Origin of the sequence: Streptomyces sp. NPDC088252, from assembly GCF_044740965.1 — a bacterium.
Lineage (GTDB): Bacteria > Actinomycetota > Actinomycetes > Streptomycetales > Streptomycetaceae > Streptomyces.
Window position 1 is genome coordinate 1 of the sequence record NZ_JBIURS010000037.1, and the last position, 54,826, is coordinate 54,826.

Sequence of the window (54,826 nt, forward strand, 5' to 3'; positions counted from 1 at the left end):
TCTCCCCGATGGAATTCGAACAGCACCACCACAAGACAGCTAAACTCTCACTCGCAGCATGAACCCCTGTGTCCACACTCCGGGGGTCACCTCACCGTCGCGCACCGCCGTGCCAGAGGACACCATGAGGCTGCCCGCCGGCCGGGAGGGGATGCGGCGATTGCTGGAGAGGCTGGAGAGCTTCCGCGGCCTGACTCGCGTGACCATTCCCGGAGCGTGACGGGCGGCACCTTTTGGGGCGGCGGATCAAACGGGAGTCCGAACCCCGGTTGCGGCCCGCGACACACACCGGATCAAGCCCGGCTGTCTCTGGCGGCGAACCACGGCAAAGGGGCCCAGCGTTGCCGGGCCCCTTGCCTGCTGTACCCGGATCCGGGCTCAGCCTGTGGAGACCGATCCATTCCCGCCGGGCTCCTTAGGAGCCCAAGTAGGCGCGCTGGTGGCTTCCTTCAAGCTGGTTTCGTTCATCAGGACTTGCCAACCGTCCTCACCGGCGAGGCCGTCCGGCCGAACGTTGATCTCCTTGACCTGGTGAGTGTCCTGGAAGTACAGCACCACGACTTGGCGTTCGGATGCCTCGTCGTAGAAGTCGGCCGCTACCTTTCCCTTCGCCCCTTTCTGGAAGCCCTTGATCCAGTTCGCGGCCGTCTTCCGGGTCTCGCTGTCGGTGCTGTCGCTGGTCGCCAGCTTCTCCAGATCCCCGGCCTTGCCGTCGGCGATGCGCCACACGACCTCCTGGACCACCTGCAGGGAGCCGGTGGACGGATAGCCGAACACGTGCAGTGGTTCGTGGTTGGCGTAATCCGTTTCGTACTGGAGGTCCGGCGAGCCGATCAGCGAGCACGCCGACAGGCTCAGCAGCAGGGCTGCCGCGGTTCCGTATACGGCTCTGTGCCTCATGGCGTCACCTGTCCTTGACGCGGACGACCAGGATCTTCTCAATCGGATCCTTCTTCTTCTTGTAACGGGCGATCACGTCGCTGAGCGTAGTCAGCTCCTTGATCCCGTGCTGGACGAGGTGGATCTCACCACGTGAGTTGGCCCGTACCACTGCAGCGTGGTTGTAGACCTTCTCTTTCTTCCATTTGAAGAAGATGATGTCACCGACCTTGGCCTGGCTTGCCTTCGAGATGATCGTCGAGTGGCGGTACCTGGTGACGTGGCGGCGCAGATTCTCTGCCGCGGACCATGTGTAGGTCTTGTTCTTGATCGTGCCGAAGAGCCAGTACTCCTGCCACCAGGAGTGGTCGGCCTTGCGGCCACCGTTCCGGAACTTCATGTGGCCGCCGTAGTAGAGGGCCTTGGACACGAAGTTGGTGCAGTCCTGCTTGTACTCCCACTTGGTACCACGGTTCTTGTACGCCCAGTTCGCGGTTCCGCTCCCATCGACGACGCTGGCGAGAGTGGTGACCAGCGGTAAGCCGTCGGTGACTGGGAACCCGTCGTCGTCCAGGTCCAGGGCGTCGTCGTCAGCCGGAAGATCGACATCTTCCGGCCCCTCTGACTCCACCTGGGCCTCGGCGGCGGCGGTCGGGGACAGCGTCAGACCAGCGGAGGCGTCATCGGCTTCCGTAAGCAGCACCACGACACCATCCTTGACGGCGAAGGTGAACCGCTTGTCATTGCGGGCCTCGGTTCGGTCGTCGACGCCGCCCGTGCGTACCGTCTCCAACTCCTTCACGGTCGCGTGCACGATCACCTCGGCAGTGTTCTCGCCGCGGCGCACCAGCACGTCGCTCAGTTCAGCGGACGCCGAGCTGTAACTCTGGCCGCGCTTCTCCAAGGCCTCTCGTGCGCCGACGAGACCTTCCTCCTGGGCCTCGAGGAGCTCACGGAAGACTCCGCCGTGAGCGGACTCGGCAGCGGCGTCCCCGGCCGTGAGGCTCCCCCCGGTCGTGATCCGTCCGCGTGCCTCGAGGTAGTCCTGCACGTACGTCTTGTACAGGTCCGGGCCGCCGGAGACAGCAGCTGGCTGGGAGAGCGCGGAGCGCGAAACAGGCCCGTTACCGAAGGTGTTGTGTGTCGTGACCCCGACGCGGTAGGCGCGGGAGTTGTCCAGGCCAGTGACCACCGCGCGGGGCACGGTGCTCTCGACCTCGGCCACAACCAGCCCGTCCGTTGTCTCCACCTTCACCGTGTAGCCGGTCTCCTCACCAGCGGCTCCACCGCTGAGCGGCGGGTTCCACCGAGCAAGCAGTCCCTTGTCGCCGGCGCTGACAGCGATGTCCTCGACCGGTCCCGGAGCGGACGGCAGGACGTACTCGATGGTGAGCTGCGGCCGCTTCGTCGCGTCGCCGGCCGAGGCCGAGTAGTAAGCCGCACCCGGTGCTTCGCCTACTGCTCGTAGCAGCAAACCGGTGTTGTCCTCCAGTTCGGTCCATGACTGCACCAGGGGGCCCAGTTCGGTGGCGGTGAGTTCCTCACCGGAGCTGTAGCTCTCCTCACTTGCGGCGGCGAGCAATTCCTTCCCGCTCTGCGACGGAGACCACGCGGTGGCGAGCTGGAACAGGTCGAACTTCTGGGCCGTGCACCCGGTGGTGCAGTCGGCGCGTGTGAGGGACAGCTTGGCCCCGGTCACAAAGGACCCGCGGGGCAGGGGCGACAGGTCCGCCTTGATCCACGTGGCCCAGTCATGCCCGTCGGCCCGTCCAGCGAGGATCTTCCCATCAGGGGTGGCAGGGCACGCGTCGTCGCAGCCCGTCGCAGTGGATGAGGCAGCCAGCCCGCCATCGGTGAGGGTCAGGGTCTTGGACTCGGGGACGGGCAGGGGCCGCACCCGCACGGTGAGCTTCTGCAGCGCCGACCATGGTGAGCAGCCGACCGAGGTGCAGGCTCGGACGTTCCAGTAGTACGTGGCACCGTCGGTGAGTACCCCGTCGGGGATCTGCACGGCGGACCGGTACCCGCTGTCCGTCCACACCGGATTCAGGGTGAGCCCCGGAAGCGGAGCCCCCGCAGCATCCTTCAGCGTGAACTCACTGCTCACCCTTCCCTGGGCGGGATCGGTGACCACGGCCGACAGGATCGGGGTCAGTGTCTGCTCGGCGCCGGTCTGCAGATCCTGCGGGGTACCAGGCAGAGGACTCACACTGAATTTTGCCCACGGCGACCATTCCAGGTTGTAGTGCGTACCGTCGTAGGGATTCGTCCGGAACCGGTAGGTGCGCCCGTGCTGGAGCTGCCCGGCCGGCACCTTGACCTCTGCTGGCGTTCCGCTGGCCACGAACGGGGAGACCAGGACTTCGCCGACCTGCTTGTTGGTTGCGTCATCGAAGATCTGGAATGTGCCGTTGACCTTGTCACCGTCCGGATCAACGAACGTGTCCCTCAAGGTGGGGGTCGTCGTGTCGACGCGCCAGGTGCCCGTCTTGTCCTGCGTGTATGGCGGGCCCGCCTGCTGCTTGGTGCCCGTGCGCGGCCGGTAGTTGTAGTTGACCACCAGCTTCGGCGGGTTCGAGGCCGCGTTGGCGGAGTTGACGCGCTTCCACTGCGCCACCACCGACTCGTCGGAGGCCCTGATGCCCATGTGGCCGCGGGTGGCCTTGGCCGACGCCCATTCCTGCGCCAGCGTGGTCACATCGGCGTTGATCCAGCCCTGGGGCTGGGTGCTCGTACACGCCGAATTGCCGCGCGTCTCGGTGGAGGTGGCCTTCTTCACCGTCATCGCCGGGCGGTTGGCCCACCGGCTGGAGGTGGAAGCGGCTCCGGAGGTCCACACATCCCAGGGGTACGCCTTGCAGTCGGTGTTGCCCGAGTGGAAGTTGTACAAGGACAGCTTCGCGTTCAGGACCAGTGCGTCCTGAAACGGTGTGGTGTTCCAGGAGATGAAGGTCTGCGCGGTGCGCGGGGTACCGTCCGCGTTCTTCGTGCCCGGGTTACCGAAGTCCAGCTCGGTGTCGGTCGACTGGTCGACCGACACCCCCTGCTGCACATAGGTGGCGAAGACGTTGGACAGCGCCGACGTGGATGGGTCGATGGTGACCGGGTACCGGGTGTCCGGGTCGGCGAGGAACTCGACGTCGGGGGTGACCACCAGGTCGACGGACGAGCCCTTCTGTACCACCGTCAGGCCGATCTTGGACTTGCGCGTGTGTTCACCCGACCGCTGGTCGACGGTGGCATCCCACATCACTGGGGCCGGCATGACGGCCCGCTTCTTGTTCTGGTTGTCGGTGAACAGCACACTGCCATCGGCAAGTTGTTTCGCCTTCAGGCCCTTGGCCTTCAACGGCAGCGTGTAGCTGTAGTCGTCGGCCTCGGGACGCTGCTTGATCTCGACGAACTGCTCGAATCCGGAACGTGTCGCCTCGACCACCACGTCCGCGCCCGGTACCGCGTTCACATACTCGGCACGGGCCCCGTCCAGTCTCGGCGCAGGCAGCCCGCCCTTCCACTGCAGGGTGATCCGCTGATCACCCTCGCCCAGCGTCACCAGGTCCGTGGCCGCGGCCTGCTGCGCCGCCTCGAGCGACGCAGCCGGACGGCCGGTTCCCCCTGAAAGCTTCAGACCGTGGGGGTGCGCCTTGGCCTCAACGGAACCATCGGAACCGCGGGCCAGATTCACATCGATGCCGCGCCACGAGCCGGCATCCTGGTCATAGAACCGAACAGGACCCGCAGAAACCTCAGTTGTCAGCGACCCGTCCTTGTTCACCCACGTCGTAGACGCCTCCGTGCGCTCCGACAGGGCCTCCACTCGCTTTCCCGACAGACGCGCAGCAGCACGCGCGGAAGCGAGGTCCGCCGCCTGCGTCACCGGAGCTTCGTTCTCAGCCGCAGGATGGTCCGGCGCTTCAGCCGCGGAGCTCACGCCGTTGAGCAGAGCGGCGGACACCGCCAGGCTGAGAGTTCCCGCTACCCAGCGCAGGGTTCTTCCTCCGGGCCGCACCTGCCCGCGCCGCGGCACGGACAAAGGATCGGTCACGATTTCCCCTCCCATTATTTACGACTACACCAAGTGGTGGTGAAGTCGTGAACATATCGAAGGAGGAAAGCCCGAGTTCGGGGCAACTGTGCAAAAGCAGGCACCAGTTACCGATATGCACGGTGATCTACCGCACGCGACAGGAGGGTTGGGGTGTTTCCAGACGCAACCTGTCACAGACAGGCAACCAGATCTGTGCTGTAACCCTCTAACCTCGATTCGTCAGCGACCGTGATGGTTTGACCGGGCTGCTGGTTCACCCTGTTTGTCCCGCGTCGGACGGGGCATTCGCGTGTCGCTGCGGCTGCACCGGGGTTCCACGGCTCCCGGGAGGTCGTCCGGTCGTACTCCTTTCCCTGCCTCGTCGGGGCTGGGAGCGGGCAGTCAAGCCAGGGTCGGCAGGGCGGGGCTGTGGTATCCGAGGCCGCGAACCCGAACAGCGGCCGGTGATGTAACTGGAGTTGCTCGGCCTCCGACAGGTTCTCGGCCCCGAGCACGATCGCGACCGCCAGTTGAACCAGCACTGCCGCCCGGCACCGCCAGCCGACCACCGTGCTGGACGGCGGCACCCTCGCCAGCGCGTCCGTCAGCCCTGTCCGGTCCGCACGCCGACGCAGCAGTACCGCCCCGGCATGCCCAATCAGCCTCTTCCCGTCAGCCACTACCGACAGCCGACGGTCCCACCCTGTACGCTCGCTCACCAGAAAGGTGCCCTAACTTCTGCAGCGGATACGACCTAGACACTCGCATCCTTGCAGGTCAGCGGCACCTTTCTGCTATCGGGTCGTCAGATCGCCCAATTCCGCTGAATACCCAGGGCTAACTGCGTGACAACGCAGACGGACGGTGACGGACGCTGAAAGACACCGCAGGACGATCACATCACAGCAGCTCACAGCTGGTCGGGCCCGAGGTCGAGCACGCCCCTAAGTGGTCAACGTCGGAAGTCCTTCGGGGGTTGATCATGTAGTTGGCTGCGCGGAGGATTCTTCCTGGTGATCGGCGGTGTGTCGGTCGAGCCTGGCCATCAGGTCGTCCAAGTCGGAGGTGGTGAACCTCCACTGGAATGGCTGTGCTGTGGCGTTGTAGCGGTCTTCGAATGCTCGGAGCCGGTCCCTGACCTGGGCCAGGTCGGTGAAGTCGTTGGGCGAGACGACCTTGCGCTGCACGACGGAGAAGTAGATCTCCACCTGGTTGAGCCAGGAGGCGTGGACGGGGGTGTGGACCATGAGCGCGTTCGGGAATGCACTGGTCGAGCGGTTGGCGGCCTTCTGCCCGCGGTGGGAGGAGCCGTCGTCGACGATCCAGAAGACGCGTCTGGCACTGGCGTAGGGCTCGGTGGTCATGACATGGGTGACCAGGTTCATGAAGGGCCTGATGCCGGTCTTGGGTTCGCAGCGGCCAAAGGCACGGGCGCGGTGGAGGTCGTAGGCGGCCAGGTAGGCCAATGCGCCGCCGCGGTCGTATTCGTGGTTGACGCGCATCGCTCGGGCCTGCCCGGGTGCCAGGGTCGGGTGGCAGCGGCAGCACGCCTGGATTGAAGTCTTCTCGTCCGCGGAGATCACGTAGTCGTTCTCGCCCAGCGGGATGCCGTCGAAGGTGCGGGCGTACAGGTCCAGCACGCGCGCGGCTTTGCGCCGGAAGGCGGGGTCGCGCACGGAGATCCAGGACCGGTACTGCCAGGGCTTGAGTGCGTCCTGTTTGAGCCAGCGCCGCACGGTGGAATTGGAGATCGACCCGGCGTTGAGCCGGCGACCACCTCCCGGGCCAGCTCCGGACACGACCAGCGCGACAGCGGCGCGCCGGTCTCGGCGGGTAACTGACAGGCCAGCTCCTTGACCTCGGCAACCTGCAGCGCACTGAAAGAGACTGGCCGGCCGGACCGCTTACGGTCGGCCAGGGCGGGCAGGCCACCAGCGGCGAAGCGGCCCCGCCAGGTGCGCACCGTGTCCACGTGCAGCCGCGTCTGCGCGGCTATCCGGGCGTTGGGATGCCCTCGGGCTGCCAGTAGCACGATGGTTGCCCGCTGCCGGGCCTGATGTGGGGTCTTGTGGCCGTAGGTCATCTTCTTCAGCCGGTGGTGCTCGGAGGCGGTCAGCACGACGGGCACGGCGGAGGCGAGGGGCACGGGAACCCCGACGGGCAGCCCGCTCAGCCCGGGGTGCCGCGTCCAGGACAGGTACGTCTCGTTGCGGTCGATTTCGACGGCCAGGGTGACGTCGGGCGTGGTGAGGTCGACGGGGAGTCCCTCCAGGGTCTCCTGGAGACGCGCCTGTTCGTCAGCCGGGGCCGGGGCGCTGGAACGCGCCCCGGCCCTTTGGGAACTTCTCGGTCAGGGCGTGGGCAGCTCACTGCGGACCGTGCGGGCTGCGGTGACCAGGTTCTCCAGGGACGCCTTGGTCTCGGGCCAGCCGCGGGTCTTCAGGCCGCAGTCGGGGTTGACCCACAGCCGTTCGGCGGGAATGGCCTTGAGTCCCTTGCGGAGCAGGGCGGCGGCCTCGTCGGCATCGGGGACGCGCGGGGAGTGGATGTCGTACACGCCGGGGCCCGCTTCGCGCGGGTAGCCGTGTGCGGCGAGTTCGCGGGCGACCTGCATGTGGGAGCGGGCGGCCTCCAGGCTGATGACGTCGGCGTCGAGGTCGTCGATGGCCTGGACGATGTCGCCGAACTCGGCGTAGCACATGTGGGTGTGGATCTGGGTGTCCGGACGCACGCCGCTGGTGGTGAGGCGGAACGACTCGGTGGCCCAGGCCAGGTACGTGGCGTGGTCCGCCGCGCGCAGGGGCAGGGTCTCGCGCAGGGCGGGTTCGTCGACCTGGATGACCGATGTGCCGCCGGTTTCCAGGTCGTCGACCTCGTCGCGCAGGGCGAGGGCGACCTGCCGGGCGGTGTGGCCGAGCGGTTGGTCGTCGCGGACGAAGGACCAGGCCAGCATGGTGACGGGACCGGTCAGCATGCCCTTGACCGGACGGTCGGTGAGCGACTGGGCGTATGAGGTCCAGCGCACTGTCATCGGTTCGGGGCGGGAGATGTCGCCGGCCAGGATCGGCGGGCGGACGTAGCGGGTGCCGTAGGACTGGACCCAGCCGTGCTGGGTGGCGAGGTAGCCGGTGAGCTGTTCGGCGAAGTACTGGACCATGTCGTTGCGTTCGGGTTCGCCGTGCACCAGGACGTCGATGCCGGCATTCTCCTGGAAGGAGATGACCTCGCCGATTTCGGCTTTGATCCGGCCTTCGTAACCGGCCGTGTCGATCCGGCCCGCGCGCAGGTCGGCGCGGGCCGTGCGCAGCTCATCGGTCTGCGGGAACGAGCCGATGGTGGTCGTAGGCAGCAGCGGCAGTTTGAGGTGGGCACGTTGGGTGGCGGCGCGCTCGGTGTACGGGTGGGAGCGACGGCCGTCGGCGTCGGTGACGGCGGCGGTCCTGGCCCGTACGGCGGGGTCGTGGGTGATGGGGGAGTTCGCGCGTGAGACGAGGTCGGCCCGGTTGGTGGCGATCTCCGCGGTGACGGAGCCGGTGCCCTGGGCCAGTGCCGTGGCCAGGGTGACGATTTCGGCGGTCTTCTGCCGGGCGAAGGCGAGCCAGCGAAGGATCTGCGGGTTGATGTCCCGTTCGGGTGCCTTATCGAGGGGGACGTGCAGCAGGGAGCAGGACGCGGCCACGTCGACCCGGTCGGCGAGGCCGAGGAGGGTGGCGAGGGTCGAGAGGGACTTCTCGTAATCGTTGATCCAGATGTTGCGGCCGTTGACGACGCCCGCGACGAGCCGTTTGCCGGGCAGCCCGCCGGCAGCGGCAAGGTCTTCGAGGTTGGCGGCGGCAGCATCGGTGAAGTCCAGTGCGAGGCCCTCGACCGGGGCCTTCGCCAGCACGGGGAGCGCCTCGCCGAGCCGGCCGAAGTAAGAGGCCACGAGCAGCTTGGGCCGGTCGGTCAGGAGACCGAGTTCACGGTAGGTGCGGGCGGCGGCGTTCAGCTCGGCCGGGGAGCGGTCCTGGACCAGCGCGGGCTCGTCGAGCTGGACCCACTGCGCGCCGGCGGCACGCAGATCGGCGAGTACCTCTGCGTAGACCGGCAGCAGTCGGTCCAGCAGGGTGAGCGGTTCGAAGTCGGCCGCCACCCCGGGGGCGGGTTTGGCGAGCAGGAGGTAAGTGACAGGGCCGACCAGCACAGGCCGGGCGGTGTGTCCGAGCGCGAGGGCTTCCTTGAGCTCGGTGACCTGCTTGGCGGAGTCGGCGGTGAAGACGGTATCCGGGCCGAGCTCGGGGACGAGGTAGTGGTAGTTGGTGTCGAACCACTTGGTCATCTCCAGCGGCGCCACGTCCTGGGTGCCGCGGGCCATTGCGAAATAGCCGTCGAGTGCGTCGGCGGTGACGGCCTCACGATGGCGCTGGGGGACGGCGCCGACCATGACACTGGTGTCCAGGACGTGGTCGTAGTAGGAGAAGTCGCCGGTGGGCACCTCGTGGACACCGGCATCCGCCAGTTGTCGCCAGTTGGACCGGCGCAGGTCGGCCGCCGTTTCGCGGAGGGCGTCGGCTGTGACCCGGCCCTTCCAGTTACCCTCGATGGCCTTCTTCAGCTCCCGGTTCGGGCCCTGGCGGGGGTAGCCGTACACGGTGGCGCGTGCTGCCGCGGCTGCGGACTTCGCTGTCACGGAAATCTCCTTCGCGAGATGACTCCTTGAGATCCCGGAGACGGGACACGGACGCGAAGGGATGACGAACCGGACGGATCTTACGCACGCCATGGGCGCGGTCTTCCGTCTGGTATGTACGCCGACCCGCCCACGAGGTCACCGGGATATCCGCACGCGATCGGTCGCGTGCGGGCAACGGGCAGGTCTTCGGACTCGCGGGCACATCTGCCGGGGCAGATTCCTAGTGGCCGTCGCTTCCCAGATCCGACCGGATCCAGTGCGTATGACGGCGGTCGTTCCCGCTCACCGCTGCGGGGCAGTCCCGGATTCCCACCGGGTTCCCTCTTACGACGCGCCTGCCTGGCGGACAGGGCGAACCAGCTGCACCGGCCAGACTAGAGGGTGGGCTACCCCCGGGGCACCGCTGTTCACATTCCGGAACGTGACGTGAGACACGGGATCGGTCCGGCCAGGCATGCTGAAGGGGCGTGCGGCAGACCACCGTCCGCCGCACGCCCCGCTCCACAGCACCGCAGGCCCCATCAGCCCGGCGGTGGACCCTGGGCCCCTCAGCCCCGGTCGTAGGTGTGGAACCCCTGGCGCTCTTACGGCCGAGCAGCCCCTTCGGAGCGTCTGGCCAGTGAAGCGTCGTTTGCCGCACTGTGCGGGGTCAGCCCCGTCGAGCGTTCCTCAGACGCGAGGCAGTACCGTCGCCTCAACCGCGGCGGCGACCGGCAGGCCAACGCCGCCCTGCACCGGATCGTGCAGACCCGCCTGCGCTGTGACCCGCGCACCCAGGAGTACTGCGAACGCCGACTCAAGGGGGGCAAGACCCGGCGCGAAATCGTCCGGTGCCTCAAGCGTTACGCTGCCCGCGAGGTGTTCCACCTGGTCAGGGCCATGCGATCGTGACCCCGTCATAGGGGCTGTTGTGAGATATGAGAGCGTGAGGCAGGTGAGCGAGACACTGCCGAACACCCTCCAATACCGCTTTGACGGGCCAGAAGACGCACCGGTCCTGGTCCTGGGCCCCTATCTCGGTACCACATGGCACAGGTTGTAGATCGCGTCTTGTGCGGTCCAGGTGGCCCATGTGAGGCGCATAAGACCAGGTCAGCTCATTTTGGTCCAGGCGCGTCTCTGCAGTTGGTGAGTCGCGTGTGAGATGCGAGGGCCCCGCCGGACCCAAGCATCCGGCGGGGCCCTTGGCATGGTGGCGGGCCCGGCTGTGGGGCAGAGCGATGCGGTTTTGTCGGGCTCCGGGTCGTCCGCGTCGCTTCTGCTGCGGGGCAGGCGGTGACGACGGTGCGGTGCGTTCAGCGAGGGTGCCGCCTGCGGATGGGGAGGACGCTCAGGGCCATGACGGTGCCGTCGGCGTGAAAGGAGATCGGCCCGTTCCAGCTGCCGGTTCCGTGGGTGTTGTGCGGGGTCGAGCGGCTTTGGAAGGCGGCTTGGCGGTATTCCTCCACGCGGCCCTTCTTGATGAGTTCGTAAAGGTGCTCGGCCATGCCGGAGAATGCCTCGATACGTACGGACCCCATACGGAAGACATGGTCCGTGCCGACGAATTTCGTGCCGCCGACTTGGATGTCTGCGTCGTCAACGCTTGATGTGGCGGCGAAGGTGGGCACGTCGTAGTGCTGTCGTCCCTGGCGCGTGGTGAGGTGCTGGGCGGTTTGGGGTCCTCCGCCGGCCAGAGCGGTCAGGTTGGCAGCTCCGGTACGGGCCAGGAGCTGACCGAACCAACCGCGGTCGGCCTCGGCTACTTGGAAGCCGTCGACGGTCCGTGCTCGTTTCCCGTCGTGGGCGGGTATGTGAATGGCGTTGGGGTAGGGGATGCCGGCCTTGTCTCGGATCTCTACATCGGCGTTTCTCGGGGCACCCGGTGTGCGGAGGGGGAGAAGGGATTCGCCTCGCGCCTGCAGGGCATTGACCACGATTCCGCCCTGCCCCTGAGTTCTGTGGACAGGATCAGGCACGGCGTCGTATTCCACGGGCCGATGTGCATGCCTTCGGTCAGCTCGGCGCCCTTTGCAAGTTGCTGGACGGTGGTGCTACGGGTCCGCCCTCCTCGTTTGCTCGGCCGCGGCCGACCCAACGTCCTGGCTGACCGGCTACCGCAGACTCAACCACCGCTACGAACGCCACCCCCGCAACTACCTCGCCGTCCTCGGACTCGCCGTCACCCTTTGCTGCTACAAACGACGACTCCTGCAACTCACAACATAGGACACCGTAGGAGAGGGAGAGGGCGCATCAGAGATCCGTAAGTGGCGTATGGAATACGTCAGCGCTGCTTCTCCTCCGTACGTGGGCCGACGCAAGATCTGTCTCGGCCTCGGAACCGGGGCCGAGTGAACACCCGAGCGCGGTGGAAACCGCTGCCGGGGAAAGGAGTGGTCATGTCGTATTCCCAGGCTGTAGAGCCGTTGAAGCGTGCGGAGATCTCCAAGCGTGCCGCGCTGAGTGTGGCGGCGCTCGCCGTTGCCGGAGGGGCGTTCTTCGTGCCGTCTGTCGGGGATGCCGCCGCGTCCCCGACCTCGGACCAGAAGATCGAGGCCGGGTGCGGGGATTGCTACCCCGACGTCATGTGATCGGCTGACCGACGCGCACGCGAGTGCGCGCAAGCGCGTCCGGGACCCGCCGGTGCTCACACCGGTGGGTCCGCTCAGAGAGGGACGGAACAATGGACTGGCTGGAACGGTGTGTACCGAACGTGGAGCGGCTCCTGGGTACGTATTGGCGGAAGGAACCGGTGCTTCTGCGGCCGCAGGAACCGCCGTTGGAGGTGCTGACACTCTCGGACGTGGACGCGCTCCTCGACGCGGGGCTGCTGCGCGTTCCGTATGTCGGCCTGTACACCGCACAGGGGAGCATCGCCGACGAGCGTTTCTGTCCGACGCGCGTCATTACCGGGAGCCCTGCCCAGGGGTACGTTGATGCGGCGGCGGTCCGGCAACTGATCGATGAGGAGCGGGCGACCCTGCAGTTCCGTTATGTCGACCAATGGCATCCCCCGGTGCGTGAACTCACGAGGGGCGTTGCCGAGCGGCTTGGCCGTCTTGTCGAGGCGTTCTTTTTCCTGAGTCGTCCCGGCCGCCGGGGTCCGGTGCACCGGGACGACGGGGACCTGCTGGCGATCCAGCTCAGCGGTGCCAAGCACTGGCAGGTGTACATGGGTCCGGCCGACGGCGACTGGGCGCCGGTCCGCGAGGAGAATCCGGGAGCGCCACTGCTGGACACGGTCCTTGAGGCCGGTGAAGTGTTGTACGTGCCCAGAGGTTTCGCGCACACCGCCGCGGCCGTGGGCGACTCCTCGTCGGCTCATCTGACAGTGGTGGTGAGGGAAGCCGGTGCGGAGCATCTGCGCACCGCTCTCCTGACGGGGATCGTCGACGGCCTGGCTCTGCCGGGCCGTCCGCTGGACGATGACGCCCTACTGCGCACCGCGGCCGACCTCCTGGACCATCTCAGCGCACAGCTCGACGCAGTCACGCCGGATGATGTCATCGGCCGGGCACGACCGCGTGCGTACAGCAACCGTCAGACCGTCTGATCACGCCGACGGCATGGAACGTGGAGAGGCAACGATGGACCCGCTTGCACGATTTGTGGGCGACGAGCAGGCATTTCATCGCACCCTGTGGCGCCGCTCACCCGCCGTACTGCATCCCCGCACACCCCTGATGGAGATGCTGACGGTCGCCGAGCTGGACAGGATCCTGGATGCAGGTCTCCTCACCACCCCTTACGCGACGCTCGTGCACGAGGACGGTCCTGTACCGGAGGAGCGTTACTGTTCCCCCCGTGTCGTCCTGGGCGGGATCGACAACCGCTACGTGGATGCCGGGGCGGTGCGCCGACTGATCGGCGATGAGGGAGCCACGCTCCTTCTGCGGTACGTCGACCAGTGGCACGCAGGCGTGCGGGAACTGGCCGATGGGCTTGCGGAGTGTTTTCAACGCCAGGTGGAGGCGTTCTTCTTTCTCACCCCGCCAGGGACGCAGGGCCGTGCTGTGCACCGCGACGACACCGACGTGCTGGCCGTGCAGATACACGGCTCGAAGCGGTGGCGTGTGTATCCGGGACCGCCCGACGGGAACTGGCAGCCCGAGCGCGTGGACGGCGACCCGGGGGATCCGCTGCTGGACGTGGTTCTGCGTCAGGGCGAAGTCCTCTACGTACCGAGGGGGTTCGCGCATGTGGCCGAAGCCACCGGGGGGAGCACGTCCGCTCACCTCTCGTTCACGGTCCGCGAGGCCGGCTCCGCCCACTTGTACGCCGTTCTTGAGGCACTCCTGCTGGACGGCGACGGACTGCCCGCCCGGCCCAACGACGACGCAGCGCTGACCGGGGCCACGAACGACCTCATCGCACATTTCCACCGCACGCTCACCGCCCTCACGCCAGAAGAGCTGGTACATCTGGCCCGGGGCGCGATGCGCCGCGAACAGCACACCACCGAGGGTTCTTTGAGCGCACTGCTGGGCTGACCCAGTTGTGAGGGCGAGGTGAGAGGGGTCGCATGTCAAGGAGTGGCGGGCCGCCCGGGATGCCGGGGCCCTGGAAAACCTTGTCGACCGCCGGACCAGCCCGGCCCGTGCGAAGAAGTCCGCCGCGGAGGTGGAGAACGAGAAGCTGCGGCAGCAGGTGGAGCGGTTGCAGAAGGACCTGGCACGGAACAAGGCCGCACTCGAGGTGATGGGAAAAGCTTCCGCGCTCTTGGAAATGATCTCCGAGAGCGCGGACTGAAGCCTGCCGCCGACCCTGTCGTGGACGAGGCGTTCACCGGCGTCGAGGCTCAGCTGGGCATCACGGCCGCCTGTCGGCTGTCCGGCCGCTCCCGCGCTACGCACTACCGCCGGCTCCGGCCGGCACCACCACGCAGAGTACGTGCCCCGCAGGTGCAGCCGTCGGCCCTGACGGCCGAAGAGCGGGCTGCGTTCGCGTGCCGCTCGGGTGGCGCGGCCCGCCAGCTCGCCCACGTGCACACGGCCCACTCACCGTCCTCATCCACGTCCTCGGGATCCAATTGTCGAGGTGGAGGACGATCGGATCCAGGAGGATGCCGTGCTTCTCAAGGGCGCAGTCGTCGGCATTCATCGCCAGGCGTATCGAGTGCGTGCCGTCCGTCTCGCGCCGCGTCTCCAGCACGCGTGCCAAGGTCAGCCCGCACTGGTCCAGAAGGGCCCGGCCCGGCTCGACACACAGGTCGTACAGGTTCTCCAGCAGCAGGGTCGCCAGTGGGCGGCCGAGCGTGGGGGCGGGACTGCGCAGGGGTTTCGTCCAGGTAGTCGGCCTCGGCGGCCGGACGATGGGAGGGGTATAGCTCCAGGCTTCGACGGAGGGTGCCCCCTTCGCTGCTCAGCACGTACGAGTGACTGCGCCAGGCCAGAGGCTCGCGTCGGCCCATGACCGCCAGGGTCAACTGGCTGGTGCAGCGCTCCCACTGTGCCCGGTCGGCGAGGTAGCTGACCCCGAATCCACAGCCGATGTCGATCACCCGGGTCCAGGAACAAGGGGACGGCCAACAGCGGCAGTCGCCTCTCAGTGGGTGGCAGCGACAGCTCGACTGCCGCGGGCACTGGTTGGCGCCGCCGTAGGTGATGGGTCAGCTCATCGGGATGATTGTCATGTTCATAATGTCCAGGTCGAGTGGCCTCTATGCCTGCTTCAACAGCGACAGGCGCCTGTGCGGGGAGTCCGCACCGGCGCCTGTCATGTTCGCGAATGTCACCCGATCAGTCGATGTCGACGGGCCTCCAGCGGCAGTGGTTGATCAGTGATCGTCCCAATGCCCGTCGTGCGAGGCGTGCCGATGGCCGTCGTGGACGTAGTCGACGTGGTCCTCGTGCGGCACGGCGACATGACCGCAGTCCAGTCCGTGCTGGTGCTCGTGCCCTTCGTGCACCGAGTGCGCCGGATTCACGCACTCGTCGACATGGTCTTCGTGGACGCGATGCAGGTGGCTGTCGTGCGCGTAGTCGATGTGGTCGTTGTGCGGGATCGCCACGTGGCCGCATCCCGGGGCGTGCTGGTGCGCGTGCGCGGGGTGGGGGTGGTGCGCCGTGGACGTGGGCATCTCGCTGACTCCTTCGTGGGTTCGCTGCCTGAGAGACGCCGGAGTGGCCTGCCAGGGAAGGAGTGGCAGACATGTGCGGCATATCTCGCAGCGTAAGCCTGTCCTGGCACGGACGCCTCCGGGCGCGCTGCCAGCGCTTCGCGCGTCTTGCCCAGGCTTTCGAACGGCACCCCGCGCCGCACCGCGACGGCTGCCGCGGGCCGCGGATCACTTGCTGGCGCTGGAGTACGGCAGCAGCGCCATTTCGCGTGCGTTCTTGATCGCTGCGGCGACCTGTCGCTGCTGCTGGGCGCTGATACGGGTGACCCTGCGGCTGCGGATCTTGCCGCGGTCGGAGATGAACTTCCGCAGTAGGTCGGTGTCCTTGTAGTCGATGTAGGTGATCTTCGCCGCGTCGAGCGGGTTCGGTCGGTTCTTGGCGGGTTTACGGGGTTCTTGGCGTCGCGTCATGGGTCTTCCTTACGGGGCTGGGTGCTCGGGTGCGTGAGGCGGTCAGTGGACCGGGTCGAGAAGCGCGTCGAATGCGGCCGGCAGGTTCTTCCATGCCGCGCGGCCTGCTTCGTACTCGTCGTCGGTCAGCAGGCAGGAATCGAGCAGAGCGGTAAGTCCGTCCCGGTCGAGGCCGGGAGAGATGAAGACCAGGTGCTGGCAGCAGTCGCCGTGCTCGGGGTGCCAGTCCAGTGCGGCGGCCGCTCGCCGGACCGGCGGAACCATGTCCCAGGCGGCGTCCGGCAGGGAGGCGAGCCAGGGGCCGTTGTTCTCGACGCAGAGCGCGCCGCCCGCCGCGTCCCAGGACAGGAGGGTGTCGGGACGGTCGGCGAGCCAGAACCGCCCTCGGCTGCGGGCCGCCGCGCAGCTCAGGTCCTCCAGTGCGTCGTACAGGCGTTCGGGATGGAATGGGCGGTGCTTGCGCCACACGAGAGTGCTGACGCCGGCCTCCTCGGCCTCCTGGGGCAGCAGGGCGCAGGCCGGATGCTGGCCGGCGCCGGCCGCTTCCACGTCGAACCCCGCGAGAGCCAGCTTCACCAACTCCTGGGAACCGGCCGCTGCTTGCGGTGCCGTCGGGTGCAGCTGACCGATCAGCGCGCGGTCCTCCTCGTCCGCCCGGTTGTTGTCCACGAGGGCGACAGCCGACGCGTACTCCAACTGCCGGGCCCAGGTGTCTCCGACGGTCCGCTGATCGGTGGCTGCGGCTGCCAGACCCGCCTCGGCGAGGTCGTCACCGTTGACGAGGTAGGGCAGCACGAGGGCGGGATCGACGGCGGTGATCACGCCGGTCACCTCGGCCAGGCCCTCACCGTGTGCGGCGATGACCTCGGCCATGGCCTTGGGCTCGACGGAGTCCCAGAGCTCGACGATGGCCATCCTGGTCACTCCGTCGGCCGCCAGGCGCTCCAGCTCCGGCATCAGGTCCTCGCTCAGGGCGCAGCAGGCGCAGTCGTTCACCAGGGGGGCCTCGCCGCTGGAGAGCATCCCGGAGGTGTCACGTACGGTCCGGTGCACCGTTCCCTTCTCCGCTGTTGCCAGGTCGTGGTGCAGCGCGACGCTGTGAGGTACTTCTTTCAGGAGCCCCTCCACGACCTCGTGGCGTGCGTCCGAGTGCAGCCCGTTGACGATGACGACGGGGAGCGTGTGCTTGTCCTCCATCACCGGCCCTCACGGCGGCCGTAGCGCCGCTCGAAGCGCTCGACGCGTCCCGCGGTGTCCAGGACGCGGGCGGTCCCCGTGTAGAAGGGGTGGCTCGCGGAGGAGATCTCCACGTCGACGACCGGATAGGTGTTGCCGTCCTCCCACTCGACGGTGCGGTCGCTGGTCAAGGTGGAGCGGGTCAGGAACGCGAAGGCGGCGGCCTTGTCGCGGAAGACGACGGGGCGGTAGGCGGGGTGGATTCCGGGCCTCATGGCGGTGTCCTAGGGGTCGGGGGGTGTCGAGCGGGGAGTTGCGGTGTCAGCGCTCTTCGCGGAAGTCGACGTGGCGGCGGACGAGCGGGTCGAACTTCCGCAGCACCAGCCGGTCGGGGTTGTTCCTTCGGTTCTTGCGGGTGACGTAGGTGTAGCCCGTTCCCGCGGTGGAGCGGAGCTTGATGATCGGGCGTAGTTCGTTGCGAGCCATGCCGCTACTATATGGCAATGGTTTCCATGTTCAATATGGGGCCGGCTCAATGAGAGGCAGGTAACTTCGTGTCCGCCCACTGCCAACTGACCGGCGCACAGCCGGGCTTCGGCAACAACATCTCCCACTCGCACCGGCGCACGTCGCGCCGGTTCGACCCGAACATCCAGCGCAAGCGCTACTGGCTGCCCAGTGAAGGACGGCATGTACGACTGGTGCTGAGCGCCAAGGCGATCAAGACGATCGACACCATCGGCATCGAGGCAGCGGTAGCTCGCATCCGGGCGCGGGGAGAGAAGGTCTGATGGCCAAGAAGAGCAAGATCGCGCAGAACGAGAAGCGCAAGGCGACCGTCGAGCGGTACGCCGCACGGCGTGCGGAGTTGAAGGAGATCATCCGTCGGCCCGGCATCACGGAGGCCGAGCGGGCCGCCGCGGTCGAGGAACTGCGCCGCCAGCCGCGCAACGCCAGCGCGACCCGGGTGCGCAACCGGGACAGCGTGGACGGCCGTCCCCGCGGTCACCTGCGGAAGTTCGGGCTGTCCCGGGTCAGGATGCGCGAACAGGCGCATGCCGGATTCCTTCCCGGAGTGACCAAGTCCTCCTGGTGACACCTCGGTATCGATGACGGGTGGTGGTACGGCCGGCGGGCCGCACCACCACCCGTCGCCCTTTCCCGGCCCGATGGCCGCCCCGGCCGATGGGGCGCTGTCGTGGGGGCACGGGGACCTCGCAGGACAACAGGAGGAGCGCGCTCCCGCCCGGCGGGAACGCGCTCCTCGTGTCTCGGGAGAGGGCCAGTGCTGCTTGACGCCACTCAGTTCGTTGGGGGCCTTCGGCAGTTCCGTCGAGGCCAGCTGCTTGCCCGACTCGATGTCGATGGCCAGCAGTTTCTTGCTCGACGGGTCCGAGACGTACGCCGTGTGGTCGCGCACGAACAGCGCCGGGCGGGGCTGCTGCCAGTCCAGCGGCTCCTGCCACGAAGCGAGGGCGGAGATCTTCTTGGTCACCTTGCCCGTGGCGGGGTCGATGACATGGATCTTGCCGTCGGTGCCCAGGACGAGCGCCTCACCGTGCGGACCGCGTGCCAGCGAACGGAAGGTGTAGCTCGTACCGATGTCGACGAGCCGCATCGTGCCCGTCTCGGTGTCGATGAGCGACACCTGCTCCGGGCGTTCCAGCTCGGCGTCCTTGTCCTTCTTGTAGTCGCCGAGGACGATGGGGGACTCGTCGGACCCGGCCTGGTTGCCGATCCGGCCGTACTTCGTGGGGCTCTTCACCTTCTTGATGGCGCCGTCCTTGTAGATCAGGACGCCGTCTTCGCAGCCGATGACGACCGTCTCGCCCTGCGCGGTCGCCTCCCCGTGGACGCCGGGGCACTCCTCGTTGCGGGTGATCTCCTTGCGGTCCTTGTCCAGTACGGCGATGCCGACGCGCTTCTCCTGCGTACCGAGGGTGGTCACCAGCTTGCCGTCGGCGAGCTGGATGGCGACACCATGGTGCGGGGCGGCGGAGGTGTACGTCTCGGCCTTCGGCTTCGTGTCACCGAGGTCCTTCGGGTCGAAGACCGTGACCACGCCGGTGCCGTCGGCGAAGAGGATGGTCTTGCCCGCGTGACGTACGACGTGGCCGGGCTTGCTGCCTTCGAACTCGACGTCGGTGAGCTTTCGTCCCGCTGCGTCCAGCACCTGGAAACCGGTCGCGGTCGAGACCATCACATGGCGGTCGCTGCCCGCGGGGTTGACCCGGTTGAACCCCTCAAGCGGTATGTCCTTGGCGAGCTTCAGCGTCTTTCCGTCCAGTACGTACAGGCCCCCGTCGTACGTGGTGACGATCGGGTCCACGACCTGGGCGGCCGCTGAACCCGACGCCTTGTCCATCGTCTTCGCGAATCCGAAACGCTGGGCCAGATAGCCGAAGACATGGTGATTGGTCACCAACTTGCGCTGATCGGATGGGATTTCGTCGAACTGTTTCCACATCCACGCGGTGAGTTCGGTGACTTGCGCTCCGTAGGCGGATGCGTTCTTCTCGACGACGGCCTTTTTGACGCCCCTCACGTTCTCGGTGACCTGGTCCGCTATGAGCCCGACGGCCTTGCGGACCCGCTCGGGGTCGGTCCAGAAGTGAGGGTCGGGCTCGTCGGCGGAATCGCCTGCCGTGTAGGTGATCGGATCGACAGCGTCTCTGACCGCCAGGGTGGAGACGCCGGCCTCCTCGGCGGCCTCCACATGACGCAATACGTTCTCCTCCAGGCCGAGGCCGTTGTAGACGACCAGATCGGCCTGCTCGATGGACGCCGCCTGCGGAGCCGAGACACCGAAGGAGTGCGGATCGGTGCCGGCCTGCATCAGCACGGTCACCTCGGCCTCGTCGCCGACGATGTTGCGGGTGATGTCACCGAGGATGTTCGTGGTGACGACCACCGAGGGGCGGCCTTGCTCGATTCCCGACCCACTGCTCGGTAATGACCCGGGGTGAGTGAGGCCCCTGCCGCCGCGTGTACGCGTGTATAGGTGAACCCCGTCGACCGATGGTCTGGTCGACGGGGTTCACCTATACACGGGTAAGGACCGGACCGGACGATGCCGTGGCTGCGACCACCGTCCGGCCCGGAGTTCAGGGGTGTGCCGCCACCGGGTCCGGGTGCTTGTGCTCACACGCGTCGTCGATGCCGTAGGTGTCCCACTCCGGGAACGGATCGGTCACGGGCCGCGCCTCTCCCTCGGACATCAGGCACTCGGCCAGGGCATCATGGAGGGCCTCCACCTGCAGATCCGTGCCGATGAAGACCAGTTCCTGGCCCTGCGCGGTGTCGGCGTCGCGCGCGCCGGACGGCTCGAAGCGGGCCACGGAACCCGCCTGTGACCAGAGTCCGGTCACGTTTGGCCGACTGGACAGCCAGAAGAATCCCTTGGAGCGCAGTACCTGCCCGTACCGGCCGCTGTCGAGCCCGCCGGTGACGAATGTCCACAGGCGGTCGGGGTGGAAGGGGCGGTCCGAGCGGAAGACCGTGCTGGAGATTCCGTACTCCTCGGTCTCCGGCATGTGGTCCCCGTTCAGTTCACGAACCCATCCGGGAGCCTGCTGGGCCCGCTCCAGGTCGAAGAGGCCGGTGCCGAGAACCTCGGACAGTTCCACGCGGCCTCGGCTGACGGGCACGATCCGGGCCACCGGGTTGAGGCGGTTGAGTGCGGCGTTGAGCTGTTCGCGCCCTCGCTCGTCCACGAGGTCCAGCTTGTTCAGCACGATGACGTCGGCGAACTCGATCTGGTCCATGAGCAGGTCGCTGACCGTCCGCTCGTCGTCCTCGTACTGATCGAGTCCGCGCTCGGCGAGGCCGTCACCCCCCGCCAGTTCCGGAAGGAAGTTGGCCGCGTCGACCACGGTGACCATCGTGTCGAGCCGGGCGAGATCACCCAGTGTCGCCCCGTCGTCTCGTGGGAAGGAGAAGGTCGCCGCCACCGGCATCGGTTCCGAGATACCGCTGGACTCGATCAGCAGGTAGTCGTAGCGCCCCTCGCGGGCGAGCCGGTCCACCTCTTCGAGCAGATCGTCGCGCAGGGTGCAGCAGATGCATCCGTTGGTCATCTCGACCAGGCGTTCCTCGGTGCGCGAGAGTGCGGCCTCACCCCCGCGCACCAGTGCCGCGTCGATGTTGATCTCGCTCATGTCGTTGACGATCACCGCGACCCGCATGCCCTCGCGGTTGCCGAGGACATGGTTGAGCAGTGTGGTCTTGCCAGCCCCCAGAAAGCCGGAAAGCACAGTGACGGGCAGTAGGTCCTGGGCCATGAAGGATCAGCCCTCGGGGCGCAGGAGGCCGCGCTCGTAGGCCCTCACCAGCCGCTGCGGCACCTGGTAGACGGAGCCGTCGACCGTGACGGACACGAGCTGAGGCGTCGTGGTCTTCCACTGAGCACGGCGGTGACGGGTGTTGCTGCGGGACGTTTTCCGCTTCGGGACTGCCATGAAGACCTCCTGGGTCGTCGTCGACACCGAACGCTATATGAAAACGATAGTCAATTCCAAATGGGTTCTGCGGCGCGGACCCGTCCCTCCGCCGGCGCTCACCGCCCCACGACGGCGCACCCCCTCGCTGACATGAATCGCCCCGCCGGTAGCCGCTCGATCACCTCGTACTGCCGCGCCGCGGCCGCTGACTCCCGCACCTCGGCGCCGATAGCGCCGTACGGCCGATACGCATGTCTTTTCGGTCGTGCCACCGAAGAGAGTGCACGTCCCCTTGCATGTCATGACATCGGTACGCCCGAGGTTCTGGCGGTGCGTCGCAGAGCCACCGACGCCCTCACCGAGGCTCAGGAGGCGCCCGAAGACGGTTCGGGTGCATCCAGCCTGGCGTTGTGTATACCGGGTGTTCCATCGTGAGGAAGGCCAGACGGCACGCGCCCAGCCCGCCGCGGCGCAGGGCACGTGAACCGGCCAGGTCTCGCTGTGTAATAGGGGAGCTGTGGTCATCGCGATTCCATGACGCTCATCTGACGCTCCGGCCCCTGGATGATCGACCATCAGGGCCGGGAAACTGCTCCTGAACTGGCCTTTTTCCTGGTGCGGCCTCGGTTGACATCTTTTCGATGACGCATCATGTGGAGTGCGTTGCCATCCTTGAATCGGCCGCGAAGGGCTCCTGGCCTGCGGTTTTGCGTGTGCGCATTATGTGCGGTGCGGGCGTTACGGGCGATATCTTGACGCTCGTTAGACGCTCGTCCTGATGGGTCGTCAGGCGGTGGTAGGGGCAGGTCAGGGCCCGTGTTGCGCGGGTGTTGGCGGTACGCCGCTGGAGAAAGGCGGCGCGCTGTGCGCAGGTGCAGTTGTGATCAGTTGTCTTGGAAGAGACCAGCCATCCCCGTGACCTGCCGAGCTGGGCGGCTGCGGGTCGCTGACCTGCGCAGCTGGTCTTTCGGCTGCTTCGCGCTCGTGCTCGTCGATTCAGCCGGAAGTCCCAGAAAAGCCCCAGGGCACTCCCAGCGGCGATCGCGACTCTTTCGGCTCTATGCAGCGTGCGGGGGCGTGGTGTGGGCTGGGGCAGTCCTGTCGTTCCGGCACCCTCATGTCACCGAACAGGGAATCTCGGAGATAAGGGCCGTGAGGGGAAAATGTGCGAGGTCCGCCGATCGCCGCGCCGAGGTCATCCGTGGATGACGTCACGCCTCCTCGCCCGCATGTGTGATGACGTGCAGGCCGTGATCAGCGTCCACGGAGGTGAGGTGCAGGTCGTGCTCGATGAGTTCCTCCGACAGCTCTTCGGAGGTGAACACGTGCCAGAGGTCGGAGGCGGTGAACTCATTGACCACGGTGCCGTTGTCGACGATCCGGTAGGTCATGTGCCAGGTCACGGAGTCCGTTCCGGCGGGCTCGGCCGAGGCTGATGCCGTGTACAGACGGCGCCCCAGTGTGGTCTCGCTCATCGGCGTCGACGGAACGGACTCCGGCCTGGTCGGGGGGTATATGTTCAGCACGGCCCTGCCCCGCGGAGCGAGCCGTTCCGTCAGGAGGGTCCACAGGGCGTTGCGTTCCGCCGGTGTCAGGTGCCCTATCACGTTCATCGCGACGAGCCCCGATATCTGTTCGGGGAGCGTTGCCGACAGGATGTCCTCACCCAGGACGGTAACCCGCCCGGGCAGGCCGTTGCCGGAGGCCAGTCGGGCCAGGAGGGCTGTGCGCAGCGAGGGGTGCGGCTCCACGGCGACGATCTCGGTGGCGGGCAGGGTCTGCGCGATGGCGACCGTCCCTTCTCCGGTGCCGGCGCCGACATCCACAACAGGGCCCAGGGATGTGTCCAGGCCGTCGAGGGCTCGGCCGAGGGCCGGACCCAGCCCCTGCCATGCGGAGGGAATGAGAACTGCGACGTACTCGGCGGTCCTGTCGTAGAACCGCTGCTGGGAAGCGCTGTTGTCAGGCATGTCGTCTCCGGAGTCCGAGGGCGTGGTCGCTCCGGCGCGTTCGCCGCTGAGCTTGTCGCATGGCGCGGGCGCGATGGGGCGCGGCGCTCGCGCGTGGCCGGCCCGGTCCTCGGGGGTTGAGGGGCGACCGCGACAGGGTGGGTGGCTACCGTAAATGAATACCATATTCAAAAAGAAGGATTGCGTCGGAGCTTCTCCGGTTCGATGACCCTCCCGTCGGGTGGCCCGCCGTGGATCGGTCCGGACGGTAGGGCCGCCATCGCCCCTGCGTGCCCGTCCTGCGGTGCCGGGTGGCCGATGGGGTGTGCGTCGACGAAGTGGACGACCGTCCCGGCCGCCTTGCTCTGGTCCGGTGTCGCGGATCCGTAGCCGGTCCGCACCTGGGGTGCCGGCGGCCATGGCTCTGCCGTGCGTTCGGCTCCTGTGCTGTGTCCCGCACGGCGTTCATTGATTTGATAATCATTTTCATCTATCTTCGCAAGCGTCACGCTCCACCCCAGCTGCCGCCGGATGGAGCCTCACCCACCCGCGCTGCGACGGAGACCGGATGAACCAGCCTGCCCGGACCGATGATGTCCTCGCCCTTGTCGTCGAATGCATCGCTGACGTACTTGGGTCGGACGTCGAGAAAATCGCGCCTGGGGTGCAACTTGCAGCCCTGGGTCTGGAGTCGTTCACCGCGGTGAGGCTCAGGCGCAGGATCCGAGAGCGCGCGGGACACGACCTGCCGCTGACTGCGTTCCTCGGAGAGGCCGCGACCGCGCACGGCATAGCGGAGCGAATCGCCGCCGCGAACGGCCGCCACGACGAGGCCGTCGCCGCAGCCGTCGTCGGCCCGGCCGGGCAGGCAGCAGCGGAGACTTCCCCCGCCGCCACCGAGGGGACTGAGGGGAACGAATTCTTCCCATTGACCCCCATCCAGGCGTCATACCTCGCAGGGCGGGCGGAGGGTCTGCCTCTGGGGGGTGTGGCCACTTTCTACTACTACGAGTACGACCGCGCCGTTGCGGACCTCGATCCACTGGCCGACGTTGCTCGCCTCGAAGCCGCTTGGAACCGGCTTGTCGAGCACCATCCGATGCTCCGCATGACCGTGGACGACCGGGGGCGTCAGTGCATCCTGCCGGAGCCCGGCCCGTTTCGCATCGGAGTCACCGACCTTCGAGAGGCTTCGACCGACAGGGTGCAGGAGGCGCTGTCCGCTCTGCGCTATGAGTGTTCGCACCGGTGTCGCCCCACGGGCTCATGGCCGTTGTTCGTCCTGCACGCCGCTCTCCTGCCGGGAGGCGGGACGCGGCTCCATGTCGGAGTGGACGTGCTCATCACGGATATGGCGGGCTGGATGCTGCTGATGCGCCAGTGGGGCGCGCTCGTCGCGGACCCGGGGCACGAACTGCCCTTCGTGTCAACGCAGTTCACCGATATTCAACGCGCCCGGGAGCAGGATCCCGAGTGGTCCGCCCGACGAGACCGGGACCGTGCGTACTGGTCCGACCGCGCCGTGTCCCTGCCGCCGGCCCCGCGCCTTCCCGTGCTCCGCGATCCGGCGGACACCACTCCGCCGCGTTTCGTCCGGTGCGAATCCGGGCTCGACGCCGAGGCTTGGTCGGCCCTGCGAACCCGTGGCGCCGAACACGGGGTCACGCCTACCGCGACGCTCCTCGCGGCCTTCGCCTTCCTGCTCGCACGGTGGGACGCGGGTGAGCGGCTGTGCCTGAACACCACGTTGTTCGACCGCCCGGACAGCCCGGACGAGGGCGTCGGCGCCGTAGGGGACTTCACCACTACCGCCCTGGTCGGAACCCCGCCCTGCCGACCCGGAGACTGGGACGGCTTCGCCGCGTACGCCACCGAGGTCAACCACCGCTTCTGGGAGGACCTGGACCACCGGTCCGTGTCGGGGGTTGAGGTGTTGCGGGACCTGCGGGGAACAGGTACGTCCCCGGCCACCGCACTCAGCCACCCAGTGGTCTTCACCAGCGGGGTGGGGCTGGCCGGGGACTCGGAACCGCCGGCCGCGTGGATCGGGGAGGAGGTCTTCGGGGTCTCCCAGACGCCCCAGGTGCTCCTCGACCACATCGTCTGGGACGAGGGCGGGCGACTGCGCTTGGCCTGGGACTCCGTCGACGGGGCGTTTCCCGACGGCTGGATACGGTCCTTGCTCGATGCCTACGTCAGGCTCCTGGGCACGCTGACGGAGCCGGCGGCGTGGACGGACCGGTCCCTGGGCTGGGACCCCTCCTTCCGCCAGGAGGAGCCGCTCGACGCCACGCCCTTCCCGACTGCGGGCACCCTCCTGCACGATCCCGCTCTCGACGCGGCGAAGCGCCATCCGAAGCGGCCCGCGCTGCTGGCCGCCACCGGAACGGTGACCCACGAACGTCTCGCCGCCAACGCCGCGGCCACCGCGGAGCTGCTCCACGCGCACGGCCTGGGTCCGGGAGACATGGTGGCGGTCGTCTGTCAGAAGGGCACCGCACAGATCACCGCGGTCCTCGGTGTCAGCACCTCCGGTGCCGGCTACGTCCCCATCGAGCCCTCCTGGCCCACTGCGCGCATCCTCGCCGCCTGTGAACGGGCGGGCGTGCGGCACGCGCTGGTCGGCCGCGGGGTTGACGTCGCCTGGCCGGAGAACATCTCCGTGCACCGCCTGACCGCGGCGGGCCGTCCGGGCCGCCCCGCTTCCCGTCCGCAGGAGCCGGGCCCCGTACCGAAGCGCCCGGCCCCGGAGGACACCGCCTATGTCATCTTCACCTCCGGCTCCACCGGAGTCCCCAAGGGCGTCGAGATCCAGCACCGAGCCGCCCGCACCACCATCGACGACATCACCGACAGGTTCGCCATCACGGCGGACGACCGCGTCCTGGCGCTGTCCGCCCTCAGCTTCGACCTCTCCGTCTACGACGTGTACGGAGTCCTCGGCGCCGGAGGCGCGCTGATCCTGCCCGACCCCGCGCGCCAACGCGACCCGCAGCACTGGCTCGAAGAGGCCGGACGCCACGGCGTCACCGTGTGGAACACCGCTCCCGCCCTGCTGGAGATGCTGGTCGAGTACGCCGAAACGGAACCGGAAGCTGCCACCGAGGCGCTGCGCACCCTGCGGCTGGTCATGCTGTCCGGCGACTGGATCCCGCTGAGCCTGCCCGACCGGCTGCGCAGGCTCGCCCCGCGGGCGCAGGTGATGAGCCTCGGTGGCGCCACCGAAGCCTCCATCTGGTCCATCACCTACCCCGTGGGGGCCACCGACCCGTCATGGAGGAGCATCCCCTACGGACGAGCTCTGAGGGGACAGTCGTTCCACATCCTCGACGAGAACGGTGCGCCTTCCCCGGTCGGGCAAGCAGGAGAGCTGTTCATCGGCGGTGACGGGCTGGCCCGTGGCTACATCGGGGACCCCGCCCAGAGCGAAGAACGCTTCGCCGTGCACCCGGTGCTGAGGCGCAGGCTGTACCGGACGGGAGACCTCGGCCGCTGGTCGCCGGACGGCACCATCGAGTTCCTCGGGCGGTCCGACCGGCAGGTGAAGATCCGCGGTCACCGTATCGAGCTGGGCGAGGTCGAAGCTGTCCTGAGCCGTCATCCGGCAGTCCGGCAGTGCGTGGTGTCCTCGATCCCCGGCCCGGACGGCAGGCCGCGGTTGGTCGCGCATCTCTCCCCGAAGGGCGCGAGCGAACCCCCGGCCGCCGAGGAACTGGCCGCGGAACTGCGCGAGAAGCTTCCCGAGTACATGGTTCCCACCCGCTTCCTGATCCTTGATCACCTGCCGGTCACTGCCAACGGCAAGATCGACCACGCCGCGCTCACCGTGCCCCACCGCGAGGAGACCCGGGCAGCGGGCCCGGCCGCCCCGGCACCCGAGGCCCCACGGGATTCCCGGCCGGCGCAAGCGCCGGCGCCGCAGCGTGCCGCAGGGGCGTCGGAGGCAGTCCCGTCCGACGCGAGCTGGCTCGCCACGGCCCTCGCCGAGGCATCCGCGCTCGGACTTGAGGTCAGTGTGGTCGCGCGCCCCGGACCGCTCGCGGTGGAGGAGGCGCTGGAGGCGTCCGCGCAGTGGCTGCGCAGGGTGCGCAAGGCGGGCGGTGGGGCCCCGTTGGAGCTGAGGCTGAGCGCCGACGCCCTGGTGGAGGTGGCCTGCCCGCCCGGCACGGTGGGACGCGGCCCGGTCGGCGCCGACGCGCTCCCGGCCCCGGTCGACGCGAGCAGCGAGCGCCCCGACCACTGGGGGTACCGTGCCGTGGCGGCGGACCCGGCCGTACTGGACACCGTCACCGGGATCATCGCGGAGCTGACCGACGGCACCGTGACCCCCGACAGCACGTTCACGTCCCTTGGTGCGACCTCACTGACCCTGGTCCTGGCCCACCGGCGGCTGCGCCAGGGGCCGGCGCCGCGGCTCGCCCTCGCCGACATGTTCGAGCACCCCACCGTGGCGTCACTGGCCGCCCGCATCACGCAGCAACGCGCCGAGGACACGGCGCCTGCCCAACCACCGCGTGAACCGTCCTCCGCCCCTCCACCGCCGATCCAGGCCCGCCGCCGCGCCAGCAGGTCCGCCGCCCGCGCCCTTGCCGAGGAGACCGCACGATGACCGGGCCGGAACCCGAGACGAAGTCCGACGACGAACTGATCGCCGTCACCGCGCTGGACTGCCGCTTCCCGGGCGCCCCCGACACCGTGGCCTTCTGGGACCTCCTCATATCCGGCCGGAGCGGACTGACTTGGCAGACCCGGGAAGAGCTTGCCGGGCACGGCGTCCAGGCACGCCTGCGTGACAACCCCGCGCACGTGCCGGTCAGCGGACTGATCGACGAGCAGGACCATTTCGACCCGGCCCCCTTCGGGCTGACCGACGCCGAGGCCGCGCTCATGGACCCGCAGCAGCGGCTCTTTCTGGAGGCGTGCTGGCGGGCACTGGAGAGCGCCGGGCACGGGGGAGGAACGGGAGCCGGTGCCGTGGGCGTCTTCGCCGGCTCCGCGCACAGCGACTACCTGACCCGCAACCTCGCCGACCGGTACGACGACTCGGCTGCCGACCCGGTCGGCAGCCTCCAGGCCGCCCTCGCGGGGGTGGCGGACTACCTGCCTCTGCACGTCGCGCACCGGCTGGCGCTGACCGGGCCCGCCATCGCGGTCGGTACCGCGTGCTCCACCTCTCTGGTCGCCGTTCACCTCGCGGCCCAGTCACTTCTCGCGGGGGAGTGCGACACCGCGCTCGCCGGAGGGTCGTCCCTGATCGTTCCGCAGGGCAGGGGCTATCTGCACGTTCCCGACGGCATCTTCTCGGTGGACGGGCATGTCCGTACCTTCTCCGCGCAGGGCACCGGCATCGTGCACAGCCAGGGCGTGGGGGTGACCGTACTGCGCCGCCTGAGCGACGCCCTGCGCGACGGCGACCCCGTCCTGGCGGTGCTGCACGGATCCGCGGTCAACAACGACGGCGGAGACCGCTCCGGATTCACCGCCCCGTCGCCGCGCGGACAGGCGCGGGCCGTCACGGAGGCGCTCGCCGTCGCGGGCATTGCCCCGGCGGACGTGAGCTACGTCGAGGCCCACGGCACCGCGACCCGTCTCGGTGACGTGGTCGAACTCGGCGCACTACGCCGTGTTTTCGGCGACGACGGCCCGGCCTGGTGTGCGCTCGGCTCCGTCAAGAGCAACATCGGCCACGCCAACTCGGCCGCAGGCATCGCCGGGTTCGCCAAGGTGGTCCTCGCCCTGCGCCACGGCCAACTGCCCCCGTCGCTGGACGCTTCACCGATCAACCCCGACCTCGCACTGGAGGGCTCACCCTTCACCGTCGTACAGCGGCCCACCGCCTGGCCCGGGAACCGCTTCGCGGGCGTCAGCTCCTTCGGCATCGGGGGTACCAACTGCCACGTGGTCCTGGGCAGTGCCCCGGAGCGCCCCGACCCAGTCAGGGACCCCCGGCCGCAACTGGTCCTGCTCTCCGCCCATCAGGACGACGCCCTGGCCCAGCTCGCCGAGGACGCCGCGACCGTCGCGCGGGAGGCATCCGTCGCCACCGCGGACGCCGCGTACACGCTGCACGCGGGCCGCCGCGTGCTGCCCTGGCGGGCGGCGGCAACCCTCACCGGCGACCCGGTCGCGGATGCCCGGACCCTGCGCACCGCCCCCCGGCGTACCGCCCGCCCCGCCCCGCCGAAGGTGGTCTTCGCGTTCCCCGGCGGAGGAGTGCAGTACCCCGGTATGGGGCGGGAACTCTACGAACAGGAGCCCGAGTTCGCCCGCACCGTCCAGCAGTGCGCGGACCGTTTCGACGACGGCACCGGCCCCGGAATCGCCCGGCTCATCACGGCCGATCCGTCCGACGAGGAGGCCGGGCGTCTGCTGCGCGACCCTGCGTACGGCCTCCCGGCCCTGTTCGCCTCGTCCCTCGCCACCGCGCGCACCCTGATCGCCTGGGGCATCGAGCCCCAGGCCGTCGTGGGGCACAGCCTCGGTGAGTACGCCGCCGCGGTGGTGGCCGGCGCCTTGCGGCTCGACGATGCCGCGACTCTGGTGGCGGTACGTTCGCGCGGCATGTCCCGGGCCGCCGGCGGTGGCGTGATGCTGACGGTCCCGCTGGCCGAGCTCATGGTGAACGAACTGCTGGAATCACACCCCGGACTGGACCTGGCCGCGGTCAACGGCCCGCAGTCCTGTGTGGTCTCCGGCCTGACCTCCGACATCGCCGGACTGGAGCGCCGTCTGAACGCCGACGGCCTGCGGACGGTGCGGCTCTCGCTGGACGCCGCCGCCCATTCCCGTCTCGTCGACCCGGTCCTCCCCGAACTGCGTGCCGCCGCCGAAGCGATCCACCCGCAGATTCCACGCCTGCCGCTGGCGACGACCCTCACCGGCGGCCTGCTGCGGACCGCGCCCGGCGCCGACCACTGGGTCCCGCACCTGCGTTCCGTGGTGCGCTTCTCCGACGCCCTGTCCACCGCGATGGCGAAGAGCCCCACGGCCCTGGTCCAGACGGGGCCGGGCGGCGGACTCCTGCAACTGGCCCGCCGGCACCCCGCGTTCGAGATCCTCACCACCCTGGCCACCTACCCGGACCGGAGCGAGCCCACGGGCGGACGCGCCGCGCTGCTCACCGCCGCCGGAGAGCTGTGGACCCACGGCGTGCCCCTGGACCCCGACGCGCTGCATCGCCCCGGACGGCGCCGGGTCAGTGTGCCGGGCCTGCCGTTCCGGCGACGCAGGCTCTGGATCGACCCGCCCGCCCAGCAGCGCACCTCGGCCGGCTCCGGCCCGTACGCGACCGAGGCTCCCGACGAGACGGAACCTCTCCAACTGCCTGTGTGGCATCGAGGTCCCCGGCTGGGCAGCCCCGCCCTGCTGACAGGCCGATGGCTGGTGGCGGGTCCCGAGCACGCCCCGGTGGTCACGGCGCTGCACGACCTGCTCACCGAGGCCGGCGCCCGGACCGTCACGCCGGCCGAGGCGGAGGGGGCTCCCACAGAACCCTGTACCGGCATCGTCCTGATCGACGCGGCCGAGCCCGAGCCCGGCCATGACGCGCAGGACGCCGCCGCGCAGGTCACCGATTCCGTCCTGCGCTACGCCCGGGTGGCGCGGACGGCTGCGGCATGGGCGCACCGGACGTGCCTGATCCATGTCACCGCCGGAGCCCAGCAGGTGGAGAGCCGGGACCGGCCACGCCCCGAGGGGGCCGCCACCCTGGCGCTCCCCCGCGTCCTCGCCCAGGAGTTCCCCGGTCTGCGCTGGCGCGCCGTGGACCTCCCCACGGTCCCGGCCACGGCAAAGGACCTCCGCGAGGTGTGCGCCGAGGCGGCGGACCTGGCCGGCGGCGCTCCCAATGGAGTCGAGACCGCTGTCCGGGGAGGGCACCGCTGGCTCCGCGGCATCGCCCCCTGGCGTCCCACCGGTCCGCAGGCCGACGACGGCACGGGCACCGCCCTGGTGCTCGGCGGCCTCGGGGACGTCGGGCTGGCTCTCGCCGGTCACCTGGCGCGGACCGGACGCCGCGTGGTCGTGACCGGCCGCACCGGGCTGACCGCCGCCCCGGCTCCGGGTACCAAGGAGGCCGCCCGGGCCGAAGCCGTACGACGCCTGCGGGCCGACGGCGCCGACATAGAGGTGCACGCGGGCGACGCCGCCGATCTCGAAGCGACGGCCGCACTCCTGAGCCGGCTGACCGAACGGGACGGCCCGCTGGACCTGGTCGTCCACGCCGCGGGTGTGGTGGCCTCCGCGGCTGTGGCGCCCCTGCGGTCCGGTGAAGCGGACACCGTACGTGCACACGTGCATGCCAAAGTCACCGCCGCCGAGACGCTGCGCACCGCGCTGCGGCGTCTGCCCGCCGACCGGCAGCCGGCCACCGTAATGCTGATGTCCTCCGCCACTGCCTTCGTCGGCGGACTCGGGCTGGGATCGTACGCCGCGGCCAACCGCTACCTCGACGCCCTGGCCGAGCGCGAGGGCGTCGAGAACGCGGAGGGGACGCGCTGGATCAGTGTCGCCTGGGACGGCTGGCGGGTCGGTCCGGGAGGTACGGAGCGCGTGGTCGCCTCCCGGCACTCGATCGGTCTCAAGGACGGCATGCGCAGCGTCGAACGGCTGCTGGCACTTGCCGGACAGGGCCGGGTTCCGGCTTCCGTGGCCGTGTCCCCGGCAGACCTGGGCCGGCGTACCGCCGGTACCCCGCCCACGACGCCCGCGGCCACCGCGGCACCTGCGGCGGCCGACGGATCCGGCCCGCGCGGCGGCAGGGAGCACCTGCTCGCCGGCCTGTGGTCGGACCTGCTCGGATTCCCCGTGACCGACCGCGACGCCGACTTCTTCGCGCTCGGCGGGCATTCACTGCTGGCCACCCGAATGCTGGCCAGGCTGCGTGACGACCACGGAGTCGACCTGCGGCTGCGGGATCTGCTGGCGCGGCCCACCGTGGCGGCGCTGGCCGACCTGCTCCCGGAGCCGGACCGAGCACCCGCGGCGCCCGACGTCGCGGCGGCGCCCGGCACCGGTGGCCCGCCCCGCCCCGCCGGGGAAGCGCTCGTCGATCGGGACGACTTCCCGCTGACCCGGGTGCAGCACGCCTACTGGGTGGGCGGCTCGGGCGGCTACCGCCTGGGCGACGTCCCGTGCTCCTTCCACCTGGAGTACGACTGCCCGGGGCTCGACATCGAGCGCTACGAAGCCGCATGGAACCAGGTGATCGCCCGCCACCCCATGCTGCGGGCGGTGATCTCCCCCGAGGGCCGCAACCGCGTACTGGAGAAGGTTCCCCACTACCGCATCAGGATTCAGGACCTCTCCGGCCAGGAGCCGCGCGAACGCGAGCGGAGACTGGAGCGCATACGCGAGCGGATGGTACGCCGTGAGCCGCGCCCCGGTCGCTGGCCGCTCGTCGACATCCGCGCCGCCCGCCTCCCCGGCGACATCGTCCGCCTGTACGTCAACGTCGACGTGCTCGTGTGCGACACCGCCAGCTACCTCCTCCTCGACCGCGAGCTGCGCACCCTCTACCGGGATCCCTCGGCGCAACTGCCCGCTCTGACCACCCACTTCGCGGACTGTGTGGCAGCCCTTGAAAGGAGGACCGCGAGTGCCGAGTACGCCCGCGCCGCCGCCTACTGGAGGGCCAGGGCGGACGACCTCCCGGGCGCCCCGGCGCTGCCGGTGAGCACCGCCGCATTCGACGAACGCCCCCGGTTCGGCCGGCGTACCACCCGTCTTGAGCCTGCGCGTTGGGACGCCGTGAAGGCGGAGGCGGCACGCCGCGGCCTGACGCCCACGGCGGTTCTGCTGGCCGCCTATGGAGACGTCCTCGCACAATGGTCCGGTCAGGACCGCTTCACCGTCACCCTCACGCTCTTCGACCGGCCCGCCGAACTGCCGGGCGCGGACGCCGTGGTCGGCGATTTCACTTCGCTGCTGCTGCACGAGGTGGACCGCTCGGACGACACCGGATTCGCCGACGCCGCCGCACAGGCCCAGCGCACCCTTTTCGAGGACCTGGACCACCGGCAGTTCTCGGCACTGGAACTGCTTGCTGAACAGTCCTCCCGCACCGGGCGCACCTCCTCCGTCCCGGTCGTCTTCACCAGCGCCCTCGGCCTGTCCGGCCCCCTGGGCGGGGATCATGACCTGGACTGGGTCGGCACCCCGGTCTACGGCGTGAGCAGTACGCCGCAGACCTGGCTGGACCACCAAGTTCTGGAGCAGAACGGGGCATTGCTGCTCCAGTGGGATGTACTGGAAAGTGCGCTGCCGGCCGACGAGGCCGACCGCATGTTCCTGGAGTACGCCGACCGGGTGCGTGCCCTGTCGGACGGACCCGCGAACTGGGACACCGGAGCTCGCCGGTTCACGGCCGTGACCGCGCCGCAGACCGGCCCCGGTTGCTCGCCCCGCACGCCGTCGGCGCGGGACGAACTCGACGTAGCACTGCTCCTGCACGACGGAGACGGGGACCGCCCCCTGTTCCTCATGCATCCCTCCGGCGGAGACGTCCTCTGCTACGGGGAGATCGCCCGTCTGCTCACCGACAGCCGCCCGGTGGTCGCCCTCACCGACCCGGAGCTGACCGGAGGCACCGGACCGGCCACCATCGCCGAGATGGCCGATCGGTACCTCGCGGCGGTGCGCTCGTACCAGCCGCACGGGCCCTATCTGCTCGGTGGCTGGTCCATGGGCGGCACCGTGGCCCACGAGATGGCGGCGGAACTCGAACGGCGGGGCGAGCGCACGGACCTGCTGGTAATGATCGACTCCAACACACCCGACCGCATCCGTGATCTGGGCGGAGCCGACCCGGCTCAGGCCACCGCCATCGCGGCGGTGCGCTACCTGTACTCCCTGGAAGCGTTTCTCGATCTGGACCTCGGGATCGGCGACGACGGACTGAAGGGCCTGGAAGCCGACGCGGCCCGTGCCGCCGTCACCGAACACCTCCGGGAAGCCGGCCTCATCGGCCCCCGGGATACGGCTGACACCCGGCTCGCGGTCTTCGAGCGTCATCTGCGCGCCCTGGGCGCCCACCGGGCGAGTCACCTCACCGACCCCGCCACCCGGCTACTGGTGATGGCGGCCACCCGGCCGTCCCCCCGCAACGCGGGGGTTGGCATGGGAGTGGACGACGCTCCGGACCTGCCCGCCCTGGGCTGGCGCCCGCACGTCGCCGGACCGCTCGACGAGGAGACCGTCGAAGGCCATCACTACTCGCTGCTGACCGGGCCGGCCGCCGTACGGGTCGCCTCGCTCATCGACCGGGCGCTGGCCGCCGTTCCGCGGGCCGGCTGAAAACGCCTGCCCATCAGTTGTACCCCTACCCACCTTCACACCACGTGGAAAGAACGATGCTCCGAACCTCACTGAACCACCTGAACCACCGCGGCAGAGTCGCCTTGGCCGTCGCCGCGATCTCCGCACTGACGCTGGGCGGCTGTTCCTCGTCCGGCAGTCCCGCGCGGGAAGCCGGCAAGCAGTCCTCCTCCGTCCCGGTCGACGGCGGCATCCTGCGCTACGCCGCCGCGGGCTCCCCGTCCACGGCGAGCAACGACCCGCACGGCGGGCTCGGCAACGAGTCCGACGTCCTGCGCTTCGCGCTGGTCTACGACGTCCTCACCGTCCCCGGGAGCGACGGGCGGACGGAGCCGCGGCTCGCCGTGTCCTGGAAGCCCAACAAGACCATGGACCGCTGGACACTGGCCCTGCGTGAGAACGCCGAGTTCACCGACGGCACTCCCGTCGAGGCCGACGACGTGTTGTACTCCCTGCGCCGGATCGCCCGGAAGGCCGCCGAGAACTACGGCAGGCTCGCGGACTTCGACATGAAGGCATCGAAGGCCGTCGACAAGCACACCCTGGAGCTCGTCACCCGCGCCCCGATGGCCGACGCTCCGAAGGCGCTGGAGTCGATCAGCTTCGTCGTGCCCGAAGGGGCCGACGACTTCACCGGTCCGGTGGCCGGGTCCGGGCCTTACCGGGTCGAGAAGACCGGTGCCCAGACCGCTGTCCTGACACGCAACAAGGACTGGTGGGGGGAGCGTCCGCACATCGACCGCATCGAGATCCAGGCCATCGCCGACCCGCAGACCCGGGCCAACGCCGTGGCCTCCGACCAGGCCGACGTGGCCGGCAGCGTCAGCCCCGCCGCGGCCAAGAGCACGGGAGCGGCGAAGACGCAGGTGATCCATCGCGAGGGGGTGACCGAGTACCCGTTCATCATGCGCCTGGACACCGAGCCGTTCGACGATCCGAAGGTCCGGGAGGCATTCCGCCTCGCCGCCGACCGCAAGGCTCTCGTCGACACGGTGTTCCTGGGATACGGGAAGATCGGCAACGACCTCCCCACCCCCTACGACTCCTCGGCCCCGGACGACCTCCCGCAGCGCGGCCGCGACGTCGAGAAGGCCAAGCGGCTGCTCGCCGAGGCGGGTCACGCCGACGGGCTGACCGTGACCCTGCACACCACCACCTCCTACCCCGGCATGGACACGGCCGCCACGCTCTTCTCGAAGCAACTGGCCGAGATCGGGGTCACCGCCGAGGTGAAGGTCGAGCCCGCCGACACCTACTGGACCGCGGTGTACGCGAAGAAGGCCTTCTACACGGGCTACTACGGCGGAATCTCCTTCACCGACCTCACGCGTGTGGGACTGCTGTCCACCTCCCCGACCAACGAAACGGCCTGGAAGAGCGAGAAGTTCGACCAGGGCTTCGCCGAGGCCATGGGTTCCGCCGACGCGTCCCGCCGGGACGAGACGCTGGGCGACATCCAGCGCGAGCTGTGGAAGAACGGCGGATACATCGTCTGGGGCACCGGTGACGGCCTCGACCTGGCGGCGCCGGGTGTCCACGGCCTGCCCGACGGCCCAGGCTTCCAGAGGATGTTCATCGACCGGGTGTGGATGGACAAATGATCCTCCGTCTTGCCGGGCGCTCCTTGCTGACCGCGGTCGCAGCCACGGCTGTCGTCTTCGCGGCCACCGAGTTGCTCCCGGGCGACGCCGGTGAACTCAGGGGCTCCGGGCGGGCCACGGAGTCCGATGTGACCCAGGAGCGCGAACGGCTCGGCCTGGACCGGCCGGCCGCCGTGCGCTACCTCGACTGGCTGTACGGGGCCGTCCGAGGAGACCTGGGCCGGTCGCTCACCAGCGGCCGACCGGTGGCCGGGCTGCTCGCGGAGCGGCTTCCCGCCACCCTCACCCTCGTGGCGGCCTCGCTGGTCGTCACGGGGGTGCTCACCGCACTCGCCCTGGTCGTCGTGTACCTGCGCGACGGCCGGGGCGGCGGGGTCGCGACCGGTCTCGCCGCGGTCCCGCAGCCTGTGTACGCGGCCTTGCTCAGCGCGGTCCTCGCCGGGTGGCTGGGCTGGCTGCCCGCCGTGTCGCTGCTGCCGCCCGGCGGTTCGCCCCTGGACGCAGTGCCGGCCCTGGTGCTGCCGGCGCTGACCCTCGCGCTGCCGTCGGCCGCCTTCGCGGCCGTTCTGCTGAGGGGCACGCTGGAAGACACCTTGCGTCGTCCGCACGTGGCCGACGCCCGAACACGCGGACTTCCCGCGCTCCTGGTCCTGGGCAGGCACGTGCTCCCCTTCCTCGCGGTGCCCGCCCTCCAACTGGCCGCGCTGCTCACGGGCGGCCTGATGGCGGGAACCGCCCTCGTGGAGACGGTGTTCGGCTACCCCGGCACAGGACAGCTGCTGGTCTCCTCCGTCGCCCTGCGTGACATCCCGGTCGTCCAGGCGGTCGCGCTGCTCCCGATCGGCCTGCTGCTGCTGGGCATGCTCCTCGCCGACCTCCTGGCCCCGCGCCTCGCCCGCACCGCGCCCGTCCGCACCGCACCGGCCGACACGCGACCGCGGGAAGCCGTCCGGCCCTCCGGAGGCATCTGATGTTCCCGACCCTTCGCCGCTCCCTCCCCCTGCCGCGTGGAGCCGTGGCCGTGGCCACGGTGGTGCTGCTTCTCGTCCCACTGGGCCGGTTCACGGCTCCGAACGCGACCGACCAGCAGGTGGCCCCGCCCTGGACGCCCCCCGGCGGCTCCGCTGTCCTGGGCACCGACGCGCTGGGCAGGGATGTGCTCTCCCGGGTCCTCGCGGGCGGGACGCAATTGCTCTTCGTGTCCCTGACCGCCGCGGCCACCGCCGTGATCTGCGGGACCGTACTCGGGCTGGCGGCCGGCTGGTGCGGGGGACGGACCGCCCGCGCGGTGCACCGGCTGTGCGACCTCCTGCTGGCAGTCCCCGCCCTGCTGATCGCGCTCGTTCTGGCGGTCGCCCTGCCTGGGTCCACGGCGGTGATCGTGGCCTCCCTCCTCAGCGGTGCACCGCTCACCGCACGTGTCGTCGCGGCCCAGTCGGCGCACCTGCACGACAGCGGCCATGTCCGGGCCGCCGTCGAAAGGGGGGAACGCACGGCGAGCGTGCTCGTCCGCGAGGTCCTGCCCGCTCTGCGCGGGCTGGTCGCCGCGGACTCCGGGCTGCGGCTGGTCACCGCCCTGCAGATCGCGTCCGCCCTCGCGGTCCTGGGCCTCGGCCCCCACCCCCCCGAACCCGACTGGGCGCTGATGCTCAGCGAGAACCTGCCCGGAGTCGCGCTCAACCCCATGGGGCTGCTTGCCCCGGCGATCCCGCTGGCCGGCTGCTGCTGGGCACTGGCAGCGGCCGCCCGCAGCCTGACCCATCGAACCGAGGTCGCCGTATGACACCGAAGGAGACAGCGGCCCCCGGTGCGCGGCCCGCGCGACCGCTGCTGGCCGTCGAGGGGCTCACCGTGTGCCGCCAGGTGGACGCGGCCCCGGTGTTCCCGCCGGTCGACCTTCAGCTCACCGCCGGAAAGGTGCTGAGCATCACGGGTCCCTCCGGAGCGGGCAAGACCACGCTGCTGCGCGCCGTGCTGGATGTCCTCCCGCCCGGTCTGCGGCGCTCCGCGGGCGAGGTGCGGTGGCAGGGCGAGCGGGTGCGGCGGGGCGGTGCCGCCCGCCGCTGGCGCCGTGACCGGTGCGGATGGCTGGGGCAGGACCCCGGTGCGGCCCTGAACCCCCTGTGGCGGATGGACCGTCTGGTCGCGGAGGACCTCTCGGGCGACCGGGACGCCCGGAGGGAGAAGGCGCGTGCCACGCTCCGCTCCCTCGGTCTACCACCCGATCTCACCTCCGGGCGTGCGGCGGAATTGTCCGGCGGACAGGCCCAACGAGTCGCGTTGGCCCGGGTGTTGTGCTCCGATCCGGAGCTGTTGGTATTGGACGAGCCGACCTCGGCCCTGGACCGGGACACCGCGGACCTGGTCATCGACGCGCTGCGCTCCTGGAGCGACGGAGCCGGCCGGGGAGTCCTGCTGGTCACCCACGACGCGCGACTCGCCGCGGAACTGGGCGGCACCACCCTGCGGATGGAGCCCCCGTACGGCGGACGCCCCGCGATGCTCCCCGGCACCGGGCCGGGGAGCCCCGCCACCGCCCGTGCCCCCCGCACGGCCACGTCAGCCCTCCGGGACCACGGGAACACACCCCAAGAGAATTCGGCGCAGGCCGGACGGCCGCCGGTTCCCGTGCTCTCCCTGCGTGGTCTGAGCCTGGTACGGCCCGACGGCGTCCCCCTGCTGAGCCCCTGTGACCTCGACCTCGATCCGGGCTGCGCCGTTGCCGTGATGGGGCCGTCCGGCAGCGGGAAGACGACACTGCTCCACGCCGTCGCCGGACGACGTCCTGCGGCGTCCGGCCGACTGCTGCTGCACGGAGAGCTCCTGGCAGCAGAGGCGGCACAGCGGGACCGTGAGCAGCTGAGGGCCGTCCAACTGGTGGGGCAGAGCCCTGTGGGGGAACTCAACCCTGCCCACCGGGTCGGTACGGCCGTGGCACGGCCGCTCACCGTGCTGCACGGACTCGACCGTTCCAGTGCGCTGTCACGCGCCCGCGCACTCGTCGAAGCGGTAGGGCTGGATCCCGCGCACTTCGACCGCAGACCTTCGCGGCTCTCCGGCGGCCAGCGCCAGCGGATCGTCCTGGCCAGGGCTCTCGCGGCCGCCCCCGACGTGCTGTTGCTGGATGAACCCACCTCGGCCCTCGACCCCGCCACGGCCCATGCGGTACTCGACCTGATCGACCGGCTCAGGAACGAGGGACTGGCGGTCCTGACCATCACCCACGACACCCGGGTGGCCGACCGGGCCGACCGGGTGCTGCATCTGTCCGGACGCCGACTGCGTCCGACGCCTCCCCCAGCCCTCAAGACCACCCCTCACAACGGAATGGAGAACCCCCGTTGTCCGATGACACGACAGCCACTCCCGAAGACCGCGTGGCCAAGCTCGTGACCGATCACCCCTGGGTGTCACGGGTCCACCGCGAGCCGGACGGCACGCTCCTCGTCACCCCGGCCGCCAGTGCCACGGCCGTGACCCCCGCCCTCGGGCCCCTGGTGCGCGAATACCTCGACCAGTGGACCGAGGTCTACGAGTGGGTATACGAAGCGGGGGAGGGACGTCATACCGACGACCTCGACCTGTCCGGATGGCGGTCCTCCGATACGGGAGAGCTGCTGCCCCGGGCACACATGCGCGACTGGGTGGACCGCACCGTGGATCTGGTGCTCGCGCAACAGCCCCGCAGGGTCCTGGAACTCGGCTGCGGCACCGGCCTGCTCGCCCACCGGCTGCACCCGCGGCTCGACGGGTACGTGGGCACGGACGTGGCCCAGGTGGCCGTGGACCGGCTGGCCTCGGCCGCGCTGCCCCGCACCGCATTCGTCCGGGCGGCCGCCCACGAGGCCGGCTCCTCGCAGGTGCACCGTGCCGCGGACCTCGTGTTCGGACAGGGCACCCGGCCCGACTGCGTCCTGCTCAACTCCGTCACCCAGTGCTTCCCCAGCCTGGCGTACCTGGCGGAGGTCCTGCGCGAGGCGATCGCCACGGTCGAGGACGGAGGCACGGTGATCGTCGGCGACAACCGGCACTCCGCCCTCCTCGACGAACACTTCGGCCGGCTGGAGCGGCAGCGCGACCCCGACGCCGATGCCCCAACTGTTGGCGAGCGAGTCGCGGCGGCCGTCGCGGCGGACGAGGAACTGTCCTTCGCCCCCGCCGCGGTCGCGGGTGCGGTCGCGGGCCAGGGACGGCCCGTACGGATGAGCGTCCATGCCCGCACCATGGCTGACGCCACCGAACTCACCCGATACCGCTACGACATCGTGCTGCGCGTAGGCCGGGCCGATGGGGGACAGCGCCCCGATGAGATACGCCGGGAGCCGTGGGAGGCACACAGCGGAGCGGGGCTGGCGATCGCGCTGCGCACCGCACTGGCCGATCCTCCGGTGCTCCTGCACGGGGTGCCCAACGCCCTGCTCGTCGACGCGGTCGGCGCGGTGACTCCCTACGCGCTGCGGAGGGCCCTGACCGGCACGGACGCAGCGGTCCTGCTCGACCCCGCCGATCCCCGGCTGCTGTCCGTGGCAGCTCCGGCAGATGCCGCCGGTACGGCGGTCGAAGAGGTGGCGGCGCCCGCTTTCGGCCCGGCGGTCCACGAACCTCTGCCCGCCTTCGTGAGCCGACGGCTGCCGGAGGTGCTGCGCGACCACCTGCGCCGCGCCGCACCCGGAACCGCGCTCCCGAGGATCACCGTTGTGGAGAACACGCTGTGACCGCCCCAGCATCCCTCGCCGATGCGCTGGCCGAAGTGCCGGAGGTCGCGGCGTGGCAGCTCGTGCCGGGCAATGGCGGCGACACCACGCTCCTGATCGCGGGCGAGCCCGCGGCCGACAGAGGCCGTGGACGGCCGGGCGACCTCGCCGCGGCCGTCGAGGCGGTCGCCGCCGGTGACGCGGTCACGAAGAGTGCCGACCTGTCCTCGTTCCCCGGACTGATGCGGCTGCTGGACGAGACCGCGTTGCTGACCACGGCCCGCGTCCTGGACCGGGCGCGCCTTTTCCGTGGCGGGGCGAGCCACACAGCGGCCGAGACCGTCGACGGGCTCGGCTGCGTACCGCGCCACGCCTGGATCGTCCGCCGCTGGCTGCGCACGCTGGTCACCGAGCAACGCCTGGAACACGACTCCGCGACGGGCCGCTACCACTCGCTGACCGCACCGGACCGGCAAACGTACGCGCGTGCCCGCCGCGCGCTGGACGACGCGCGGCGCGGCCTCGACTACCCGGTTTCGATGACTCGGTTCTTCCTGAGCGCGGCGGACCGGCTGGCGCTGCTGCTCCAGGACCGGACGACACTCCAGGAGATCCTCTTCCCCGACGGAGGCACGGACACCGCGGAGGGCAACTACCGGGACAGCACACCGAGCCGGTGGGTGAACCACGCGGCGGCGGACCTGGTCGCCGCCGAGGCGCGGCGGCTCGCCGGCCGCCGTCCCCTGCGGATTCTGGAGGCCGGTGCCGGGGTCGGTGCGACCACCGGCGCGGTGCTCGAAGCGCTCGGAGACACACCGGTCGACTATCTGTTCACCGACGTCTCGCGCTTCTTCCTCCTGGCGGGCCGCGAAGCCTTCGGCTCCCACACGGGAATGCGCCGGCAGATTCTCGACATCAACGCCGACCCCCTGGCCCAGGGATTCGCCCCCGCCTCCCAGGACGTGGTGCTCGCCGCCAACGTCCTGCACAACGCGCGGCACGTCGGCCGCGCCCTGGCCGCGCTGCGGGAGCTGCTGGCGCCGGACGGTCTCCTGGTCCTCGTGGAATCGTGCCAGGAGCACTACCAGGCTCTTACCTCCATGTACTTCCTCATGTCGCCGCCGCCTGGTGAGAGCGACGACTGGTTCACCGACCTGCGGGCCGGGCAGGACCGGGTGTTCCTCAGCGGTGACGAGTGGTCGCGGCAGCTGGACGCCGCCGGCCTCACCCCCCTGCCCGTCCTCCCCGGCGCGGACCACCCACTCGCCGCCGCCATCGGCCAACGCGTGATCGCGGGACGTGCCCGGCCCTTGAACGACGGACCCGATCCGGCGGCGGTCGGCTCCGCCCTCGCGGCCCGGCTGCCGCCCGACGCGCGGCCCACACGCATCCATGCTGTCCACCGCATCATCCGCCCCACCACGACTGGAGAGATCTGTTGAACTCCCCTTCCGCCTCCGGCACCACCCCTGTCGCGGCCCCCGCGGCGACGGCCGTACCCCACGAGCTGGTCGACGCGATCCGTGAGGTGTGGGCCTCGGTCCTGGACAGTGACCTGGCCTCGGTCCCCGCTGAGGCGAGTTTCCTGAGCATGGGCGGCGATTCGGTGCTCACCGTGCGGATGGCGGCGATGCTCCGCAAGCGTCTGGGGGTCGTCCTCGCCCTGGCGGACGTACGCGTCGAGTACAGCGCGGCCCAACTCGCTTCCTTCATCCACGAACGCGGAACCGTAGCGGGGGCTGGCACGCTGCAGGCACTCCCGCTCGACCTGAAGCGACGTGAGGAACCGGACGAGCCGTTCCCGCTCCTCCCATTGCAGCAGGGCTACTTCGTCGGCCAGCAGGACGCCTGGGAACTCTCCTACCGCTCCGCACACCACTACGTGGACATCGGTCTGCTGGACATCGACGCAGATGAAGCGCCCGAGGCCCTTCAGGACGCGCTGGAGCGACTGGCTGAGCACCAGGCGGTTCTGCGCGCCCGCATTCTCCCCGACGGCCGACAGCGGATCCTGCCTCTGGACGACCCGGAGGCCATGCCGAAGCTGCGGGTGACCGACCTCCGCGAGGCCGACGAGACGGCGCTCGCGGAACAGCTCGCCTCGATCCGCCACGAGATGAGCACCGAAGGCCCCGACCCCTCGCAGGGCTGCGGTCTGGACATGCGGCTGACCCTGCTCCCCGGTGACCGCGCACGCCTGCATTCCTCCACCAGCCTGCTGATCATCGACGGGTGGTCCTCCGGGGTCTTCTACCGCGACCTCTTCGCCCTGGTGTCGGACTACAACGCCGTACTGGCTCCGCTGGACATCGACTTCGGCGACTACGCCACGACCCTGCGCGAGCTGCCCGGCACGGAGCAGTGGCGTCAGGACCGTGACTGGTGGTGGAACCGGCTCGACGGCTTCCCGCTGCCCCCAGCTCTTCCGTTGGTGGCAGACCCGGCCGAGGTGCGCCCCACGCTCATGGGCATGCGGCAGGCGGTCCTCGACCCGAAGCGCTGGTCGGCCCTGAGGAGCCTGTGCACCCAGCACGGCGTGACCCCGTCGGCCGCAATGTTCGCCGCGTTCTCCGTAGCCGTCGCTCGGGCCTGCGGCCACCGCCGCTTCCTGCTGAACACCCTCCAGCTGAACCGGCTGCCCCTGCACCCGGACGTGCCCCGGCTCGTCGGGGCCTTCTCCTCGACGCTGCTCCTGCCGGTCGAACTGCCCGAAGCCCCCGCCTTCGCGGACCTCGCCGCTCAGGCGCAGCGGGACATCGGTGACTCGCTCGCGCACAACCTCATCACCGGCGTCGAGGTGTCCCGGGAACTGGGCCGTCGCCGTGGGACCCATCGCCCCGTCGCACCCGTGGTCTTCCAGTCCACCCTGGGTGTCGACGCGGCACTGGGCAGCGAGGTACCGCAGGAGGCAGGGCCGTTGGGGACCATCGACCTGCTGAGTCACCACCAGCAGCTGCGCACGCCTCAGGTCGCCCTGGAGGTGAGGCTGTTCGAACTGAGGGGTGAACTCGTCGTGGTGTTCTCCCTCGTGGAGGAACTCTTCGAGGACGAGGATGTCGACCGGATGTTCGCCAATGTCATGTCCACCGTGGAGTCCCTGGTGGAAGCGGACGGCTGGTCGGCCCGTGTCGAACTGCCCGAGGCGTTCGACGCCCCTGTGGCGGATGCCGACGGAGCGGTGTCCGGTGCACGGCTCTCCGTGCCCGCTGCCAACACCGGTGCCGTCGGCGCCGAACCGGGCGCCCCCCGGGACGAGCTCGAACGGTCCATCGCCGCTCAGTGGGCGGAATTGCTCGACCGCCCCGTTGACGAGCGCACCGCCGACTTCTTCGCGCTGGGTGGCGATTCGCTGCTCGCGGTCCGGATGCTCGGATCGCTGGCCCGGGCCGGCATCGGCAGGGTGACGCCCCGGCGCTTCCTTGAGCAGCCCACGGTGGCGGGCCTCGCCGACGCGGTACGGGAAGCGTTTGAGGGGTGAGGAATCTGTGGCGGGGGGTGCCGGACGCCCTCCGCCACGGGTCCGTCAGGCGTTCAGGCCCGCGTCCTCGCGGAACAGCTCCTGGTCCAGCCACACGGCGGCCCGCGCACCGTCGGCGGCACCCGTGATCACGAAGGTGAGGGCGTCGGGCAGGGCTTCCAGCCGGGCCATGTCGCCGGCCGCGTAGACCCCGGCGACCGTGGTCCGCTGGAACTCGTCCACCCGCACACAGCCGTCGGGGAGGATCGCGCAGCCCAACTGTGCGGCGAGGTCCGAGTGCTGTCGGGTCGGAGCACGGTGGTACACGGCCTGCCGCCCGACCACCCGTCCGTCACCGAGCACCAGGCGTATGGCCCCGGCTTCGCCCTCGACGCGGGTCACCGTGTCCTCGACGACGCCGATCCCGGCGGCTGCCAGCCGGTCGGCGGCCTGCCCGGGAACCGGGTGCCCGTTGGTGAAGACGATTACGTCGTCACTGAACCGGTCGGCGACGTACAGCGCCTGCATCACCTGGGAAACCTCGTGTCCGAGGACCGCCAGGGTCATCCCGCTGGTCTCCCAGCCGTGACAGAACGGGCAGTGGTAGACCCCGCGCCCGAACAGGTCGGAGACGCCCGCCACTTCTTCGAGTACGTCGACCTGCCCGGTGGCCAGGACCACTTTGCGGCTCTCCACCGACCCCCCGTCGGCCAAGGCGAGGGCGAACCCTGCCGCCGTGTCCTTGGCTCGGGTGACGGAACCTTCCCGGATCTCCACGTTCGGGTAGGCGGTCAGCTGCTCGCGGCCGATCCTGCGCAGCTCCGCGGGGGAAAAACCGTCGCGGCTGAGGAACATGTGCATCTCCTCGGCGGGTGCGTTTCGCGGATTCCCCGCGTCGAGCAGCAGCACCTGCCTGCGCTGACGTCCGGACACCAGGGCCGCGTTGAGGCCCGCGGGCCCTCCGCCCACCACGATCACGTCGTACATCGCGTCTCCTGTCGCAAACGACTGCGGAGTAGCAGTCTTTGATAATAGTTATCATTTTCATTGAGTATGCAGGGGGCGGCCCATGGGGCCGCGGAAACAGGAGGGCTTCGGATGGACAGCAGGACCATCGGCGTTATCGGCGGTTACGGAGCGGTGGGCAGCGCGGCCGTACGCCGCCTTCACCGGGCGGGTGCCGGCCCTCTCCTGATCGCCGGCCGTGACCCCTCGAGCGCGGAGTCCCTGATCCGGAGCCTGGGGGCGGACGGCCCCGATGTGACGGCCGTCGCGCTGGACCTCATGGACGCGGAGGCGCTGGACCGGTTCGCGGCGCGCTGCGGGATACTCGTGAACTGCGCCGGGCCTTCCTACCGCGTGCTGGACACTGTCGCGCGAGCGGCCCTGCGACGAGGCGCCGACTACGTGGACGCCGCCGGTGACGACCCGGTGAGCGTCCGACTGAACCAGGAGGGCGGGGCGACGCGGTGGACGGACGCCGGGCGGCGCGCCGTGCTCTCCGCCGGGGCACTCCCCGGCCTTTCGGGGCTGCTGCCCCGCGTGCTGATCGGCCGTGCGGCACGCCCCGTCCGGCTGGAGGCGTATCTGGGTGGTGTCGCCCCCCTGACTCCGGCCGCCGCCGGTGACGTGATCCTGGGTCGCGGCCCTGAACACGGCGTTTCGGCGGCGGCCTGGCAGGGCGGCCGGGTGGTCGACCGGGCGCTCGTCCCTCGCCGTGAAGTGCGGCTCGACGCCTTCCCTCGTCCCGTCAGCGCGTACCCCTATCTCTCCACCGAGGCTGCCCGGCTCGCCGGCGTGACGGGTATCGACCAGGTGCACTGGTACACCGTGTTCGGCGGCAAGCGCCTCGCCGAGGAACTGGCCATGGCTTGGGCCCTGGACAGCACGGACACCGCGGAACTCGTCACCGCGGCTTCCGAGGACGTGAGCCGGTACGGGGCTTGGTACGGGCAGGAGTTCCACCTGTGGGACGGCCGGGTGGACGGACCGCCGCACAGGACGCTCGTTCTGCGGACCGACGACTCCTACGAACTGAGCGGGTTCCTTACCGCCGTCGCCACCCTGCGCGTACGGGAATGCGACGTCCCGCCGGGGGTGCATTTCGCTGCCCACGTTCTCGACCCGGTGGCCACGGCGGCAGCTTTGGGGGAGGATCCCGCAGCCGAGCTGATCATCAACTGACCGGGACCGTCGGCTGCGACAGGCCGACGGTCGGAGGCTGCTGCAGGGCCGTCGATCCGCAAGAGTACTCGCCGTAGGCCGTCGAGCCGCGGGCGAAGAGCGCATCGGGCCGGCGGGACGTGGGCTTTGGCCGCGAGCACCTCGGTCCCGGGCACCATACGGCGATCTCGGCGGGCTTGGCGCAGGCCCACTGCATACGCGCCTCGACCTTGCTGAGCGCGTCGTGCTCGTCCTGGGCGTCGACGACCCCCGGACCGGCCGTGCCCAGGGCCAGCAGGGAACCGCAGAATCGTTCGGTGATGACGTCGACGACGCTACGGACGGCGTCCGCCGTGAGGAACGGCAGGACGGCCTCGGCGGCGAAGAAGTACGGACCCGTCGACCAGGAGACGACCGTGTCGGTCCAGGACCCATCGGTCACGGAGGCGGCGATCGTCGTCCGGCTCGGAGTGTCGCCGCGGCGGCGACCGGCAGGCCAACGCCGCTCTGCACCGGATCGTGCAGACCCGCCTGCGCTGCGACCCGCGCACCCAGGAGTACTGCGAACGCCGACTCAAGCAAGGCAAGACCCGACGCGAAATCGTCCGGTGCCTCAAACGCTACGCCGCCCGCGAGGTGTTCCACCTGGTCAGGGCCATGCGATCGTGACCCCGTCATAGGGGCTGTTGTGAGATGTGGGAGCGTGGGCGGGTGAGTGAGACGACGGCTGAAACCCTGCAATACCGCTTTGACGGGCCAGAAGACGCACCGGTCCTGGTCCTGGGTCCCTATCTCGGTACCACATGGCACATGTGGGACCGGCAGATACCGGAGCTCACCCAGCACTGGAGAGTGCTCCGCTTCGACCTCCCCGGCCACGGCGGTGCCCCCGCCCGCCCGGCCTCCGCCGTCACCGAGCTCGCCGACCGACTGCTGGCCACCCTCGACGGACTCGGCGTCCAGCGCTTCGGGTACGCGGGCTGCTCCATCGGCGGCGCGATCGGCGCGGACCTCGCACTGCGTCACCCGCACCGGGTCGCCTCGCTCGCCCTGGTCGCAGCCTCGCCCCGGTTCGGCAGCGCCGACGAATTCCGCCAGCGCGGGGTGGTCGTCCGCACCAACGGTCTGGAGCCGATGGCCCGGACCGCACCGGAGCGCTGGTTCACCCCCGGTTTCGCCGCCGCCCAGCCGGCCATCGTCGAGTGGGCCGTCCAGATGGTCCGCACCACCGACCCCGGCTGCTACATCGCCGCCTGCGAAGCCCTCGCCGCCTTCGACATCCGTGGTGAACTCGGCCGTATCACCGTCCCGACCCTCGTCCTGGTCGGAGCCGAGGACCAGGTGACCGGGCCGGGAGACGCCCGCACCCTGGTCGCGGGCATACCGGACGCCAGGCTCGCCCTCGTCCCCGGCGCCTCGCACCTCGCCCCGGTCGAGCAGCCCGGAGCCGTCACCGACCTGCTCCTGACCCATTTCTCCACGGCCTGGCAGGACACCCTCGCCGCCATCCCCGTACCGCCGCACACCCCGCAGCTCTCCGCCCCCGTGCTGCCCGTCGCGGAGATCACCGCCGCCACCCCACAGCCCGAGACCGGGACCACCGGACGCACCGACCCGTACGAGTCCGGCATGAAGATGCGCCGCGAGGTGCTGGGCGACGCCCATGTGGACCGGGCCATGGCCGCCGCCGACGACTTCACCGGTGACTTCCAGGAGCTGGTCACGCGCTACGCCTGGGGCGAGGTGTGGAACCGCGAGGGCCTGGACCGCCGCACCCGTAGCTGTGTCACGCTCACCGCGCTGGTCGCCTCCGGCCGTCTGGAGAGCCTGGCCGCGCACGTCAGGGCTGCACTGCGCAACGGCCTCGCCCCGGCCGAGATCAAGGAGGTGCTGATGCAGACCGCCGTGTACTGCGGCGTACCGGCCGCGAGCGCCGCCTTCTCGATCGCCCAGACAGTGATTCAGGAAGAAACGACGCCCCGTCCGTAGCAGGATGGGGCCATGAACCCCGCGCACCTGAAACTGACCAAGAAGACGCATTCCTGCATCCGTCTGGAGAAGGGCGGGCAGACGCTCGTCATCGACCCGGGCGGCTTCTCGGAGCAGGACGCCGCCGTCGGCGCCGACGCGCTGCTGGTGACGCACGAGCACCCCGACCACTTCGACGAGGAGCGGTTGCGCGCCGGCATGGAGGCCAACCCGGCCGCCGAGATCTGGACCCTGCGCAGCGTCGCCGACCGGCTCGCCGCGGCCTTCCCCGGGCGTGTCCACACCGTCGGTCACGGCGACACCTTCTCCGCCGCGGGTTTCGAGGTACAGGTGCACGGCGAACTGCACGCGGTGATCCATCCGGACATCCCGCGGATCACCAACATCGGCTTCCTGGTGGACGGTTCCGTCTTCCACCCGGGCGACGCCCTCACCGTCCCCGACCGGCCGGTCGACACACTGATGCTTCCGGTGATGGCGCCCTGGAACAAGATCTCGGAGGTCATCGACTACGTACGCGAGGTCGGGCCGCGCCGCGCCATCGACATCCACGACGCACTGCTCACCGATCTGGCCCGCCCGATCTACGACACCCAGATCGGCAGCCTCGGCCGCACCGACCACGGCCGGCTGACCCCGGGGGACTCGACCGACCTGTGACCGGCACCGGTCCGGCGACTGTCAGTGGGAGCGGCTAGGTTTACGTACATGCGCATTGCCACCTGGAACGTCAATTCGATCACCGCCCGGCTCCCGAGACTGCTGGCCTGGCTGGAGCGCACCGGCACGGATGTGCTGTGCATCCAGGAGACCAAGTGCACCGCCGAGCAGTTCCCGGCGGACGCGCTCCGCGAGCTCGGCTACGAATCCGCGGTCAACGCCACAGGCCGGTGGAACGGGGTCGCGCTGGTTTCCCGGGTCGGCCTGGCCGATGTCGTCAAGGGGCTGCCCGAGGGCCCCGGGTACGAAGGCGTGGAGGAGCCCCGGGCGATCTCCGCGACCTGTGGCCCGGTCCGTGTCTGGTCGGTGTACGTGCCCAACGGGCGGGAGATCGAGCACCCGCACTACGCGTACAAGCTGCGCTGGTTCGAGGCCCTGCAGAAATCCGTCGCGGCGGACGCCGCCGGTTCGCAGCCCTTCGCGGTCCTGGGCGACTTCAACGTGGCCCCGACCGACGAGGATGTATGGGACCCGGCACTGTTCGAGGGTGCGACCCATGTCACACCCGCCGAGCGGGCCGCGCTCGCCGCGCTGCGCCAGGAGGGGCTGTCCGACGTCATGCCCCGCCCGCTCAAGTACGACCGTCCTTACACCTTCTGGGACTACCGGGAGCTGCGCTTCCCGAAGAACAAGGGCATGCGGATCGACCTCGTCTACGGCAACGCGCCCTTCGTCACGGCGGTCGAGGACAGCTATGTGGACCGCGAGGAGCGCAAGGGCAAGGGCGCTTCCGACCACGCCCCGGTCGTCGTGGACCTGGCTCTCTGACGGCTCGCCCCGACGGGGCTCACTTCTGCCGAGCCCCGACGCGGACGGCCTCCAGCACCTGGCGCCTGGACGGATTCACCATGGGCCTGCCCGCCACGGTGACCGTCGGCACGGTCTCGTTCCCGTCCGCCACGGACCGGACGAAAGCCGCCGCCTCGGGGTCGCGCCAGATGTTCACCTCGGTGTACTGCAACTTCGTGAGCCGCAGTTGCAGGCGCAGCTTCATGCAGTACGGGCAGCCGGGCCGCCAGTAGACGACCATGCCATCGCGGTCCTCGGTCACTGGATCCCCCTGTTCGCGTGTGTGCGGCAGATCCTAGTGCGCCGTCGGCTCCGAAGGACGGCGGAACCCGGCGTGCGGCGCCTTTGTCAGTGGCCGCCGATACGGTGGTCCATGTCCTTGTCCCGCTCGCTGGCTGCTTGCTGTGATCAGGACGGCCCCGCCCGTTCAGCGCCGGGCGGGGCTTCATCCATCGGCGGTCACACCGCGGGAACGCCGTCCCGACCACGGTCGACGGCCCGGCGCGTTCCCAGTGACGCCCAGGCGGTTCCCAGAGCCAGGGCCATCAGCAGCGCGCTCACCCACAGCGGTGACCGGAAGCCGAGTCCCGCATCGATCGCGAGGCCGCCGAACCAGGGGCCGAGCGCGCCGCCCACGTTGAACGCGGCCGTGGCGAACGAGCCGGACAGGGTCGGTGCGTCGGCTGCCAGCCGGAACACCCATGAGATCAGAGCCGTCCCGGTACCGAACGCGAGCAGCCCCTGGACGAAGACGAGCGAGATCGTCGCGAACGGGTTCCCCGCACTCAGCGCGAAGCCGGTCCAGCCGACGGCGAGCGAGACGAGGCCGGCCGTGGTGAGGGCGAGAGGCCGTGCGTCGACGAGCCGGCCCGCGGCGGTCACCCCGACGAACGAGCCCAGGCCGAACAGCGCGAGGAGGGCGGGCACCCAGGCGTCACCGAGCCCGGTGACATGGGTGGCGAGCGGTTCGAAGTAGGAGAACGCGCAGAACGTCGCCCCTTGGACGAGGGCGCTCGTCAGGAGGGTGAGCAGCAGCCGTGGCCGGGCCAGGGTCCGCAGCTCGACGCCCGCGCGCGCGGGGGCGGCTTTCGGCCGTCCCCCCGGAATCGTCCTGGCGATCACGGCGACGGCCGGTACGGAGACGAGGGCCACGGCCCAGAACGCCGACCGCCACCCCCAGTGCCCGCCCAGCGCCGCACCGGCGGGCACTCCGGCCACACACGCGATGGTGACGCCCCCGACCACCACGGACGTGGCGCGCGCTCGGGCCTCCGGGCCGACCATGGAAACCGCGGTCGCCAGCGCCACGGCCCAGAAGCCGGCGTTCGCCAGCGCCCCGACCACCCGGGTCGCGAGGAGCACCCCGTAGCCGGGGGTGAGCGCGCCGACGACATGGACGGCGCTGAAGACACAGAGGAAGAACAGCAGCGCGCGGCGGCGAGGCCAGTTGCGGCTGAAGAGCGCCATCAACGGCGCCCCGACGATCATCCCGACCGCGAAGGCCGAGGTCAGCAGCCCCGCTGCCGGAATGGATACGTGGAGGTCGGCGGCGATGTCCGAGACGAGACCGGACAACATGAACTCGGATGTGCCCTGGGCGAAGACGGCGAGCCCGAGCGCGTACACAGCGAATGGCATGAGGAACCCCATGGATGGCTGATGGATGGACCAGACAGGGGGTGTGGGCCGCGCCCGAACGTGATGACGAGCGGCAACGCGGAAGGACGTCCATGGTGGTCATGGACGGAACCCGGCGACGCGGAAGGCGCCGGAGCCGGAGAATCCGCGCACGGATGCGTCACGTGCGCGTACGGGAAGACGCAGCCCACACTGCGGTGGTCCAGCGGCGGCAGCCGGGTCGAAACGACCTCGTGACCGGTACTCGACCGTGCGGATCGGTTCGCCGACGATTTCGGCCACCGGCGGACCGGTGGCTAGTGTTTGTCGGACTCGGGGCTGGACATGATCGCAAAACTACCAGCTCGGATCTTCCGGCTCCACCTGTTTTCCGCCGTGAAGCCCGCAGTGACGGCGACTTCGTGCCGGGCCCGGACCCGCCGCGTGGGCGCCTGCGAGGGGGCGTGCGACCGTGTGCCTCCCCGAGTGGTCGCGGACGGCGCGCGCTGCTCGACAGGCGGAGCGGCTGGGGGAGTCCCCGATGATCGGCCGGCCCGGCAGCCGCGGCGGGCCCGGCGTATCCGTCGTCGGTCCCCCCGGGCCGTAGGGCGACCAGGGCCGGCCCTGCTGGCCCGCCGGGCACCGACGGCAAGAATGGTACGGACGGGCGCGACGGCAAGAACGGGCAGACCCGCCGGACGGCTACAGTCTCCAAGTGCCGCCGGATGATCCGGATGCTCTGGTGTGCCGCCGTACTGGCGCCGCCACTCCCGCGCCGGACCAGTCCCGCAGCCTCCTCGGCCTCGGCGTTCTGGCGGCAACCTTGATGTACAGGAGACTTGATGGCTGACATTCCGCCGCGGCAGGCACAGCGGCGCATCGACGACAGCGCTGCCGACATGGAGACGCTCGTCGACCTCGGACTCGTCGAAGAGCAGCCGGTACCGCAGTACGCCGGGCTGTTCCTTGAGCCTGACATCCCGCCCGTCGACGAACCCGAGTGATGTCACCCCTCCCGCTTCGGCGGGAGGGCCGTTCCATTGTCTGGGCGGTCAGAGGCGGGACTTGCTCACCGGAGCGGGGATGGAGCGACAACGGACACCTCTGCAGCTGTATCGGCCTTCGAAACAGCACTGAGCATGCCCGCCGATCATGCTCGCGCACTGGGAAACCCCAAGATCACCGACAGAGTCAAGTTAGTACTCACGGACGTCACCCCACAAGAACCCGTCGCCGCCCACCTCGGCGTCGGCGCCGGTCGGCAGCCTCCGGCGGTGACGTGTCCGAGGTGGTGACGGACGACGTCGGAGCAGCGGGCTGCCGGCTTGTGGTGGCCGGGTCGCAGCCGACCAGGGCCAGAGTGGCCAGACAGCCGAGCGCGGCGGGAGGTGTGCGGGTGTTCAAGTCGTCCCCCCAAGGGTGGTTCATGAAGGAATGACCGTAGCCGGGCTTCGTTGCCGGTGAGGCGCGTACTCCTGACGTGACGGATTTGTGATCAGACGGTGAGGGGGAGGTGGCATCGGTTGGGGGCAGGGTCGGGCGCCAACCGTCGTCGGGGCCGGGCCAGTAGAGGATCGCGACGATGCCTACGCCGCACTGCGCCGGCTCGACGCACGGTTCGGCGGAGCGCACACCTGTTCGGCGGGGCTTTCGTCACGCCGCCTCGTACCGGTGCGCCCGCCTGCCGCGCCACTCGATCCAGTGCGGGTCGTCGAGGAGATCCCAGGCGTCTTCGAGTCCGGCCCGCCTCAGGAACTCGACGAGGTCGCGGTCGTCGTGGGCGAGCCCGGCGATCTCCCCGTTGATCGTGACTCTCCGCCCGCCGGTGCGGGACAGGCCGTGGACGACTATCGGGGCGCTCATGTCTTCAGCGTGCGCCCCGCGCCCGCTCACAGCACCCCAAGCTCCTTATCCGGCCGGCAGCGGGCAGTGCGCTCCCGCCCGGATTCCGTCCGCGAGCAGGGCGAGTGCCTGGTCCCGGTCGATGGCGCGGCGCCGTTTCCCGATGGGATGCGGTACCCGGTGGGCACCTGACCCGTCTGTCCTGTGCCGGCGATCCTTGACCGTGTGCCATGGAAGTTGTGCGGCGGGGCGCAGCCTCAACCTACGCAGTGGAACTCTTACCTTGTGATGCCTTCTTGACCCGGTCGACAAGTGTCTCCGCGATCGGCTGGATGTCCCTGGGCTGCTTGAGTTCTTCCCCCAGGATGCCTATCACGACCTTGTCGACGCGCATTATCACCTGAGATTTGTAGGTACCGGAGCCGCTTGTACGCCTCGGGGTCCTGTGCGCCGGCCTCGATTTTCACCGGCTGGGGTGATTCTGCTTCTCGTCCCGCTCCCACGAGATTCTTCATGACCGTCTTCGCGCCCTCGGGGGAGTCGAAGGAAAAGACGAACACCGCCGCCCTGTGCTCGCGGTCCCCCGCGGGCCGATTCACCGTTCCTTCGTCGTACGAGTCGGACCCCATGGCGACCAAGCTGGCAGATTTGCACGTCACGGCCATTGATACGCAATCGCGGAAGGCATCCTTTCCGTCACGCACCTCGGGATCTGCTTCGCCGCGCCACCCGGCGGGGAGGCTCTCGCGGTCGGGCATGGCGCTACGCATCTGTCCTGGAGTGAGGCCGACTGTCGAGCCGCTGCCGTCTCCCCCGTACAGGCGGTCAAGCCGGCTGTGCCGCCCAACATGAGAGCCGCAACTCGAAGCCATACGCGCACAGCAACTCCCCATCCTAATCCGGTATTAGCGGTGCTCGGTGGCCGGGCAGCGTCGGGCGAAGACACCTATCCCCAACACGGTCCTGCAGGCCTTCTGTGAGAGCGGTG

The 54,826-nt window shown here is 69.8% G+C and carries 40 protein-coding genes, 7 pseudogenes and 1 riboswitch; of the genes and pseudogenes, 22 read left to right on the forward strand and 25 right to left on the reverse strand.

The genetic code is table 11. The annotated features are described in order from the left end of the window. Positions 1-378: 378 nt before the first annotated feature. The 7 genes and pseudogenes from ACIOHC_RS40005 to metE all read right to left on the reverse strand — a co-directional run bounded on the left by ACIOHC_RS40005 (position 379) and on the right by metE (position 9,575). The gene (locus tag ACIOHC_RS40005; RefSeq protein WP_401846433.1) at positions 379-900 is read right to left on the reverse strand and encodes a hypothetical protein; all 522 of its coding nucleotides are present in this window, start codon (positions 898-900) and stop codon (positions 379-381) included. 4 nt (positions 901-904) lie between these two features. Then, positions 905-3,088 carry an amidase domain-containing protein gene (locus tag ACIOHC_RS40010; protein WP_401846465.1) on the reverse strand — a complete coding sequence of 728 codons (2,184 nt, stop codon included), beginning with the start codon at positions 3,086-3,088 and terminating at the stop codon, positions 905-907. Beyond that, a pseudogene (locus ACIOHC_RS40015) lies at positions 3,065-4,834 on the reverse strand (DNRLRE domain-containing protein); the annotation flags it as partial. The pseudogene ACIOHC_RS40015 and the gene ACIOHC_RS40010, both read right to left, overlap by 24 nt. A gap of 263 nt (positions 4,835-5,097) precedes the next feature. After that, entirely contained in the window at positions 5,098-5,625 is a 528-nt protein-coding gene (locus tag ACIOHC_RS40020; protein WP_401846435.1) for a hypothetical protein, read from the reverse strand. A 261-nt stretch (positions 5,626-5,886) separates the two neighbouring features. Continuing rightward, positions 5,887-6,642, reverse strand: coding sequence for a transposase (locus ACIOHC_RS40025; RefSeq protein ID WP_401846438.1), 756 nt, complete (start codon positions 6,640-6,642; stop codon positions 5,887-5,889). A 98-nt stretch (positions 6,643-6,740) separates the two neighbouring features. Beyond that, positions 6,741-6,989: pseudogene (locus ACIOHC_RS40030) on the reverse strand (helix-turn-helix domain-containing protein); the annotation flags it as partial. 267 nt (positions 6,990-7,256) lie between these two features. Further along, positions 7,257-9,575 carry a 5-methyltetrahydropteroyltriglutamate--homocysteine S-methyltransferase gene (gene metE / locus ACIOHC_RS40035; protein WP_401846440.1) on the reverse strand — a complete coding sequence of 773 codons (2,319 nt, stop codon included), beginning with the start codon at positions 9,573-9,575 and terminating at the stop codon, positions 7,257-7,259. A 162-nt stretch (positions 9,576-9,737) separates the two neighbouring features. After that, positions 9,738-9,954, reverse strand: a riboswitch (cobalamin riboswitch). Between the two features lie 230 nt (positions 9,955-10,184). Here metE and ACIOHC_RS40040 point away from each other — a divergent pair. Further along, positions 10,185-10,469 (forward strand): annotated as a pseudogene (locus tag ACIOHC_RS40040) (transposase); the annotation flags it as partial. A 404-nt stretch (positions 10,470-10,873) separates the two neighbouring features. Here the strand turns inward: ACIOHC_RS40040 and ACIOHC_RS40045 are convergent. Continuing rightward, positions 10,874-11,551: a hypothetical protein gene (locus tag ACIOHC_RS40045; protein ID WP_401846443.1), complete on the reverse strand. Its 678-nt coding sequence runs from the start codon at positions 11,549-11,551 to the stop codon at positions 10,874-10,876. A gap of 106 nt (positions 11,552-11,657) precedes the next feature. Between ACIOHC_RS40045 and ACIOHC_RS40050 the strand changes: the two are divergent. The 5 genes and pseudogenes from ACIOHC_RS40050 to ACIOHC_RS40070 all read left to right on the forward strand — a co-directional run. Further along, positions 11,658-11,786 (forward strand): annotated as a pseudogene (locus ACIOHC_RS40050) (IS5/IS1182 family transposase); the annotation flags it as partial. Positions 11,787-11,959: 173 nt separating this feature from the next. Then, positions 11,960-12,151, forward strand: coding sequence for a hypothetical protein (locus ACIOHC_RS40055; protein ID WP_327277389.1), 192 nt, complete (start codon positions 11,960-11,962; stop codon positions 12,149-12,151). Positions 12,152-12,243: 92 nt separating this feature from the next. Then, positions 12,244-13,113: a JmjC domain-containing protein gene (locus ACIOHC_RS40060; protein WP_365694384.1), complete on the forward strand. Its 870-nt coding sequence runs from the start codon at positions 12,244-12,246 to the stop codon at positions 13,111-13,113. Positions 13,114-13,147: 34 nt separating this feature from the next. Next, positions 13,148-14,050: a JmjC domain-containing protein gene (locus ACIOHC_RS40065; protein WP_365694386.1), complete on the forward strand. Its 903-nt coding sequence runs from the start codon at positions 13,148-13,150 to the stop codon at positions 14,048-14,050. Between the two features lie 130 nt (positions 14,051-14,180). Next, positions 14,181-14,309, forward strand: a complete 129-nt coding sequence (locus tag ACIOHC_RS40070) for a hypothetical protein (protein WP_268270499.1) — start codon at positions 14,181-14,183, stop codon at positions 14,307-14,309. A 291-nt stretch (positions 14,310-14,600) separates the two neighbouring features. Here ACIOHC_RS40070 and ACIOHC_RS40075 read toward each other — a convergent pair. The 6 genes and pseudogenes from ACIOHC_RS40075 to rpmG all read right to left on the reverse strand — a co-directional run. After that, positions 14,601-15,057 (reverse strand): annotated as a pseudogene (locus ACIOHC_RS40075) (Y4yA family PLP-dependent enzyme); the annotation flags it as partial. 279 nt (positions 15,058-15,336) lie between these two features. After that, a complete protein-coding gene (locus ACIOHC_RS40080; RefSeq protein WP_365694389.1) occupies positions 15,337-15,639 on the reverse strand; it encodes a hypothetical protein in 303 nt (100 codons plus the stop codon). A gap of 207 nt (positions 15,640-15,846) precedes the next feature. Then, positions 15,847-16,089 carry a 30S ribosomal protein S18 gene (rpsR, locus tag ACIOHC_RS40085; protein ID WP_365694391.1) on the reverse strand — a complete coding sequence of 81 codons (243 nt, stop codon included), beginning with the start codon at positions 16,087-16,089 and terminating at the stop codon, positions 15,847-15,849. A gap of 42 nt (positions 16,090-16,131) precedes the next feature. After that, a complete protein-coding gene (locus ACIOHC_RS40090; protein ID WP_365694393.1) occupies positions 16,132-17,286 on the reverse strand; it encodes a GTP-binding protein in 1,155 nt (384 codons plus the stop codon). Next, complete coding sequence (locus tag ACIOHC_RS40095) at positions 17,286-17,540, reverse strand: type B 50S ribosomal protein L31 (RefSeq protein ID WP_365694395.1); 255 nt, start codon at positions 17,538-17,540, stop codon at positions 17,286-17,288. The genes ACIOHC_RS40090 and ACIOHC_RS40095 overlap by 1 nt, the downstream gene beginning before the upstream one ends. A gap of 46 nt (positions 17,541-17,586) precedes the next feature. Then, entirely contained in the window at positions 17,587-17,751 is a 165-nt protein-coding gene (gene rpmG, locus ACIOHC_RS40100; protein WP_203183923.1) for a 50S ribosomal protein L33, read from the reverse strand. 68 nt (positions 17,752-17,819) lie between these two features. On the opposite strand from rpmG, the gene rpmB reads away from it, so the two are divergent. Continuing rightward, a complete protein-coding gene (gene rpmB, locus ACIOHC_RS40105; RefSeq protein ID WP_365694398.1) occupies positions 17,820-18,056 on the forward strand; it encodes a 50S ribosomal protein L28 in 237 nt (78 codons plus the stop codon). Then, complete coding sequence (gene rpsN, locus ACIOHC_RS40110) at positions 18,056-18,361, forward strand: 30S ribosomal protein S14 (protein WP_365694399.1); 306 nt, start codon at positions 18,056-18,058, stop codon at positions 18,359-18,361. The genes rpmB and rpsN overlap by 1 nt, the downstream gene beginning before the upstream one ends. Positions 18,362-18,550: 189 nt before the next feature. On the opposite strand, the pseudogene aztD reads toward rpsN, so the two are convergent. The 5 genes and pseudogenes from aztD to ACIOHC_RS40135 form a co-directional block, all read right to left on the reverse strand. Then, positions 18,551-19,612: pseudogene (gene aztD, locus ACIOHC_RS40115) on the reverse strand (zinc metallochaperone AztD); the annotation flags it as partial. A gap of 27 nt (positions 19,613-19,639) precedes the next feature. Then, positions 19,640-20,212: pseudogene (locus tag ACIOHC_RS40120) on the reverse strand (metal ABC transporter solute-binding protein, Zn/Mn family); the annotation flags it as partial. 157 nt (positions 20,213-20,369) lie between these two features. After that, on the reverse strand, positions 20,370-21,545 hold the full coding sequence (locus ACIOHC_RS40125) for a GTP-binding protein (protein WP_365693491.1): 1,176 nt from the start codon (positions 21,543-21,545) through the stop codon (positions 20,370-20,372). A 6-nt stretch (positions 21,546-21,551) separates the two neighbouring features. Continuing rightward, positions 21,552-21,722 (reverse strand): 50S ribosomal protein L32, encoded by a 171-nt coding sequence (gene rpmF, locus ACIOHC_RS40130; protein WP_365693490.1) that lies wholly within the window; start codon positions 21,720-21,722, stop codon positions 21,552-21,554. A 1,193-nt stretch (positions 21,723-22,915) separates the two neighbouring features. Beyond that, positions 22,916-23,674 (reverse strand): class I SAM-dependent methyltransferase, encoded by a 759-nt coding sequence (locus ACIOHC_RS40135; protein ID WP_365693488.1) that lies wholly within the window; start codon positions 23,672-23,674, stop codon positions 22,916-22,918. A 547-nt stretch (positions 23,675-24,221) separates the two neighbouring features. Here ACIOHC_RS40135 and ACIOHC_RS40140 point away from each other — a divergent pair. The 9 genes from ACIOHC_RS40140 to ACIOHC_RS40180 are packed head-to-tail and all read left to right on the forward strand — an operon-like array spanning position 24,222 to position 44,739. After that, complete coding sequence (locus tag ACIOHC_RS40140) at positions 24,222-28,262, forward strand: amino acid adenylation domain-containing protein (protein ID WP_401846450.1); 4,041 nt, start codon at positions 24,222-24,224, stop codon at positions 28,260-28,262. Then, on the forward strand, positions 28,259-34,945 hold the full coding sequence (locus ACIOHC_RS40145; RefSeq protein ID WP_401846451.1) for an SDR family NAD(P)-dependent oxidoreductase: 6,687 nt from the start codon (positions 28,259-28,261) through the stop codon (positions 34,943-34,945). Before ACIOHC_RS40140 ends, ACIOHC_RS40145 begins: the two co-directional genes overlap by 4 nt. A gap of 56 nt (positions 34,946-35,001) precedes the next feature. After that, positions 35,002-36,567 (forward strand): ABC transporter substrate-binding protein, encoded by a 1,566-nt coding sequence (locus tag ACIOHC_RS40150; protein ID WP_365693483.1) that lies wholly within the window; start codon positions 35,002-35,004, stop codon positions 36,565-36,567. After that, a complete protein-coding gene (locus ACIOHC_RS40155; RefSeq protein WP_365693482.1) occupies positions 36,564-37,538 on the forward strand; it encodes an ABC transporter permease in 975 nt (324 codons plus the stop codon). Before ACIOHC_RS40150 ends, ACIOHC_RS40155 begins: the two co-directional genes overlap by 4 nt. After that, on the forward strand, positions 37,538-38,350 hold the full coding sequence (locus ACIOHC_RS40160; RefSeq protein ID WP_365693480.1) for an ABC transporter permease: 813 nt from the start codon (positions 37,538-37,540) through the stop codon (positions 38,348-38,350). The genes ACIOHC_RS40155 and ACIOHC_RS40160 overlap by 1 nt, the downstream gene beginning before the upstream one ends. Then, complete coding sequence (locus tag ACIOHC_RS40165; RefSeq protein ID WP_365693478.1) at positions 38,347-39,960, forward strand: ATP-binding cassette domain-containing protein; 1,614 nt, start codon at positions 38,347-38,349, stop codon at positions 39,958-39,960. Before ACIOHC_RS40160 ends, ACIOHC_RS40165 begins: the two co-directional genes overlap by 4 nt. After that, entirely contained in the window at positions 39,945-41,282 is a 1,338-nt protein-coding gene (locus tag ACIOHC_RS40170) for a class I SAM-dependent methyltransferase (RefSeq protein WP_401846454.1), read from the forward strand. The genes ACIOHC_RS40165 and ACIOHC_RS40170 overlap by 16 nt, the downstream gene beginning before the upstream one ends. Further along, positions 41,279-42,703: a class I SAM-dependent methyltransferase gene (locus ACIOHC_RS40175; protein WP_401846456.1), complete on the forward strand. Its 1,425-nt coding sequence runs from the start codon at positions 41,279-41,281 to the stop codon at positions 42,701-42,703. Before ACIOHC_RS40170 ends, ACIOHC_RS40175 begins: the two co-directional genes overlap by 4 nt. Then, positions 42,700-44,739, forward strand: coding sequence for a condensation domain-containing protein (locus ACIOHC_RS40180; protein ID WP_365693472.1), 2,040 nt, complete (start codon positions 42,700-42,702; stop codon positions 44,737-44,739). The genes ACIOHC_RS40175 and ACIOHC_RS40180 overlap by 4 nt, the downstream gene beginning before the upstream one ends. A gap of 45 nt (positions 44,740-44,784) precedes the next feature. Here the strand turns inward: ACIOHC_RS40180 and ACIOHC_RS40185 are convergent, their stop codons facing one another. Beyond that, the gene (locus ACIOHC_RS40185) at positions 44,785-45,705 is read right to left on the reverse strand and encodes an NAD(P)/FAD-dependent oxidoreductase (protein WP_365693470.1); all 921 of its coding nucleotides are present in this window, start codon (positions 45,703-45,705) and stop codon (positions 44,785-44,787) included. Positions 45,706-45,816: 111 nt separating this feature from the next. Between ACIOHC_RS40185 and ACIOHC_RS40190 the strand changes: the two genes are divergently transcribed. Continuing rightward, on the forward strand, positions 45,817-46,902 hold the full coding sequence (locus ACIOHC_RS40190) for a saccharopine dehydrogenase NADP-binding domain-containing protein (RefSeq protein ID WP_401846458.1): 1,086 nt from the start codon (positions 45,817-45,819) through the stop codon (positions 46,900-46,902). Here ACIOHC_RS40190 and ACIOHC_RS40195 read toward each other — a convergent pair. Beyond that, positions 46,895-47,323, reverse strand: coding sequence for a hypothetical protein (locus ACIOHC_RS40195; protein WP_365693466.1), 429 nt, complete (start codon positions 47,321-47,323; stop codon positions 46,895-46,897). The genes ACIOHC_RS40190 and ACIOHC_RS40195 overlap by 8 nt on opposite strands. A gap of 251 nt (positions 47,324-47,574) precedes the next feature. Between ACIOHC_RS40195 and pcaC the strand changes: the two genes are divergently transcribed. The 3 genes from pcaC to ACIOHC_RS40210 are packed head-to-tail and all read left to right on the forward strand — an operon-like array spanning position 47,575 to position 50,358. Further along, on the forward strand, positions 47,575-48,870 hold the full coding sequence (gene pcaC, locus ACIOHC_RS40200; RefSeq protein WP_401846461.1) for a 4-carboxymuconolactone decarboxylase: 1,296 nt from the start codon (positions 47,575-47,577) through the stop codon (positions 48,868-48,870). A 12-nt stretch (positions 48,871-48,882) separates the two neighbouring features. Continuing rightward, positions 48,883-49,530 (forward strand): MBL fold metallo-hydrolase, encoded by a 648-nt coding sequence (locus ACIOHC_RS40205; RefSeq protein WP_351086495.1) that lies wholly within the window; start codon positions 48,883-48,885, stop codon positions 49,528-49,530. 48 nt (positions 49,531-49,578) lie between these two features. After that, on the forward strand, positions 49,579-50,358 hold the full coding sequence (locus tag ACIOHC_RS40210) for an exodeoxyribonuclease III (RefSeq protein ID WP_351086493.1): 780 nt from the start codon (positions 49,579-49,581) through the stop codon (positions 50,356-50,358). 19 nt (positions 50,359-50,377) lie between these two features. On the opposite strand, the gene ACIOHC_RS40215 is transcribed toward ACIOHC_RS40210, so the two are convergent. Both ACIOHC_RS40215 and ACIOHC_RS40220 read right to left on the reverse strand, forming a co-directional pair. Next, entirely contained in the window at positions 50,378-50,620 is a 243-nt protein-coding gene (locus ACIOHC_RS40215; RefSeq protein ID WP_389638696.1) for a mycoredoxin, read from the reverse strand. Between the two features lie 218 nt (positions 50,621-50,838). Then, on the reverse strand, positions 50,839-52,017 hold the full coding sequence (locus ACIOHC_RS40220) for a Cmx/CmrA family chloramphenicol efflux MFS transporter (RefSeq protein ID WP_351086490.1): 1,179 nt from the start codon (positions 52,015-52,017) through the stop codon (positions 50,839-50,841). 821 nt (positions 52,018-52,838) lie between these two features. Here ACIOHC_RS40220 and ACIOHC_RS40225 point away from each other — a divergent pair. Beyond that, on the forward strand, positions 52,839-53,000 hold the full coding sequence (locus ACIOHC_RS40225) for a hypothetical protein (protein WP_351086488.1): 162 nt from the start codon (positions 52,839-52,841) through the stop codon (positions 52,998-53,000). Positions 53,001-53,649: 649 nt separating this feature from the next. Here the strand turns inward: ACIOHC_RS40225 and ACIOHC_RS40230 are convergent. Together ACIOHC_RS40230 and ACIOHC_RS40235 are read right to left on the reverse strand one after the other, a co-directional pair. Further along, positions 53,650-53,859 carry a hypothetical protein gene (locus tag ACIOHC_RS40230; RefSeq protein WP_351086487.1) on the reverse strand — a complete coding sequence of 70 codons (210 nt, stop codon included), beginning with the start codon at positions 53,857-53,859 and terminating at the stop codon, positions 53,650-53,652. A gap of 241 nt (positions 53,860-54,100) precedes the next feature. Further along, the gene (locus tag ACIOHC_RS40235; RefSeq protein WP_351086485.1) at positions 54,101-54,238 is read right to left on the reverse strand and encodes a hypothetical protein; all 138 of its coding nucleotides are present in this window, start codon (positions 54,236-54,238) and stop codon (positions 54,101-54,103) included. Positions 54,239-54,826: the final 588 nt, after the last annotated feature.

Bases quoted from the DNA above. Each gene is read 5' to 3' on its own strand.
- ACIOHC_RS40215 (WP_389638696.1), bottom strand. From the start codon at position 50,620: ATGGTCGTCTACTGGCGGCCCGGCTGCCCGTACTGCATGAAGCTGCGC.
- ACIOHC_RS40055 (WP_327277389.1), top strand. From the start codon at position 11,960: ATGTCGTATTCCCAGGCTGTAGAGCCGTTGAAGCGTGCGGAGATCTCC.
- ACIOHC_RS40225 (WP_351086488.1), top strand. From the start codon at position 52,839: ATGGCTGACATTCCGCCGCGGCAGGCACAGCGGCGCATCGACGACAGC.
- ACIOHC_RS40155 (WP_365693482.1), top strand. From the start codon at position 36,564: ATGATCCTCCGTCTTGCCGGGCGCTCCTTGCTGACCGCGGTCGCAGCC.
- ACIOHC_RS40220 (WP_351086490.1), bottom strand. From the start codon at position 52,017: ATGCCATTCGCTGTGTACGCGCTCGGGCTCGCCGTCTTCGCCCAGGGC.
- ACIOHC_RS40160 (WP_365693480.1), top strand. From the start codon at position 37,538: ATGTTCCCGACCCTTCGCCGCTCCCTCCCCCTGCCGCGTGGAGCCGTG.
- ACIOHC_RS40140 (WP_401846450.1), top strand. From the start codon at position 24,222: ATGAACCAGCCTGCCCGGACCGATGATGTCCTCGCCCTTGTCGTCGAA.
- ACIOHC_RS40090 (WP_365694393.1), bottom strand. From the start codon at position 17,286: ATGGAGGACAAGCACACGCTCCCCGTCGTCATCGTCAACGGGCTGCAC.
- ACIOHC_RS40230 (WP_351086487.1), bottom strand. From the start codon at position 53,859: ATGAGCGCCCCGATAGTCGTCCACGGCCTGTCCCGCACCGGCGGGCGG.
- ACIOHC_RS40185 (WP_365693470.1), bottom strand. From the start codon at position 45,705: ATGTACGACGTGATCGTGGTGGGCGGAGGGCCCGCGGGCCTCAACGCG.
- ACIOHC_RS40190 (WP_401846458.1), top strand. From the start codon at position 45,817: ATGGACAGCAGGACCATCGGCGTTATCGGCGGTTACGGAGCGGTGGGC.
- ACIOHC_RS40005 (WP_401846433.1), bottom strand. From the start codon at position 900: ATGAGGCACAGAGCCGTATACGGAACCGCGGCAGCCCTGCTGCTGAGC.
- pcaC (WP_401846461.1), top strand. From the start codon at position 47,575: ATGTGGGAGCGTGGGCGGGTGAGTGAGACGACGGCTGAAACCCTGCAA.
- ACIOHC_RS40150 (WP_365693483.1), top strand. From the start codon at position 35,002: ATGCTCCGAACCTCACTGAACCACCTGAACCACCGCGGCAGAGTCGCC.
- ACIOHC_RS40145 (WP_401846451.1), top strand. From the start codon at position 28,259: ATGACCGGGCCGGAACCCGAGACGAAGTCCGACGACGAACTGATCGCC.
- ACIOHC_RS40125 (WP_365693491.1), bottom strand. From the start codon at position 21,545: ATGGCCCAGGACCTACTGCCCGTCACTGTGCTTTCCGGCTTTCTGGGG.
- ACIOHC_RS40210 (WP_351086493.1), top strand. From the start codon at position 49,579: ATGCGCATTGCCACCTGGAACGTCAATTCGATCACCGCCCGGCTCCCG.
- ACIOHC_RS40205 (WP_351086495.1), top strand. From the start codon at position 48,883: ATGAACCCCGCGCACCTGAAACTGACCAAGAAGACGCATTCCTGCATC.
- ACIOHC_RS40060 (WP_365694384.1), top strand. From the start codon at position 12,244: ATGGACTGGCTGGAACGGTGTGTACCGAACGTGGAGCGGCTCCTGGGT.
- ACIOHC_RS40135 (WP_365693488.1), bottom strand. From the start codon at position 23,674: ATGCCTGACAACAGCGCTTCCCAGCAGCGGTTCTACGACAGGACCGCC.
- ACIOHC_RS40095 (WP_365694395.1), bottom strand. From the start codon at position 17,540: ATGAGGCCCGGAATCCACCCCGCCTACCGCCCCGTCGTCTTCCGCGAC.
- rpmF (WP_365693490.1), bottom strand. From the start codon at position 21,722: ATGGCAGTCCCGAAGCGGAAAACGTCCCGCAGCAACACCCGTCACCGC.
- ACIOHC_RS40165 (WP_365693478.1), top strand. From the start codon at position 38,347: ATGACACCGAAGGAGACAGCGGCCCCCGGTGCGCGGCCCGCGCGACCG.
- ACIOHC_RS40065 (WP_365694386.1), top strand. From the start codon at position 13,148: ATGGACCCGCTTGCACGATTTGTGGGCGACGAGCAGGCATTTCATCGC.
- rpsR (WP_365694391.1), bottom strand. From the start codon at position 16,089: ATGACGCGACGCCAAGAACCCCGTAAACCCGCCAAGAACCGACCGAAC.
- rpmG (WP_203183923.1), bottom strand. From the start codon at position 17,751: ATGGCTCGCAACGAACTACGCCCGATCATCAAGCTCCGCTCCACCGCG.
- ACIOHC_RS40080 (WP_365694389.1), bottom strand. From the start codon at position 15,639: ATGCCCACGTCCACGGCGCACCACCCCCACCCCGCGCACGCGCACCAG.
- rpsN (WP_365694399.1), top strand. From the start codon at position 18,056: ATGGCCAAGAAGAGCAAGATCGCGCAGAACGAGAAGCGCAAGGCGACC.